The sequence below is a fragment of the Neobacillus sp. 19 genome (genome assembly GCF_049463095.1).
GTDB lineage: Bacteria > Bacillota > Bacilli > Bacillales > Cytobacillaceae > Neobacillus.
The window spans coordinates 1-57671 of the sequence record NZ_JBMPZU010000059.1 but is presented as its reverse complement, the minus strand read 5'-3'; the positions used below and the strand labels follow the sequence as shown (position 1 = coordinate 57671).

50 protein-coding genes, 3 pseudogenes and 1 riboswitch (1 of these 54 running past the window's edge) are annotated in these 57671 nt (G+C 39.3%); of the genes and pseudogenes, 41 read left to right on the top strand and 12 right to left on the bottom strand.

Annotated elements, in window-relative coordinates:
* The 5 genes from ACO1D1_RS19980 to ACO1D1_RS19960 form a co-directional block, all read left to right on the top strand.
* On the top strand, positions 1-1173 hold the 3' portion of the coding sequence (locus tag ACO1D1_RS19980; RefSeq protein ID WP_423336846.1) for an FTR1 family iron permease. 594 nt of this gene lie to the left of the window's left edge; only the last 1173 of its 1767 coding nucleotides appear in the window; the start codon falls outside the window, past its left edge; its stop codon occupies positions 1171-1173.
* A 104-nt stretch (positions 1174-1277) separates the two neighbouring features.
* Positions 1278-2612 (top strand): oligosaccharide flippase family protein, encoded by a 1335-nt coding sequence (locus tag ACO1D1_RS19975; RefSeq protein ID WP_149869024.1) that lies wholly within the window; start codon positions 1278-1280, stop codon positions 2610-2612.
* A gap of 89 nt (positions 2613-2701) precedes the next feature.
* Positions 2702-2998, top strand: a complete 297-nt coding sequence (locus tag ACO1D1_RS19970) for an RNA polymerase sigma factor (protein WP_423336845.1) — start codon at positions 2702-2704, stop codon at positions 2996-2998.
* Positions 2991-3212 (top strand): sigma factor-like helix-turn-helix DNA-binding protein, encoded by a 222-nt coding sequence (locus tag ACO1D1_RS19965; RefSeq protein ID WP_423336844.1) that lies wholly within the window; start codon positions 2991-2993, stop codon positions 3210-3212. The genes ACO1D1_RS19970 and ACO1D1_RS19965 overlap by 8 nt, the downstream gene beginning before the upstream one ends.
* Before the next feature lie 51 nt (positions 3213-3263).
* Complete coding sequence (locus ACO1D1_RS19960) at positions 3264-4997, top strand: aromatic amino acid hydroxylase (RefSeq protein ID WP_423336843.1); 1734 nt, start codon at positions 3264-3266, stop codon at positions 4995-4997.
* Positions 4998-5034: 37 nt separating this feature from the next.
* Here ACO1D1_RS19960 and ACO1D1_RS19955 read toward each other — a convergent pair whose 3' ends face one another.
* From ACO1D1_RS19955 to ACO1D1_RS19945, 3 genes are all read right to left on the bottom strand, one after another.
* A complete protein-coding gene (locus ACO1D1_RS19955; protein ID WP_223820911.1) occupies positions 5035-5670 on the bottom strand; it encodes a Bax inhibitor-1/YccA family protein in 636 nt (211 codons plus the stop codon).
* A 50-nt stretch (positions 5671-5720) separates the two neighbouring features.
* Complete coding sequence (gene mscL, locus ACO1D1_RS19950) at positions 5721-6113, bottom strand: large-conductance mechanosensitive channel protein MscL (RefSeq protein ID WP_149869027.1); 393 nt, start codon at positions 6111-6113, stop codon at positions 5721-5723.
* A gap of 520 nt (positions 6114-6633) precedes the next feature.
* Positions 6634-7905 (bottom strand): MDR family MFS transporter, encoded by a 1272-nt coding sequence (locus ACO1D1_RS19945; protein ID WP_423336842.1) that lies wholly within the window; start codon positions 7903-7905, stop codon positions 6634-6636.
* A gap of 190 nt (positions 7906-8095) precedes the next feature.
* Between ACO1D1_RS19945 and ACO1D1_RS19940 the strand changes: the two genes are divergently transcribed.
* Positions 8096-10285, top strand: coding sequence for a DNA topoisomerase III (locus ACO1D1_RS19940; RefSeq protein ID WP_149872620.1), 2190 nt, complete (start codon positions 8096-8098; stop codon positions 10283-10285).
* Between the two features lie 314 nt (positions 10286-10599).
* Positions 10600-12126, top strand: a complete 1527-nt coding sequence (hutH, locus tag ACO1D1_RS19935; protein WP_423336841.1) for a histidine ammonia-lyase — start codon at positions 10600-10602, stop codon at positions 12124-12126.
* 34 nt (positions 12127-12160) lie between these two features.
* Here hutH and ACO1D1_RS19930 read toward each other — a convergent pair whose 3' ends face one another.
* Positions 12161-12370 (bottom strand): hypothetical protein, encoded by a 210-nt coding sequence (locus tag ACO1D1_RS19930; RefSeq protein ID WP_423336840.1) that lies wholly within the window; start codon positions 12368-12370, stop codon positions 12161-12163.
* Positions 12371-12937: 567 nt separating this feature from the next.
* Here ACO1D1_RS19930 and ACO1D1_RS19925 point away from each other — a divergent pair.
* Positions 12938-13903 carry a carbohydrate kinase family protein gene (locus ACO1D1_RS19925; RefSeq protein WP_423336839.1) on the top strand — a complete coding sequence of 322 codons (966 nt, stop codon included), beginning with the start codon at positions 12938-12940 and terminating at the stop codon, positions 13901-13903.
* A gap of 271 nt (positions 13904-14174) precedes the next feature.
* A riboswitch (cyclic di-GMP riboswitch) is annotated at positions 14175-14266 on the top strand.
* A gap of 30 nt (positions 14267-14296) precedes the next feature.
* Positions 14297-14443, top strand: coding sequence for an anti-repressor SinI family protein (locus tag ACO1D1_RS19920; protein WP_149869032.1), 147 nt, complete (start codon positions 14297-14299; stop codon positions 14441-14443).
* A 69-nt stretch (positions 14444-14512) separates the two neighbouring features.
* Here the strand turns inward: ACO1D1_RS19920 and ACO1D1_RS19915 are convergent, their stop codons facing one another.
* Complete coding sequence (locus tag ACO1D1_RS19915; protein WP_149869033.1) at positions 14513-14842, bottom strand: helix-turn-helix domain-containing protein; 330 nt, start codon at positions 14840-14842, stop codon at positions 14513-14515.
* A gap of 259 nt (positions 14843-15101) precedes the next feature.
* On the opposite strand from ACO1D1_RS19915, the gene map reads away from it, so the two are divergent.
* Positions 15102-15851: a type I methionyl aminopeptidase gene (gene map / locus ACO1D1_RS19910; protein ID WP_423336838.1), complete on the top strand. Its 750-nt coding sequence runs from the start codon at positions 15102-15104 to the stop codon at positions 15849-15851.
* A 52-nt stretch (positions 15852-15903) separates the two neighbouring features.
* Here map and ACO1D1_RS19905 read toward each other — a convergent pair whose 3' ends face one another.
* Positions 15904-16128 carry a DUF1128 domain-containing protein gene (locus ACO1D1_RS19905; protein ID WP_149869035.1) on the bottom strand — a complete coding sequence of 75 codons (225 nt, stop codon included), beginning with the start codon at positions 16126-16128 and terminating at the stop codon, positions 15904-15906.
* A gap of 232 nt (positions 16129-16360) precedes the next feature.
* On the opposite strand from ACO1D1_RS19905, the gene ACO1D1_RS19900 reads away from it, so the two are divergent.
* Together ACO1D1_RS19900 and ACO1D1_RS19895 are read left to right on the top strand one after the other, a co-directional pair.
* On the top strand, positions 16361-16729 hold the full coding sequence (locus tag ACO1D1_RS19900) for a YtxH domain-containing protein (protein WP_423336837.1): 369 nt from the start codon (positions 16361-16363) through the stop codon (positions 16727-16729).
* 20 nt (positions 16730-16749) lie between these two features.
* A pseudogene (locus tag ACO1D1_RS19895) lies at positions 16750-17585 on the top strand (YihY/virulence factor BrkB family protein).
* A 231-nt stretch (positions 17586-17816) separates the two neighbouring features.
* Here ACO1D1_RS19895 and ACO1D1_RS19890 read toward each other — a convergent pair.
* Positions 17817-19733 carry a heavy metal translocating P-type ATPase gene (locus ACO1D1_RS19890; protein WP_423336836.1) on the bottom strand — a complete coding sequence of 639 codons (1917 nt, stop codon included), beginning with the start codon at positions 19731-19733 and terminating at the stop codon, positions 17817-17819.
* A gap of 206 nt (positions 19734-19939) precedes the next feature.
* On the bottom strand, positions 19940-21115 hold the full coding sequence (locus ACO1D1_RS19885; RefSeq protein WP_423336835.1) for an MFS transporter: 1176 nt from the start codon (positions 21113-21115) through the stop codon (positions 19940-19942).
* A 154-nt stretch (positions 21116-21269) separates the two neighbouring features.
* On the opposite strand from ACO1D1_RS19885, the gene cax reads away from it, so the two are divergent.
* From cax to ACO1D1_RS19765, 24 genes and pseudogenes are all read left to right on the top strand, one after another.
* Positions 21270-22328: a calcium/proton exchanger gene (gene cax / locus ACO1D1_RS19880; protein ID WP_423336834.1), complete on the top strand. Its 1059-nt coding sequence runs from the start codon at positions 21270-21272 to the stop codon at positions 22326-22328.
* Between the two features lie 400 nt (positions 22329-22728).
* Entirely contained in the window at positions 22729-23346 is a 618-nt protein-coding gene (locus ACO1D1_RS19875; RefSeq protein WP_423336833.1) for a YczE/YyaS/YitT family protein, read from the top strand.
* A gap of 148 nt (positions 23347-23494) precedes the next feature.
* Positions 23495-24271: a YfkD famly protein gene (locus ACO1D1_RS19870; protein WP_411675489.1), complete on the top strand. Its 777-nt coding sequence runs from the start codon at positions 23495-23497 to the stop codon at positions 24269-24271.
* 115 nt (positions 24272-24386) lie between these two features.
* Positions 24387-24575 (top strand): SE1561 family protein, encoded by a 189-nt coding sequence (locus ACO1D1_RS19865; protein ID WP_149869043.1) that lies wholly within the window; start codon positions 24387-24389, stop codon positions 24573-24575.
* A gap of 174 nt (positions 24576-24749) precedes the next feature.
* Complete coding sequence (locus ACO1D1_RS19860; protein ID WP_423336832.1) at positions 24750-26294, top strand: fumarate hydratase; 1545 nt, start codon at positions 24750-24752, stop codon at positions 26292-26294.
* A gap of 374 nt (positions 26295-26668) precedes the next feature.
* On the top strand, positions 26669-27427 hold the full coding sequence (pdaA, locus tag ACO1D1_RS19855; protein WP_149869045.1) for a delta-lactam-biosynthetic de-N-acetylase: 759 nt from the start codon (positions 26669-26671) through the stop codon (positions 27425-27427).
* 97 nt (positions 27428-27524) lie between these two features.
* A complete protein-coding gene (rlmD, locus tag ACO1D1_RS19850) occupies positions 27525-28907 on the top strand; it encodes a 23S rRNA (uracil(1939)-C(5))-methyltransferase RlmD (RefSeq protein WP_149869046.1) in 1383 nt (460 codons plus the stop codon).
* Between the two features lie 435 nt (positions 28908-29342).
* The gene (locus ACO1D1_RS19845; RefSeq protein ID WP_149869047.1) at positions 29343-30305 is read left to right on the top strand and encodes a tRNA dihydrouridine synthase; all 963 of its coding nucleotides are present in this window, start codon (positions 29343-29345) and stop codon (positions 30303-30305) included.
* 256 nt (positions 30306-30561) lie between these two features.
* A complete protein-coding gene (locus tag ACO1D1_RS19840) occupies positions 30562-33732 on the top strand; it encodes an ATP-binding cassette domain-containing protein (protein WP_149869048.1) in 3171 nt (1056 codons plus the stop codon).
* Between the two features lie 146 nt (positions 33733-33878).
* A pseudogene (locus tag ACO1D1_RS19835) lies at positions 33879-34912 on the top strand (ABC transporter permease).
* 1 nt (position 34913) lies between these two features.
* On the top strand, positions 34914-35600 hold the full coding sequence (locus ACO1D1_RS19830; protein WP_423336831.1) for an ABC transporter ATP-binding protein: 687 nt from the start codon (positions 34914-34916) through the stop codon (positions 35598-35600).
* Positions 35601-35839: 239 nt separating this feature from the next.
* Entirely contained in the window at positions 35840-36985 is a 1146-nt protein-coding gene (locus ACO1D1_RS19825; protein ID WP_423336830.1) for an NlpC/P60 family protein, read from the top strand.
* A 188-nt stretch (positions 36986-37173) separates the two neighbouring features.
* On the top strand, positions 37174-37953 hold the full coding sequence (locus ACO1D1_RS19820; protein ID WP_149869052.1) for a transporter substrate-binding domain-containing protein: 780 nt from the start codon (positions 37174-37176) through the stop codon (positions 37951-37953).
* 35 nt (positions 37954-37988) lie between these two features.
* Positions 37989-38654, top strand: coding sequence for an amino acid ABC transporter permease (locus tag ACO1D1_RS19815; RefSeq protein WP_149869053.1), 666 nt, complete (start codon positions 37989-37991; stop codon positions 38652-38654).
* A gap of 12 nt (positions 38655-38666) precedes the next feature.
* The gene (locus ACO1D1_RS19810) at positions 38667-39410 is read left to right on the top strand and encodes an amino acid ABC transporter ATP-binding protein (RefSeq protein ID WP_149869054.1); all 744 of its coding nucleotides are present in this window, start codon (positions 38667-38669) and stop codon (positions 39408-39410) included.
* A 234-nt stretch (positions 39411-39644) separates the two neighbouring features.
* A pseudogene (locus tag ACO1D1_RS19805) lies at positions 39645-42000 on the top strand (polyprenyl synthetase family protein).
* 144 nt (positions 42001-42144) lie between these two features.
* The gene (locus ACO1D1_RS19800; RefSeq protein ID WP_423336829.1) at positions 42145-42399 is read left to right on the top strand and encodes a GlsB/YeaQ/YmgE family stress response membrane protein; all 255 of its coding nucleotides are present in this window, start codon (positions 42145-42147) and stop codon (positions 42397-42399) included.
* Positions 42400-42568: 169 nt separating this feature from the next.
* Positions 42569-43498: a heme o synthase gene (gene cyoE, locus ACO1D1_RS19795; RefSeq protein WP_423336828.1), complete on the top strand. Its 930-nt coding sequence runs from the start codon at positions 42569-42571 to the stop codon at positions 43496-43498.
* Positions 43499-43857: 359 nt separating this feature from the next.
* Entirely contained in the window at positions 43858-43998 is a 141-nt protein-coding gene (locus tag ACO1D1_RS19790) for a cytochrome c oxidase subunit 2A (RefSeq protein WP_149869058.1), read from the top strand.
* A gap of 12 nt (positions 43999-44010) precedes the next feature.
* Positions 44011-44478: a cytochrome c oxidase subunit II gene (locus tag ACO1D1_RS19785; protein WP_423336827.1), complete on the top strand. Its 468-nt coding sequence runs from the start codon at positions 44011-44013 to the stop codon at positions 44476-44478.
* A 14-nt stretch (positions 44479-44492) separates the two neighbouring features.
* Positions 44493-46175: a cbb3-type cytochrome c oxidase subunit I gene (locus tag ACO1D1_RS19780; RefSeq protein WP_423336826.1), complete on the top strand. Its 1683-nt coding sequence runs from the start codon at positions 44493-44495 to the stop codon at positions 46173-46175.
* Positions 46176-46263: 88 nt separating this feature from the next.
* Positions 46264-46896: an SCO family protein gene (locus ACO1D1_RS19775; protein WP_423336825.1), complete on the top strand. Its 633-nt coding sequence runs from the start codon at positions 46264-46266 to the stop codon at positions 46894-46896.
* Between the two features lie 2 nt (positions 46897-46898).
* On the top strand, positions 46899-47456 hold the full coding sequence (locus ACO1D1_RS19770) for a hypothetical protein (RefSeq protein ID WP_190284834.1): 558 nt from the start codon (positions 46899-46901) through the stop codon (positions 47454-47456).
* Between the two features lie 103 nt (positions 47457-47559).
* Complete coding sequence (locus ACO1D1_RS19765; protein ID WP_149869063.1) at positions 47560-47781, top strand: hypothetical protein; 222 nt, start codon at positions 47560-47562, stop codon at positions 47779-47781.
* A gap of 64 nt (positions 47782-47845) precedes the next feature.
* On the opposite strand, the gene ACO1D1_RS19760 is transcribed toward ACO1D1_RS19765, so the two are convergent.
* Positions 47846-49066 carry a helix-turn-helix transcriptional regulator gene (locus tag ACO1D1_RS19760; protein WP_149869064.1) on the bottom strand — a complete coding sequence of 407 codons (1221 nt, stop codon included), beginning with the start codon at positions 49064-49066 and terminating at the stop codon, positions 47846-47848.
* 310 nt (positions 49067-49376) lie between these two features.
* Between ACO1D1_RS19760 and ACO1D1_RS19755 the strand changes: the two genes are divergently transcribed.
* Together ACO1D1_RS19755 and ACO1D1_RS19750 are read left to right on the top strand one after the other, a co-directional pair.
* The gene (locus tag ACO1D1_RS19755; protein ID WP_423336824.1) at positions 49377-50672 is read left to right on the top strand and encodes an MFS transporter; all 1296 of its coding nucleotides are present in this window, start codon (positions 49377-49379) and stop codon (positions 50670-50672) included.
* Positions 50673-50790: 118 nt separating this feature from the next.
* A complete protein-coding gene (locus ACO1D1_RS19750) occupies positions 50791-51114 on the top strand; it encodes a nitrous oxide-stimulated promoter family protein (protein ID WP_149869066.1) in 324 nt (107 codons plus the stop codon).
* Between the two features lie 61 nt (positions 51115-51175).
* Here the strand turns inward: ACO1D1_RS19750 and ACO1D1_RS19745 are convergent, their stop codons facing one another.
* The 3 genes from ACO1D1_RS19745 to ACO1D1_RS19735 all read right to left on the bottom strand — a co-directional run bounded on the left by ACO1D1_RS19745 (position 51176) and on the right by ACO1D1_RS19735 (position 54499).
* A complete protein-coding gene (locus ACO1D1_RS19745; RefSeq protein ID WP_149869067.1) occupies positions 51176-52666 on the bottom strand; it encodes a peptide MFS transporter in 1491 nt (496 codons plus the stop codon).
* A gap of 257 nt (positions 52667-52923) precedes the next feature.
* Positions 52924-54039 (bottom strand): GIY-YIG nuclease family protein, encoded by a 1116-nt coding sequence (locus ACO1D1_RS19740; protein WP_423336823.1) that lies wholly within the window; start codon positions 54037-54039, stop codon positions 52924-52926.
* 94 nt (positions 54040-54133) lie between these two features.
* Positions 54134-54499 carry a DoxX family protein gene (locus tag ACO1D1_RS19735; protein WP_149869069.1) on the bottom strand — a complete coding sequence of 122 codons (366 nt, stop codon included), beginning with the start codon at positions 54497-54499 and terminating at the stop codon, positions 54134-54136.
* A 157-nt stretch (positions 54500-54656) separates the two neighbouring features.
* Here ACO1D1_RS19735 and ACO1D1_RS19730 point away from each other — a divergent pair, with 157 nt between their 5' ends.
* The 3 genes from ACO1D1_RS19730 (at position 54657) to ACO1D1_RS19720 (ending at position 57572) form a co-directional block, all read left to right on the top strand.
* On the top strand, positions 54657-55421 hold the full coding sequence (locus tag ACO1D1_RS19730; protein ID WP_423336822.1) for a MerR family transcriptional regulator: 765 nt from the start codon (positions 54657-54659) through the stop codon (positions 55419-55421).
* 188 nt (positions 55422-55609) lie between these two features.
* On the top strand, positions 55610-56623 hold the full coding sequence (locus tag ACO1D1_RS19725) for an ABC transporter ATP-binding protein (RefSeq protein ID WP_149869071.1): 1014 nt from the start codon (positions 55610-55612) through the stop codon (positions 56621-56623).
* Complete coding sequence (locus ACO1D1_RS19720; protein WP_149869072.1) at positions 56604-57572, top strand: ABC transporter ATP-binding protein; 969 nt, start codon at positions 56604-56606, stop codon at positions 57570-57572. The genes ACO1D1_RS19725 and ACO1D1_RS19720 overlap by 20 nt, the downstream gene beginning before the upstream one ends.
* Positions 57573-57671: the final 99 nt, after the last annotated feature.

Genomic DNA, 57671 nt, shown 5'->3' with positions numbered 1-57671 from the left:
GATTTGGTAAAGGCGGAGCAAAATGCGGAATTATTAAAAGCTGAGGTAGAAAACTTTTTAGCGGGAAGAACTTCTAAAGCACCCGAAGGAAATTATTCGCTGACAGATGTGTCACACCTTTTAAGCCAAGCAGAAAAACAAATTTCTGAAAAGGATTATCAAGGTGCCAGCAGCCAATTAAACGAACTCCTTACTATCTGGCCAATGGTGGAAGGGGATGTTTCCACCAAAGATAACAAGTTATATAGCGATATTGAAACACAGATTCCTACTGCTATCAGTATTCTAAATTCAAAAAAAGTAAAATCCGAAAGGGCATCGGCTATCGTGCAGGAACTAAACACTCGCCTAGCACCGTTAATGAGCAAGACTAATTATTCTTTCTGGGATGCAGCCCTTATTTTATTACGTGAGGGATTAGAAGGATTATTAGTTGTTGCTACGTTAATTGCCTTTTTGAAAAAAATGGGGGAAACCTCCAAGCAAAAGTGGATTTGGTCTGGTGTGATTGCAGGGATATTGGCCAGTGCTGTTCTTGCAGTTATCATTAACATCGTTTTTTCAGAAATTGTGGCCGCTTCAAGCCGGGAATATATCGAAGGAATAACAGGTGTGGTAGCGGTTGCGATGATGCTGACAGTCGGTGCATGGCTGCATAATAAATCTAGCATCGGAAACTGGAACAAATACATTAATCAGCAAATGCAGCAAGCCATTGCCAAGGGAAGCCTTCTTTCCTTCAGCTTCATTAGCTTTCTCTCTGTTTTTCGTGAAGGCGCTGAGACCATCATCTTTTATACCGGAATTACCCCGTATATTAGTTTAGCACAGCTTACGGCTGGAGTTGTTTTAGCCATTGGTATTTTAGTAATAGCAGGCTTTCTTATTATTAAATACAGTGTGAAGATTCCAATCCGCTTGTTTTTTAAAGCGGCGACTCTGTTAATTTACTTCTTGGCTTTTAAGATTTTAGGAATTAGCATCCATGCCCTGCAGATTTCGAATGTTCTGCCAACGTCAACGGTTGAAAACTTGCCGTTCATTGACTGGATTGGCTTGTATCCAACATGGGAAACAACCATTAGTCAATTAAGTCTTCTGGCTGTGATCGTCTTCTTGACATTTTTAGTTAAAAAAAATACCGGTAAACAAATGATTACTACAAATGTTTAAAAAGGGCTTCCGAAAGCCCTTTTTTTCATGCGAAAAATTCTCCTACTATTCAGGGAACTTGTCTCATAAGTTTAAATGAGATGAATAAAAGGGAGATTATAAAATTGGCTATATACTATAAAGGAATATTCTTTTTAGCTGCTTCTGCTTTTTTAGGTGAAGGAATTGAAGTCCTGGTGAATATGATTCTTGCGCGAGAGCTGGGGTCTCATGGATTAGGACTCTATATGTCGATTTTGCCATCGATCTTTTTAATTGTGCTGTTGTCCAGCTTTGAGCTGCAAGTATCGATTTCCAAATTTATTGCAGAAAGGGAAGAACGGTATCACAGGAATATCCTTCATCATTCCCTCACGATTACGATTGTGTTCACAAGCATTTTATTTCTAATAGCGGCGGCAGTTATCCCGTTTATTCCAGTATTTAATACCTATCATCCGTACGTGAGATGGCTGGTGATGATTCTCATACCAGTGATTGCTTTCACCTCTGTTGCAAGGGGATATTTTATGGGTGTGCAGCAGATGGGAAAAATAGCGGTCTCCAATTTTTTACGAAAAGTCATTCAGCTTGGCGCACTGTTTGTTCTGTTCCGCTTTCTTGCCTTTGATGCGGAATCGTCGTTGTTAATTGCCATTGGTACTTTGATTGGCAGCGAGATTGTTGTGTTTCTTTATTTAATTTACATGTTTATTATCCAATTTCAGCAGCTGAAACGGCAGCCGTTTTCAAATATTAATAAAAAGATCGTTCGGAAAAATTTAATGGCAGTATCGATTCCAACTACTGGTCTGCGTTTGTTTTCCGCCTTTACAAATGCGATTCAACCATTCGTGATTAAGGCGGCGCTCATACGCTCGGGAATGACCGACACACTTGCGACAGAGCAGTTTGGGATGCTCATGGGTGTGGCGGTTTCAATCGGATTCTTCCCGGCCTTTATTGCTCACTCATTAATGATTGTCTTAATCCCGGCTGTGTCGAAAACCTATTCACAAAAAGATTATTCTACTTTACAAAAGATGTTGCAGCAGGTGATGATGTTGACACTTGTGTATGGAATTGTGGCTGTGACAATTTTCTACTTTTTTGCGCCGCAATTAACTTCACTATTTTTTAAATCAAATACATCTGCGATCTTTCTCCAGCTGCTTTGGCCGTTTTTCTTATTTCACTTTTTTATCATGCCGCTGCAGGCCTTTTTGATTGGCCTCGATATGATTAAGGAGGCATTTATCCATATTATTTGGTCGATTATTATCACGTTTGCACTCATACTGTGGCTCGGGTCCTCGCCGGAATGGCAAATGAATGGGATTATTATTGGAATGAACACGGGCTCTGTTTTGTTGGCCATGATGCATTATTTAACCGTATGTAAGAAAATCGGTGTTTCCATTTTCATGAAGGGGGTTATCCCAGAGACAAGTGAGCGGTAGAAAATTTTTCCGTAAGTGTAGGGGGAAAAGCTGTCCTATCCGTCTATTGAATAGTAGATGATTTTGCCTATGGAAAGGACTTAAGAGAAATGAATGCATTTGAGGATTTAGTCAATGAATATGGAACAGCCATTTTTAACTATATTTTTTCATTAGTGAAACATAAAGAATTAGCAGAGGATCTATATCAGGAGGTATTACTCTCTGCTTATCTAGCATATCCTTCCATTAAGGAGCAATCTAAATATAAAAGCTGGCTGTTTACAATCGCGATTAATAAATGCCGTGATTACTGGCGGAAAGAAAACAAGTCGAAAGCAATTTTGGAAGGAAGAGGTCTATTCCTACTCTGCCACTGCCTCGAGCGAATCAGCATCCATGCCTGAAGATGAACTCTTACATAAAATTTCTGCTGAACAGATGGCTGAAAAGGTAATGACGTTACCGGATATTTACCGGAACCCTATTTATCTCTATTACTATCAGGATTTAACTCTTTTAGAAATAGCCAAGAAAAGTAATTTGCCCATGTCTACTGTCAAAACGAGAATGAGAAGGGCAAAGGAACGATTGCGACCGAAAATGCTCTCGCTTGCCTGAGGCTTCATAGCAATTTTAAAAAAATATTCTTTGAAAAGGGGAAGGGTTAAGATGACTGGACAAGGTAAAAAGAAAATACCTGTGCATTTACAGCCATATATTTCAAAGCAATATTATCATCGTTATACACCTATTGAACATGCGGTTTGGCGCTTTGTCATGAAACAAAATCATTATTTTTTAAAGGATATTGCCCATCCCGCCTACGTCAATGGGTTAAAGGATTCGGGCATCAAGACTGAATCGATTCCTAAGGTAGATGACATGAATGAAAGCCTGGAAAAGGTGGGCTGGGGCGCAGTTACAATTGACGGCCTCATTCCCGGTTCGGCTTTCTATGGCTTTTTAGCAAATGAAATTCTCCCGATTGCAACAGAAATACGGAACATCCAAAATATTGCCTATACCCCTGCACCTGATATGATTCACGAAGCAGCAGGACACGCACCTATTCTATTGGATGAATCGTATCGCGAGTTTGTGAGGAGAATTGGCGAAATGGGTGCCAAGGCACTCTCCAGTAAAGAGAAGCTGGAGGTTTTTATGGCGGTTCGCCATTTAACAATTGTCGCAGAAGATCCTAACTCGACCCCTGAGCAGGTAAAAGAAGCAGAAATGCAGGTTGCAGAAGCGAGAATGAAAGTAAAGGGGTTATCAGAAGCAGATCAGGTTTCAAGGCTATTTTGGTGGACCGTTGAATATGGGCTAATTGGAGAACTCGACAATCCTAAAATATATGGGGCAGGCCTGCTTTCGTCAGTGGGGGAAAGCCAGAGCTGCCTAAAAGATGATGTACGAAAAATCCCTTTTTCGATTGAAGAATGCACAAAGACCCCATATGATGTGACCAAGCCGCAGCCGCAGTTATTTGTTTGTAAAACCTTTGATGATTTAGTTGCTGCCGTTGATCAATTTGCTGAGACGATGGCGTTTCGTAAAGGCGGAACGGAAAGCCTTGAACAGGCATTGGAAACAGAAAGTGTCGCGACGATGGTTTTTTCTTCTGGTTTGCAAGTAACCGGTACGCTCGATACTATATTTAAGGATAAAAGCGGGGAAGCGGTTTATTTCCGGACAAAGGGGCCAACCGCATTATCGCTCAACAATCAGCAGTTGGACGGTCACGGCAAAGAAACGCACCGTAAAGGCTTTGGGACACCCATTGGCTGTTTGAAAGGTGATATTGTCTTAGAAGAGTGTTCGGAGGAGAAATTACGAGTGTTAGGGATCATAGAAAAAAAGACGGCTAAATTAAAATTCCAAAGTGGCGTAAAAGTAAAGGGTACTGTAAAAAGTATATTGTTTGCCGATGGGAAGCCCTCCTTAATTTCGTTTAATGATTGTAAAGTGACCTATAAGGATCAGGTTCTGTTTGAAAAATCCTGGGGGACATTTGATATGGCAGTAGGGGCAAGAATAACATCTGTCTTTGCGGGTGCAGCTGACCCTAATCATTATTTTGAAGTACCATCAATCGAAGTAACAGAGGAAATCGTGGAGCCGCAGGTTTGGAATGAAATAGAATCCTTATATAATGAAATTAGGGGCTTACGTGAGAATTCTAGTTGGGATGATGAAAGAGTAACGAAGGTCTTAGCTATTTTAGATGATCACTATCCTAAGGAATGGTTATTGAGGCTCGAACTATTAGAACTCTATAAAATGCACGATGAAGCCCATCCTCAGATTGCCATTATTGAAGAAAAACTGCAGACTGCACACTGGGATGAGTCAGTTAAACAAATGATTCAACGCGGATTGACCTTAATTCATAACAGCAAATAGGAAAAGGAGCTTGGATAGTTCCAAGCTCCTTTTCCTATTAGTCTTTGCTATTAAGAATCCCGAAAATGCGCAGGATGCTGATGAATAGGTTAATAAAATCTAAGTATAAGCTTAGGGCCATTAATGGCACATCTTCTGCTCTTACACCGTAGTGTTTCATACGGCTGATATCGAAGAGAACATAGCCGCTGAATACGACTACCCCGATAAAGGAATAGGCAAGCATCCCGGTAGAACTTAGCGGGAAGAACATATTAAAGAGTCCTATCGCGACCATTGCTAGCAAGGCAGCAAGCAGGAATCCTCCCAAGAAAGAAAAGTTACGTTTTGATTTTGCCGCATAAATTGAAATACCGGAGAATACAACCGTTGTGGTGGCAAAGGCCATGATGACGACATTTGCCCCCGCAGTTGCTGCATAATAGGCGACAATGGGATAAAGCGTAATCCCTGAGATGAATGTGAAAATATATAAGAATGAATAAGAAATTGCTTTTTTTCGTCTAAAAAAGACAGCAGCGAGAATCATCACAAATTCCAAAATTGCTAGCGGTAAAAATAAGCTTGGTGGTACATAAACTCCTGCCATTGTCCCTAAAAAGGCAATCGCAAGGGATAAAGCAAACGTACGTAAGACGGAGGGCATATATTCTGTTGATGTTTGTGAATACAATTTTCTTCACCTCTAAAATGTTTTCTTATTAAAAATATACGATGAAGTGGTCAAGATGTTTCATTTTTTCTTAAAATTTCTCTTTCTTCTTTTAACAAATCGCGAATTTCGGCTAATAGCTCTTCACTTCGGTCGATCTTGGCGGGCACAGGAGCGGCCTCTTCCTTCTTTTTGAAGCGGTTGATGAACTTTACAAAAAGGAAAATCGAAAAGGCGATAATAAAGAAATCAACCACTGTTTGAATAAATTGTCCATATTTTATATCGAAAAAAGCAAGTTTCGAAAAGGAGTCTTCTTTCCCCACTAATAATCCTACCACCGGCATAATGATATCCTCAACTAATGAGGAAACAATTTTTCCAAAAGCCCCGCCAATAACGACCCCGACGGCTAAATCGATAACATTGCCTTTCATGGCAAATTTTTTAAAATCAGTCCACATGAAAAATTTCCTCCAAAACCATTCTATTTTTAAATTAATATTATACCCTTTTGTGTACCAATCAGCCAGATTTGAATACTTAAAAAGGTATCAGGCTGAAAAGAGCAAAAAAAAACAGCAAAGATAATATATCCCTACTGTAGCTTGCTTCCATATACTTTTATATTAAAATAAATACCTGTGGAAAATAATACGAGAAATGTAATAATGCCAGATAATGATGTTGGAGCCATGAATTGCGATAATTCCATTGATTCCACCGCCCTTTTAATATAAAACGTTTACAAGTTAATTATAATATTAAAAGAGGTAAATGTGAACAATTTAGTACAAATTTTTGACGAATTTCTGAACTTTTGTTGATAATAAAAAAGCACCAGGATCAATTTTGAGAATAGTCCAGCTACAGCGCCCAGCGGCTAGTAGACTTCGCTCTTCTCCCTACGATAAGTCAAACACGGATGCGCTCCGCTCTCCGTGTTTCCTTTATCTCAGTCGAAGTGCTCCAGTCTATACGCCGCTAAACGGGAGCTTCCGCTTTGTTTTTTTCAAACACATGAAACATTGCCCAATATAATCCTGCACTGACCAGTGCCAAAACGAAGAGAACAAAGAACGTCCAACCATAGCCGATCCAAACCGTCATCGGTATAGAAAGTGGTGCAATCGTCCGCGCAAGGGTGAATCGTAAGCTGGCGGCAGCGAAATACTGCCCCCTCATATGCTCTGGTGCGAGCTTAGAAACAAAGCTTTGCTGCAGCCCTGCACCCATTAATTCGCCAAAGGTAAAAACGGCCATGGCGGCGATTAAGCCCCAAATCCAATGGGTTTGACTGAAGATAACGATGGAACCGGCGTAGACAACTGAAGAAAGGACAAACACGTTTCTTTCATAATATTTTCCCATCCACTTCGTAACAAAAACGGTCATTAGCGCAACAAGTAAGCCGTTTTCAGCGAGGACAATGCCAAATGCCTGCTCACCACTAACGGTAAATGACCAATTGCCAACGGAAAGGAGGGGTTGATTTTTGACAAAGTCCTTCATGTAAACGGGAATTAATAAGTCTAATTGCATAAAGGTCTGTCCGGCCAATACCCCTGCAATAATAAAGAGCAGGAACGTTTTATCCTTTACAATAAGCCCATAATCCCTTAGTTGATTTTGTAAAAAGTAATACCATTTTCCATCACTTGATAGGGGGGCCGATTGTTGGAAAATTACGGTCTCCCTCGTCCATTTCTTAAGAATAAAACCTAGTAAAATACAAACGGCTCCAGCAAAAAGCAGCAGCTGAAAACGATAGTGGACATAAAAAATGGCCCCCAATATTGGCCCTATAACAACTGCTATGTTAATAGATGTATAAAAAATGGCAAATACACTGCTGCGATGTTTTTCTTCGACGACATCGGTAACCATCGCTTGACTTGCAGGCCAGTAAAAAGAACCAAACACACCAGCAACGGCAAACGAGATAAAGCCTAACCAGGGTGATTGAAACCAGGGAGAACTTGCCAGTGCAAAGCATAAAAACGAAAGCCCTTGACCGATTGCGGAAAGAACCATCATTCGTTTTCTCCCAAATCGGTCAGCACAATAGCCGCCCATAAGGTTGGCAAAAACGGAAAAAACCTGTGAAAAGACTAATAATAAGCCGGCTTTATTTTTGCCGAATTCCTCGGCAAAATAAATCGTCAAAAACGGAAAAAACATCCAAAAGGTGATGTTCATCATCGCTTCGGCAAACAAGCGAACCTTTAAATTTGTATCCCAATCCCTAATCCTCATTATGTTTCCTCGTTTCGATAGTTTTGCTTCTACATCATACTATTCCGATGGAAGATTATACAAGAAAAATAGATAGGTAAAACGATGTATACCCATGTGACATGCCGGCATTGAAATTTTTGGAATTACTGAATCGATAAGCCTCTTATGATATATTTAACTAATGGAAACTCGAAAGGATGATTTATATATGGCAAAAAGTGTGGTAATTGCTGAAAAACCTTCTGTCGCACGTGATATTGCACGTGTGCTTAATTGTAATAAAAAAGGAAACGGCTATCTTGAAGGAAATAAATATATCGTTACGTGGGCACTAGGACATCTCGTCACGCTTGCTGACCCGGAAAGTTACGATGTCAAATTTAAAACATGGAATTTAGAAGATCTGCCAATGCTCCCTGAGCGTTTGAAATTGACCGTCATTAAGCAGACTGGAAAGCAGTTTAATGCCGTTAAGAGTCAACTGATAAGAAATGATGTGGTCGAAATAATCGTGGCTACAGACGCAGGAAGAGAGGGAGAATTAGTCGCACGTTGGATTATTGATAAAGCAAAAGTCAATAAACCGATTAAACGTCTATGGATCTCATCTGTTACCGATAAAGCAATAAAAGACGGCTTTGCAAACTTGAAGCCGGGTAAGGCGTATGACAATTTATATGCATCAGCTGTCGCCCGTTCGGAAGCTGACTGGTATATCGGTCTAAATGCAACTCGGGCATTAACAACTAGATTCAATGCACAGCTAAACTGCGGCCGGGTGCAAACCCCAACTGTTGCGATTATTGCCGGACGTGAAGACGAAATAAAAACCTTTAAAGCACAAACCTATTACGGTATCGAAGCGCAAACAACAGACCAATTAAAGCTGACATGGCAAGATGCAAAAGGCAACGGCCGCAGCTTTGATAAAGAGAAAATCGATGCGATTGTAAAAAAACTGGGCAGACAAAATGCGCTCGTAACGGAAATTGAGAAAAAGCCAAAGAAGTCTTTTTCACCTGGTCTTTATGACTTAACGGAACTGCAGCGCGATGCGAATAAAATCTTTGGTTATTCTGCAAAGGAAACGTTAAACATCATGCAAAAGCTGTATGAGCAACATAAAGTTTTAACCTATCCGCGAACAGATTCACGATTTATTTCGTCAGATATTGTTCCTACCTTACCAGAGCGTCTGAAGGCATGTGGAATAGGCGAATATCGCTTATTAACAAGCAAAGTGTTAAAAAAGCCAATCAAGGCTTCTAAATCCTTTGTTGATGATAGCAAGGTATCCGATCATCATGCGATTATTCCGACTGAAGGATACGTTAACTTTTCCGCTTTTACAGATAAAGAACGAAAAATTTATGATTTAGTTGTTAAACGCTTCCTGGCGGTATTATTCCCGGCATTTGAGTACGAGCAATTAACGCTCCGTGCGAAAATTGGTGAGGAAAACTTCGTTGCAAGAGGAAAAACCATTTTGTCGCTTGGTTGGAAGGAAGTTTACAATAATCGGCTTGATGAGGACGATGAAAATGATGATCTGAAAGAGCAGATTTTACCTCGGATCGATAAAGGTGATACATTAAACGTCAAACTAATTGCTCAAACATCAGGTCAAACAAAGCCGCCTGCTCATTTTAATGAAGCGACCTTACTGTCGGCAATGGAAAATCCAACAAAGTATATGGATACGAAAAACAAACAATTGGCCGAGACCTTAAAATCGACTGGCGGCCTTGGTACGGTAGCGACACGTGCGGATATCATTGATAAGCTATTCAATTCATTCTTAATTGAAAAGCGCGGCAAAGACATTCATATTACTTCTAAAGGTCGTCAATTGTTAGATTTAGTGCCTGAGGAACTTAAATCCCCGACTTTAACAGCCGAGTGGGAGCAGAAGCTTGATCAAATTGCCCATGGTAAGTTGAAAAAAGAAGTATTTATTAGTGAAATGAAAACCTACACAAAAGAAATTGTTACTGAAATTAAATCAAGTAATAAAAAGTATAAGCACGACAACATTTCTACAAAGAATTGTCCGGACTGTGGAAAGCCTATGCTTGAAGTGAATGGCAAAAAAGGAAAAATGCTTGTGTGCCAAGACCGGGAATGCGGTCATCGTAAAAATGTTTCTCGCACCACAAACGCACGCTGCCCGCAATGTCATAAAAAACTTGAGCTGCGTGGTGAAGGTGAAGGCCAAATCTTCGCATGTAAATGTGGATATCGTGAAAAACTATCTGCTTTCCAAGCGCGCCGTAAAAAAGAATCTGGTGGTAAAGTAGATAAACGGACTGTACAAAAGTATTTGAAAAACCAGCAAAAGGAAGAAGAACCTTTGAATAATGCATTAGCAGAAGCATTAAAAGGATTGAAGTTTGATTAACAGCATACTAAGGGGTTATTCATGAAGATGACATATCTTATTGAATAGCCCTCTTTTACGTTCCTTTTGTATATTATCCTGCTAAAGTGTTATCGTGTTAAAATTCAGAAAATTCAATTGACAAATAAGGTTTTTATCCCATACAATATTATCATTAGAATAGTTAATAGAATGGAATGATGACGAATGAGGCATCTCAAAAAATTAGATCAATATTCATTTGTTTTTATAAAAGAGGCTGGACTCCCAATCTAATGTGATTCGGAATCCAGCCTCTTTCTTTATTATACTAAAGTGGTAGAGGAGAGAGAAATGTGATAACACTTACAGGCAATAGTTTAACATTGGAACAGATGAAAGATATTTTATTCCGCAAGCAAAAGGTCAGTGCATCCGAGACTAGTATGGCGGCTGTCCAAAAAAGCCGTGAAGCTGTTGAAAGAATTGTTTCGGAATCGAGAGTAGTTTATGGGATTACAACTGGGTTTGGAAAATTTAGTGATGTGCTGATTGAAAAAGACAATGTCCAGGATTTGCAGCTCAATTTAATTCGTTCCCATGCTTGCGGAATCGGTGATCCATTTCCTGAGGTTGTGGCAAAAGCAATGGTCCTCCTTCGTGCGAACGCACTATTAAAGGGATACTCAGGAATCAGACCACTTGTCATTGAAAGACTTTTGGAATTAGTAAATAAAGATATTACTCCCGTCATTCCGCAGCAAGGGTCCCTTGGCGCAAGCGGAGACTTGGCTCCACTATCGCATCTTGCGTTAGTGCTGATTGGTGAAGGGGAGGTATTTTACAAAGGCAACAAAATGGAATCACTTGAGGCGCTTCAACAAGAAGGAATCCTCCCGGTCACATTAGAAGCGAAAGAAGGTCTGGCCCTAATTAACGGAACACAGGCGATGACAGCAATTGGTGTTGTCGGTTACTTGGAAGCCGAGCAGCTGGCACATGAAAGTGAATTGATTGCGTCGATGACAATTGAAGGACTGAACGGGATCATTGATGCCTTTGCAGAAGAAGTCCATGTGGCAAGGGGCTATCAACAGCAGATTGATACAGCAGCAAGAATCCGTATGTATTTAAGTGATAGTCTACTAACCACACAGCAGGGAGAATTAAGGGTTCAAGATGCTTATTCGCTCCGTTGTATCCCGCAAGTTCATGGTGCTTCTTGGCAGGCACTTGATTATGTGAAAGAAAAACTAGAAATTGAAATGAATGCGGCAACAGACAACCCGCTAATTTTTGATGATGGTGAAAAAGTCATCTCAGGTGGAAACTTCCATGGCCAGCCAATTGCTTTTGCAATGGACTTCATGAAAATTGCCGTTGCAGAATTGGCCAATATTTCCGAGCGGCGTATTGAACGATTAGTGAATCCGCAGCTAAATGACCTGCCGCCATTCTTAAGTCCTGAACCGGGCTTACAATCTGGGGCAATGATTATGCAATATGCGGCGGCTGCACTAGTATCTGAAAATAAAACACTTGCCCATCCTGCCAGCGTGGACTCCATTCCATCATCAGCCAATCAAGAGGATCACGTGAGCATGGGAACAATCGCGTCCAGACATGCGTATCAAATCATCCAAAATGTAAGGAGAGTCCTTGCTATTGAGCTTATTTGTGCAATGCAGGCTGTAGAAATTCGCGGGGTAGATAAAATGGCAAGTCATACAAAAATGTTCTTTGAAAAAGGGCGCGAACAAGTACCTTCCATTAAAAAGGACCGCATTTTCTCAAAGGATATTGAAAAAGCCGCAGAGTGGTTAAAGACCATTGAATTTTCACAATTTATCGGGAATTTAAGTATTGAAAAAGGTCAGTACTAAAAGCTAAAAGGCGTGAGAAATTCACGCCTTTTGATTATTCCATCTGTTCCGGCAGCAAGCGGGCAGTATCTCCACGCCCTTCGTCTTCCTCAATCCTATTTTTAAAGGCTTCCCTGGTAACTAGAAATTCCTCATCCCCAATCGCTTCTTTGCTGTGCTTTTCAGTTAGACTGTTTTCAGGGAAATTTCCGGGATGACCTTTCTTTTTATGTTCAAAATGTTCTCCGCGTGCCAAATTCAACACTCCTTTCGTCTTCGGATGTAGCATTCCCAAATAGACAAAAAAAAATAACTGATCAAAAAAAGCTGGAGATGAAGTGAACAACAATTTCACTTATCACCAGCCTTTGGCCGATAGGAAAGTATAACTTCCTATCAGGCATAAGTGCAACTACGCCTCTGTCTTCGCCAATCGGCGAATTTTCTTTATTTGTCGGGTTTGCATATTCGATCGAGAAAAAAGCCAGCAAATACAATAAACGCGATAGGAATTGAAAAGTTTAACACATGTATAACAGTCATAATAGTTTACACCACCATTATTAGAATATTAATAATATTAAGTATATTTAAATGTTATTAATATTATATGCTAAATGTCACAATTTAGACAAATTTAATCCTCATAATAATTTTATTAGGACAAAACTTGTTCTCATGCTTGTTTTAGGGGATTTTTTTGCACTCGAACAATCTTTCCAATATTGTCCACAAGGATTTTAAGGATTAGTATCGTAATAATTATATAGTAGGGAATATTATTGCAATTCTGCCTTGAATCAAAAATGTTTCCAAAGGAGTTGTACTGACAATGAATAGACAGGAAACAAAAAAAGTTGATATTCTCTGTATCGGCGGTGCAAATGTAGATTGGAAAATACAAGCCCTTAAACCCTTAGCCCACGGTACATCAAACCCGGCCTTAAGTATGAAGTCAAGAGGCGGGGTAGCTAGAAATATTGCAGAAAATGCGGGGCGGATTGGATTAAATACGGCTTTATTAGCCTATGTTGGAGCAGATTCTGAAGGAGAATGGCTCCTGCAAAAAACTAAAAACTTTGTTGATGTAAGTCCCACAGAAATAATTCAAGGAAAACCAACGGGAACCTATACAGCGGTACTTGATGATGATGGTGAGATGGCAATCGCCCTTGCAGATATGACAATTTATAATGAAGTGCAAAAATGTTTTTTTGAGACCAATATGCACTATATTAAAAGTGCAAAAATGATTTTAATAGATATGAATTTTCCCGCAGAGGTAATTGCACAAGTTATAAATAGCTGTAAAAAAACAGACATACCAGTTTGTATCGCAACAGTATCTGCACCTAAAACAGCGAAATTACCTGCCTCTTTAGATGGGGTTACATGGTTAATTGCCAATCAAAAAGAGGCTGAAGCCCTGTCGAAAATTAAGATTACCTCTGAGGGGGATTTCTACCGTGCAGCCGAATTGATCTTGAAAAAGGGTGTAGAGAAGGTAGTCATCACAAGACAAGAGAAAGGTTTAATTTATTTCACAAGAAATGGAGAAGCCGGAGCCATTGTACCGCCAAGTATTCCGGTTGTGGAAGTAACTGGAGCAGGCGATTCACTTATTGCAGGAATTTTATTTGGTTATTTAAAAGGCCTAAGTACTGAAGATGCCTGTAAAATTGGCATCACCTGTTCAATGATTACTCTCCAGACATGCGAAACAGTAAATCCCGAATTGAACCAACAGTTACTGCAGAAGGGATTTCAAAAATATTTCAGTAAGGGAGTAAGTTGTTAACGATTCTCCTTTACAAATTTTTATTGAATGAGAGGGGATTCTCTAAATTCCCCTCTCTTTTCTTTTTCGGAATGAAGAAAAGGGAAAGGTATTTGTAGAATATTGGGATATTTTGGGTGAAAAAGTAGTTCGAAACTTAATAAAAATGACAAATTATAACACCCTGTTATAAAAGGACTAGATATAATGAACATATCATTTAGGTTTAAGTAAATTGACCTAGCAGAAGATAGTAGAAAATGGTATTCGGTAATGCTTAAGTTGGACTGAAAACAGAAAAAGGCAAACCTTTTGAAAAACAGGGACGCAAAGCCGAGGATCTAAGGTGAGTGCCATACTTGCTATGATGGCCGGGCTACCTGGAATACGAAATGTATTTTAGGAGTGAGATGAATGTTCATTACGAATAGTGAAGTGAATGTGATCGACCAGGAATGGGTGGCACTGATATTAGAAGCAAAGAAACTTGGAATATCAATTGAAGATGTACGGGAATTTCTTAATCAAGATTCGCTAGGAGAGCCTTCAGGTACATATTAAATGAAAAAAGCATTCTACAAAAAGTGACATTTTTTGTAGAATGCTTTTCTTCTTTAGACAAAGTTCTGATTAATCATTATTATTTTGATTTATTCTCCACTTATTAAATTCTAGGAAATCACGAAATTGGTCCTTGGAAACACCTGAGCTCATAGCTTCTTTGACAAGATTCATCCATTCACTATCCAGTGTATCTTTGTCGATTTGCTCATGGATTAAATGTTCAACTGGAAGATTTAATACAGCAGCAATTTTTTCAAGAAATTGGATGGAAGGATTTTTTTGCAAATTTCTTTCAAGGGAACTTAAATAAGATTTTGCCACTCCGGCTTGTTCTGCAAGTTCGGATAAGGACATCTTCTTTTCTAATCGAAATTTCTTAACACGGTCACCAATCATTGGCTTTCACTCACCTATTTTTAATATTAATATATTTATTCTACCAAAAAGAATGGAAAAGTACCATATTAAGAACAAGTGATTATTACAATATCATGAACATCTCGAAAAGACGTTTCAAAGTAGCAACAAATTTTGAAAAAATGAGCGGTTAGAGGTAATATAAAAAGTGTTGCCATCAGAGTCAAAAGGTATATATATGTGAACCAAATTGTTCAATATACATAAAATTAACCATAAAGGAAGGGGATTATTCTTCATGATTGTCCTTAAATCTCAACGTGAAATTGAAGCAATGAAAAAGGCCGGAGATATTCTTGCAGCGTGCCATAAAGAAATTGCAAAACTAATACAACCAGGAATTACAACTTGGGAAATCGAGGAGTTTGTGGCCGAATTTCTCACTAAAAATGGAGCAACACCGGAACAAAAAGGCTACAAAGGTTATGAATATGCAACATGTGCAAGCATTAATGACGAAGTGTGTCATGGCTTTCCAAGAAAAGAACCATTAAAAGAGGGCGATATTGTCACGATTGATATGGTTGTTAATTATAATGGGGCTTTAGCCGATTCCGCATGGTCTTACGCAGTTGGCAAGGTTTCTGAGGAGACGGATCATTTATTAAAAGTAACAAAGGAAGCCTTATACAAGGGGATTGAACAGGCGGTTTCGGGCAATCGAATTGGAGATATTGGCCATGCCATTCAAGCCTTTGTTGAAAGCGAAGGTCTTTCTGTAGTCCGGGACTTTATTGGCCACGGGATTGGTGCGGTGATTCACGAGAAACCCGACGTTCCCCATTATGGACTGCCTGGGAAAGGGGCAAGAATTAAAGAAGGCATGGTATTTACGATTGAACCGATGGTGAATATCGGCAGATACCAAACAAAGATGGATGGCAATGGCTGGACGGCAAGGACATTCGACGGTAAATATTCAGCACAATATGAGCATACAATTGCCATTACAAAGGATGGCCCGATTATTTTAACCGAACAGAATTAAACCATAAAGAACCCCCGTTGTTTATGACAATAACGGGGGTCTCTTTATGGTTTTATTTCTTTCTCAAACTCCCTAGTTCCTCTACCAGCGCCTGCATTTCATTCGGGCTAAACGAATTCTTTTTAAGGACCATTTCATAAATTTCCTTTAATTCTTCATACATTTCTTCGTCAAAGTGTGAAGGCTTAATGGCCCCAAGATTTAGCACCTTTAATTTTTCCTTTATTTGTTCAATCATATATTCGACATTTTCAACAGATTTTTCCGATAAGTTCATTTCGGGCACCCTTTCCGAATTAATATTCTCATCTTTTCATGTAAAAAAGTATCTGTCAATATAAACTTATCCCTGAGTTTAGTTTAACCAAAGATAGGGAAATAAAAGGTAGTATAGTGGGACTTGCATCAGAATGCCGGATAAAGCAAAATAAATGGTAAGAATACATATTGGTATTATTTTCTTATAGAATCGATCCATGATATTAATCATGGTGGAAGGAGAGTTTAAGATGACGAGGAAAAATCAATTTTGGAAGGGGATCCTGCTTGGGGCCCTTGCAGGTGGGGCTATTAGTTTATTAGACAGGCAAACACGTGAAGCTATGAAGGAAAATATTCAAAAAACATCTTGTAAGGTTGCCTATATCGTCCGTAATCCCGGAGAAGTCTCAGATAAAGTAAAGGGGACGGCGGCGAAAATCAAGACAGCCTATGAACAAATGAGTGAAGATATTTCCTATATTACAGATAAAGTGGAGGAATTGAAGGAGTTAACACCACAAGTTACAGACATTCTAAAAGAAACAAAGGAAACATTTACTGGGCATGAAGAAACAGACTTGTTAGAAGAAGTGCTAGGGGAAGGGGAAAAAATATAAAGTAAAGGAGGAGGTAGCAAATGGGCAAAGAAATTAATGTACGCTCGTCATTGATAAGGCTGCTTTGGCATCGGATTGAAGAAGATGACTTGCCGGGATTAAGTGCGCAATTGGCCTACTTTTTCTTCTTTCCTTGTTCCCGCTTCTGATCGTCATATTTACCCTATTACCATATTTTCCGATTCCACATCAAGATATGCTTGGGATGCTTCGAGATTTTGCACCAGAGGAAGCCATGAAGCTAATTGAAAAGAATATAAATGATATCATGGATCATCGAAATGGCGGATTGCTATCGTTCGGGATTATCGGGACTATCTGGTCGGCTTCAAATGGGATAAATGCAGTCGTGAGAGCTTTTAATAAAGCTTATAATGTCAAGGAAAGCCGCTCGTTCATTGTCTCACGAGGGATGGCTATTCTTTTAACCTTTGGAATGATTTTTGTCTTTCTCCTTGCGATTGTTCTACCGGTATTTGGCAGGGAAATTGGCCTTTTCCTATTTTCAAAATTAGGTTATACATCGGAATTTATCAGGCTTTGGAATGCATTAAGCTGGCTTGTTAGCGCGATTATTTTATTCCTTATTTTTACTGGGTTGTATTGGATTGCGCCAAATGTGAAACTAGGCTGTCGCAGTGCTTTTCCGGGAGCTGCATTTGCTACATTTGGCTGGATTCTTTCATCGCTGGGGTTATCTTTTTACGTCGGAAATATTAGTAACTATTCGCTTACCTATGGCAGTATCGGGGCGATTATCATTTTAATGATTTGGTTGTATTTATCTGCCTTCATTATAATTTTAGGTGGAGAAATCAATGCCTATTATAGTGAAAAAAATCGGTCGAACTGCTAATACTTACCTTCATGAAAATAAATCATTCGTTCAAACTATGATGGAGGGGCAACCCATTATTAAGGGAGGTTTTTTTACGATGACGAAGCAAACTAAAAAAGACGGCGGTACAAAGCAAAAGGGTAAGGGCAGTAAAGGGAATAAAACATCAGGTTCAGCAAACGGTTCTAACGGATACCATTAAGAGGGATTCAGCAAATAAAGAACAAAGGCTGGGTAGACACCCGGCCTTTATGATTTTAATAACCGCAGACTATTTAGGATGACTAGGATCGTGCTGCCTTCATGACCGATCACTCCATATGGCAAATCAAGCATCTGGAAGAAATTCGATGAAATTAACACCGCAATCACCGTGATAGAGAAAATGACATTTTGTTTAATAATTTTGTTCATTCGTTGTGAAAGGCGAACGGCCTCGGCAATTCTAGGTAAATCGTTTTTCATCAGGACAATATCCGCTGTTTCAAGAGCTACGTCTGTTCCTTCTCCCATTGCGATCCCTACATTGGCTATGGCCAATGCAGGTGCATCATTAATTCCATCGCCCACCATTGCCACTGTTTTATATTTCTCTTTTAATTGTTTCAGTTTTTCTACTTTATCTTCCGGAAGACATTCAGCAAAAAATTCATCCACATGACTTTCGGATGCAATCGCACGCGCTGTTTTTTCGCTATCTCCCGTTAGCATCACTGTTCGAATACCTTGTTTCTTTAAATGGTCAATAGCAAGCTTTGTTTCCTCACGGACAACATCCTTCATCGCAATCATTGCACTTAGTTCGCCGTTAATTTCAATAAATACTAGTGTGTTACCAAGGTTTGCAAGGTCCCTGGCTTTTCCGTCGGCGAATCTGTCAACATTATCTTTTCCGACAAAAGCTGCTTTCCCAATCTTCCATTGTTCTCCGTTCAATTCTGCTTTAATACCCCAGCCAGGGATATCCTCAAGGCTGTCTGGATGGAAGAGTTCTTTGTTTATATGCTGCTTCGCATATTTGACGATAGCTTGTGCCAAAGGGTGGTTCGAATGGTTTTCAATTGAAGCTGCTTGCCAAATCAGTGTTTCTTTTTCAAGCCCCTCTTTTACAATCACTTCGGTGACTTCTGGTTTCCCTTTTGTCAGCGTGCCTGTTTTATCAAAAGCAATGGCTTCCAAATGACTTAAATTTTCAAGATGAACGCCGCCTTTTACTAAAATTCCGTGCCTGGCGCCATTTGAGATGGCCGATAATGTAGCAGGCATGATGGAAGCAACAAGGGCACAGGGAGAGGCAACAACTAATAAAATCATCGCACGATAAAAGGCTTCATGCCAGCTCCAGCCAAGTAAAAAGTACGGCAGGAACATCATAGCAATGACGACCAACAGGACTACCTTAACGTAGGTTCCTTCGAACCTTTCAATGAAAAGCTGTGATGGCGACTTTTCACTTTGCGCCGATTGAACGAGCTGAATGATTTTATGAAAAAGAGTATCATGGCTCGCTTTAGTAACTTGAACGGTAATGGAACCTGTCATATTAACAGTTCCGGCGAAAACCTCCGCTTGCTCACCTTTGGATACAGGCATGGATTCACCCGTTATGGCTGCTTCATCAATATTGGTTTGTCCCTTGAAAATCATTCCGTCTGAAGGGACTCGCTCCCCCGGTTTAATGAGAATATGATCCCCGACTTGAAGCTCAGAAACGGAAACCCGTTTTTCGACTCCATTTGTGATAAGCAATGCCTCTTCCGGCTGCAGCTCCATCAATGAAGAAATTTCTTTGTGGCTTTTATTCATTGTGTATGTTTCCAAGGCACCGCTGACAGCAAAAATAAAGATGAGTATAGCCCCTTCGGTCCAGTAGCCAATAATGGCTGAGCCAACAGCTGCAAAAATCATCAGCATCTCCACGTTGAGTTCTTTATTTTCATAGGTGGCCTCAATGCCTTCTTTTGCTTTGGCAAATCCGCCAATGACAAATGCCAGCAGGTAGGCAATGATGGAGTCGGCGCCATCCCCATATTTATCAAAAAGCCAGCCGGCAAGAATCAACGCACCACTCAACCCAGCAGCAATCAATTCGGCATGTGGTTTAATTTTTTCAATCATACTGACCTTCTGGATCCCCTTAGCAAGAGCTTTTGCTTCTGTATTCATCGTTTCTCCCCCTCGTTTCTAATTGAGAAAAATAATCAACCTCACTACCCCTAAAAAACACGAAAGCTGTCATCAAAAGTGATGACAGCAAAAATCTCTCAATTCCTATTTATTTAATTTCATCTTACCACACATACTATGCTTTAGAAATGTATTTGCTTCAAATAAAGAAGAGGGATGCAGGAAAGCATGCTTCCTTTCAAAAATTAATCCTTTGATGTAACCAAAGACATTTCTTTATTTAACATGAGGGTTAAAAAGATAATAAAAAATAATGTACTGATAATATGGAAGAAGCTTATATTTTTAAAGTACTGGATAAAAAATCCTCCTAAGGTTGGGCCGATTAAACTGCCTAAACTGAAAAAGATACCGCACATTAAATTTCCTGTTGGGAACAAGTTTTTCGGCATTAAGTCTGCCATATAGGAAATGCCAAGTGAGAAAGTTGAACCAACAAACATTCCGGCGACAAATAAACAGACTGCTAGCAACAAGAAGGATTGCTCCAAGAAACTCGCTGCTGTAAAGCAAATGGAACCAAGGAATAGGATGGTAATTAGAATGGTTCTGCGCCCGAATGTATCACTCAATATCCCTAATGGAAGCTGGAATACAATTGCTCCAATCGCGAAGGAAGCTAAGAGAACCGAAACACTCTTCACATCAAGGCCAATCCTTAAAGCATATACCGGAAAACTTCCATTTAAAGAAGACTCTAACATACCATAAGCAAGCGGTGGCAGAAAAGCTGCCCAGCCATACTTCCAGGCTTGCGAAAATCGTTTTAAAGTGGCAGAGAATGAATGAACCATTATTTCCTGATCCGGATATTCGTTTTTAAGAGCAAATAAAAAGACCCATCCTGCCAAACATAAAACAGAGGATAATATAAAAGGAAGCGCCACATTCACATTTACAAGCGGTGTCATTAATGGTCCCGTCGCAAACCCTATTCCAAAAAACAAGCCATAAAGAGAAAGATTTCTCCCCCGCTTTTTTGCCGGCGAAAAAGACGTAATCCATGTCTGTGTTCCGAAATGTAAGGCATGGTCACCAATACCGATGAAAAGACGCAGAATAAACCAAAACCAGAATGTTTTCCATAACGGAAATAATGCTAATGAAACGATCACCAGTAGGCCCCCAAAAATGATAACCGGCTTATAACCAAATTTTCTTAGTGGCTGCTCCATAAATGGGGATACTAAAAGAATTCCTATATAAAGTGCTGTCGCATTTAATCCGTTTAAGGATGATGAAACCCCGCTGTGTTCGAGAATCACGGCTATCAAAGGAAGAAGCATACCTTGGCTGAAACCTGAGACAGCCACAATACTGACTAATATCCAAAATCTAAAATTTGTGCTGACATTTATCATTTTTTACCTCATACGAAAATAAATTTGTTGGGTATCAACTATGTAATTATAACAAGTAACAAGCTTTTTCGGCCATAAGGTAAATTTTGCTGCATGTAGAAACAACATATAGGGTAGAAAAAAGAAGAGATAGAAAAGAAATGGAGGGAATCCAGTGACTAATAAAATCTTTATGCTGCTGACGTTTATTGGGGTTCCAGTTTCTGTGATTGGGACACTGATGCATTGGCCGAGTATCATTCTATTTATAATTTACTGTCTAACCATTATTGCATTATCCAGCTACATGGGAAGAGCAACCGAAAGTCTTGCTATTGTGGCAGGACCGCGAATTGGCGGACTATTAAATGCCACTTTTGGAAATGCGGTTGAGCTCATCATTTCCATTTTTTCTTTAAAGGCAGGATTAGTAGGAATTGTCTTGGCTTCTTTAACTGGCTCCGTATTAGGAAACCTGCTTCTGGTTGCCGGACTATCCTTTTTTGTCGGCGGACTCAAATTCAAACGGCAGAAATTTAATGTGTTTGATGCACGGCATAATTCTGGGTTGCTCATGTTTGCAGTGATTATTGCTTTTGTCATTCCAGAGGTATTTTCAATGAATATGAATGAAACAAAGACTCTGTCCTTAAGTATTGGGATATCGGTGATCCTAATTCTCCTATACCTAGCAGCATTATTTTTTAAACTTGTCACCCATCGAGGGGTATATCAGTCCGCTATAGAACCTGCTCCTCACGAGGAAGAGGAACCGGAATGGGGCAAGGGCAAAGCAATTGCAGTTCTTTTGGTTGCGACGCTTGCAGTTGCCTATATTTCCGAGCATCTTGTTCATACCTTTGAGTACGTAGGGAAGACGTTCGGCTGGTCCGAGCTCTTTATCGGGGTAATCATTGTTGCTATCGTCGGAAATGCAGCTGAACACGCCTCGGCCGTGCTAATGGCATATAAAAATAAAATGGATATCGCTGTGGAAATTGCAATTGGATCCACCTTACAAGTGGCAATGTTTGTCTTGCCCGTACTCGTCCTTCTTTCGCTCTTTTTTGACACGTCCATGCCGCTCTTATTCAGCTGGCAGGAATTAATCGCAATGGTCTCATCCGTACTTTTGATGGTCGTCATCTCAAACGACGGAGAATCCAACTGGTTCGAAGGACTAACCCTACTCGCAGCCTACATCATCATGGGCATTGGATTTTTTCTTCTATAATCAGATACAGGATAAAATAAAGACTCTAAGCCATATGGCTTAGAGTCTCTTTGTTGCTAAAGCGGTTTCACTTTTTTGAAAATGTACGGGGTATATCTTCTTTGCTGTGCTATAATGAATCAGCACTATTATATAAGGGTTAATAATTCAATCGCTTTCTTTGGGACCATCAATCACCAACCTTCATGTTTAGTTTGAACCAAGAAAACACGAGTGTTGAATTTCATATAAGACGGGAATCCCAACCTCCTTATAGATGATAATAAGTATTTAGTTAGCTGATTGATTACAGCCCTCCTTTTTGAAAGGTTAAGTATATTATAAAACGGAATTTGAATTTTGTAAATAATCAGATTATTACATTTTTGTTACTTTTTCATCAATTATAAAGGAGCAACAGATGAAGTTTTTTATACGGCTATTATTTTTTATTATTGGTTTAACCATCATGACTTTTGGAGTATGCATGACAATTGAGGTAGCAGATATTGGAGTAGGGGCATGGGATGCACTTAATGTTGCCTTAACAGAAAGGGTGGGCTTTTCGGTAGGCAAATGGGTCATGATTGACGGAGCAATTTTAGTGATTGTTAATTCATTTTTAGTAAAAAGACGGCCAGATCTGCTCTCACTGTTAACCATAATTTTCATCGGTTCTTTAGTTGATTTCTGGTTGATATTTGTATTTGATTTATTTCAAGTAGAACCGTTTATCGCTAAATTGGGAATGCTGCTCGTTGGCATCTTAATTATTGGCTTTGGGGCGGCTATTTATTTGCAGGCAAAATTTCCACAAAGCCCCATTGATAATTTTATGCTAGCGATAAAGGAACGGTTTCATGTAAATTTGATGGCAGCGAAAACAATCGGCGAAATATCGGCCTTGATACCTGCTTTTTTCCTAAAAGGGCCCATTTCGTACGGAACGATCATTATTACTTTTACAGTTGGACCTGCGATTCAATTGTTCTTTCCAACTTTTGGAAAATTAATACAGCGCCTTCAGGAGAAGTATTGAGGGCAATAGGGATTTATTGAAAAAAATTTCTGGAATGGATAATATTAATGAACTCCGAAAAAACTACTAGCAGATATGATTAATGTTATTAGTGAAAGGAGTTACACCCGTGAAGAAACATATCTCTTTACTTATGACACTGCTATTAATGCTTACTTTTATTCCGCCTGCTTTTGCTCAAAAAGCACCGGCTAAAAAGACGCCAGCCCCAGTAAAATATCAAGTTCCTGCCTCAGTTCGCAACATTTCTAAGGAAAATACGTATCCGAATTCGACACAGGACTTGCCGTTATTGAAGCCAAGTGATTTAACCAAGAAGTTAATTAATTCATCAAAGGAAAAAATTGAAAACCCGGATTTGATTCGCATGCTTAACGAGTCAAGTATTAACAGCACCCCATTCGCGGTTGGCTACCGGGCGATTATTTACCTTGGTCAATGGCCCTTGAACTACGAATCATCCGAAACCTCCCCCAATTGGGAGTACCAAAAGATTAATACCAATTACTTTGATAATCGCGGTGGGAAAGTTCCTTATCAGATTAAGTATGTGCAAGAGGCACAGAAGATTGTCCGCGGCGGTCTGACAGCCAAAATTGCCAATGCCGAAGATGTGAAGAAGATGATGCTTCTTAAGGCAATGGAAAAGACGCGTTTGCCGCTTGCATTTGATACGATTATCGGAGCAGGTACGAAAAATGACCATATATATAATATCCCTGCAAACCGTCTGGGATACCTTTATGCGTATGCGCCCGGTGTCAATGAGAAAGGGAAAGTAACATATGGTGAAGTGTATTTAATGTTGAAAGGCAGTAAGAAGTTCATTGTCATTAAAAACGTGACCTCCCAAGGGATCGGAGCCTGGATTCCTGTTCAGGATTATGTTTCTTTTGGTTTTGCAGCTTCAGAACGGCCTCGTTGATTGAGGGAAGAAGGGCTCCTGTCGCAGGGGGCCTTTTTTTAAAATATGGGCAAACTATTGTAAAAGAGCGATTAATTCGGTAGGATGTAAACGGTAATGAAAGGAGAGAGACAGTTTGGGAAGTTCAATTCAAGATAAAAATTCACAGGTTGATTTTCTAAAGCAGCGATTGAATATGTTTATAGATGTGCTCGATGCTATTGATCCGGAAGATGCGGATCTTGAGGATATCGACCGTTTAATTTCCATGCTTGATGACATGGAGTCGAAATGCAGAGAATTCAACAATCGTGAAAGCAACTGAGTCTGTTAAATAGCAGGCTCTTTTTTTGGAGAAATTAGCGCAAACTGCCATGTATTCGTTTGCAAGCTTTTCCTTTAATTCTAGTGGTTATAGGAGTATAATGGTAGCGTGCAAATAGTTGTAATATTTCTTAAATAGATTAATTTGGGGAACAAAGGGAAAGGGGTACTCGAATTGAATATTGAAAAATTCCAAGAAAGCATGTACAAGCTAGTGGTTGAAACTTCTACCAAGCTTCCTAAGGACGTTCGCCGCGCTGTATCGGCTGCTAAAGAAAAGGAAAATGCGGGCACAAGTGCAGCAATGAGCCTTGCAACGATTACGAATAACATCAAAATGGCAGACGACCATGTGTCGCCAATCTGCCAAGATACAGGTCTGCCAACGTTTAAAATTAAAACGCCGGTAGGAGTGAATCAATTAGAAATAAAAGAAGCGATTAAGAATGCTATTGTTCTGGCTACGAAAGAAGGAAAATTGCGTCCAAACTCTGTTGATTCCTTAACAGGAGAAAACAGCGGTGATAATCTTGGAGCAGGGGTGCCAGTTATCAAATTTGACCAGTGGGAAAAAGATTACATCGATGTCCGCCTCATTTTAAAAGGCGGCGGCTGTGAAAATAAAAACATTCAATATAGCCTTCCATGTGAGTTAGAAGGACTTGGCCGTGCCGGCCGTGACCTTGATGGGATCCGCAAATGTATCATGCATTCCGTTTACCAGGCTCAAGGCCAAGGCTGCAGCGCTGGCTTTATCGGTGTCGGAATTGGCGGGGATCGTTCATCAGGTTATGATTTGGCAAAGGAACAGTTATTCCGTTCTGTTGAAGACGTCAATCCGAACGAAGACCTTCGTAAGCTTGAAGAGTATGTAATGGAAAATGCAAATAAATTAGGAATAGGTACAATGGGCTTCGGCGGTGAAGCAACCTTACTTGGCTGTAAAGTCGGTGTCATGAATCGAATTCCTGCCAGCTTCTATGTGTCAGTTGCCTACAACTGTTGGGCATTCCGCCGCTTAGGTGTGAGCGTGGATGCGGAGAGCGGAGAAATCAGCGAATGGATGTACCAAGAGGGTGAGTTCATCGATTTTGCTGAGACGGAGGCGGAAAAGGAAACCGCTGCTGCTTCTTCCGATGAAGTGATTACATTAGAGGCTCCGATTACAGAGGAAAAGATCCGTTCGTTAAAGGTCGGTGACGTCGTTCAAATTAATGGTTTAATGTACACTGGCCGTGATGCGATTCATAAATATTTGAGCGACCATGATGCGCCAGTTGACCTGAATGGCCAAGTGATTTATCACTGCGGTCCAGTTATGTTAAAGGATGAGGCTGGCGAGTGGCACGTTAAGGCTGCCGGCCCAACAACAAGTATTCGCGAGGAACCATATCAAGGCGATATCATGAAGAAATTTGGTATTCGCGCGGTTATCGGTAAAGGCGGTATGGGTCCTAAGACCTTGGCTGCGTTAGAGGAACATGGCGGCGTATACTTGAACGCAATCGGTGGCGCGGCACAATATTATGCCGATTGTATAAAAGGCGTTGAAGGCGTCGATTTAATGCAATTTGGAATCCCTGAGGCAATGTGGCATCTTCGTGTCGAAGGATTCACAGCTGTTGTCACAATGGACTCCCACGGAAACAGCTTGCATGCCGACGTCGACAAATCTTCATTAGAAAAATTAGCTCAATTTAAAGAACCGGTTTTTAAATAATAGTTTGAGGGGTAGACGCGTGGGATGTGGCGTCTACCTCTTTTTATTAAATATGTATCTAGGGATTAAGAGACGGAGTTCCAAATATTTTTAGAAAATGTCGTGAGTTTGGGAAAATAAGTCATAAAGGTTTGGAAATATGTCATAAGTTACAGTGAAAAGAAGATTAATAAAAGGACAATCAATCAAATCATCATTCTTCATTTTCCATCTTCAAGAAGTACAACCTCATTTCTTGTTAAACTAAACCTTCCCTATACAGGCACTAAAAGAGGACGCATTTACCATCAACCATAATCATTTCCTAAATATGCTAATTATGTTTTCCCACCTATAACAAATACTATAACAAAATAAAATTAGGGGGAACATGGATGAAAAGATTATTAGGAATCCTTTGTATACTGCTCTTACTGATTCCGAATATTACATACGCAGAAGCGCCTAATCGACCGATTCACTGGGGGTTCAAAAAGGCAGTTAATGAAAAGCAGCCCGATGCGGGCGCTGAGTATGACGAGATTCTTGCTAAGTACGGGGCATTTTACAAGGGCGATCCCAATACCAAAAACTTGTACTTAACCTTCGACAGCGGTTATGAAAATGGCTATACCCCCAAGATTCTAAAGGTATTAAAAAAGGAAAAGGTACCAGCTACCTTTTTTGTGACAGGACATTTTTTAATTTCGCAACCGGAACTTGCCAAACAAATCGTCAAAGAAGGGCACATCATTGGCAGCCATTCCTGGAGTCATCCTGACTTTACAGCCGTAAGTGATGCAAAAATTCGCGAAGAGCTCGAAAAGGTAAAAACAAAAACAAAGGAAATAACGGGCCAAAAGAAAATGAAATACCTACGCCCGCCCCGAGGCATTTTTAGTGAAAGAACTATGCAAATCGCAAAAGAAGAGGGGTATACTCATGTGTTCTGGTCACTTGCATTTGTCGACTGGAATATTAACCAGCAAAGAGGATGGCAATACTCATATGACAATATCATGAGACAAATCCACCCCGGCTGCGTGCTTCTGCTGCATTCAGTATCCAAAGATAATGCTGATGCATTAGAAAAAGCAATTAAAGATTTAAAAAAGAAGGGTTACAAGTTCAAAAGTCTAGATCAATTTAAATAATTCAAACACAGCCGGATTCCTCAAGAATTCGGCTTTTCCCAGTAAATCGTGCTATAATACAGGGTACTTATGCTTGATGAAATTTGGAGTGAACAAAATGAAAACCGAACAAGGTATTAAAATACAGCTACATCAGACATTTCCCTTAACCATTAAAAGGCTTGGCATTAATGGAGAAGGAGTGGGATATTTTAAAAAGCAAGTAGTCTTTGTACCAGGGGCACTTCCAGGTGAAGAGGTCGTTGTCGAGGCAACAAAAATTAATCCCAAATTTGCTGAGGCAAAAATAAAAAAGATTCGTATCCAATCGCCTCATCGTGTTAAACCGCTTTGCCCTGTCTATGATCAATGCGGCGGCTGTCAACTTCAGCATTTGCAATACGATCAACAGCTCAAAGAAAAACGAGATATTGTCATTCAATCACTTGAGCGTCATACAAAACTTGATGTCAACAAACATGATATTCGTCAAACCATAGGCATGGAGGATCCATGGGGGTACCGTAATAAAAGCAGCTTTCAAGTCGGTCAAAAAGACGGTAAGATTCTAGCCGGACTTTACGGACTTAACTCACATCAGCTGATAAACATTGATAAGTGTGCTGTTCAGCATTCGCAAACAAATGAAGCAACGGCTAAAGTAAAACGAATATTAGAGGATTTACATATTCCTATCTATAATGAAAAAACCAGAAAAGGAATTGTCCGAACAATTGTTACCCGCGTTGGAGTCGAAACCGGTGAATTGCAAGTCGTTCTGATTACGTCACAAAAAGAGCTGCCTAAAAAGGAGCTGCTCATCGAGGAAATTCAAAACCGGCTTCCTAATGTGAAATCAGTTGTCCAAAATATAAACGGTGAAAAAACATCGCTAATTTTTGGCGAGGAAACAGTAAACTTAGCCGGAGAAGATATCATCCAAGAAACATTGGGTGATTTGCAATTCGAACTATCAGCAAGAACCTTTTTTCAATTAAATCCTTCCCAAACAATTAAGCTTTATAATGAAGTAAAAAAAGCAGCGGCATTAACCGGCAGCGAAAAGGTGCTCGATGCCTATTGTGGTGTGGGAACGATTGGGTTATGGCTTGCGGACCAAGCAGCAGAAGTCCGCGGAATGGACGTGATTCCTGAATCCATTGAGGATGCCAAGAAAAACGCTAAACGCCATGGCTTCACCAATACCAAATATGTCCCAGGAAAGGCAGAAGAGGTCCTGCCAAAATGGGTTAAAAAAGGCTGGCAGCCGGATGTGGTTGTCATCGATCCGCCAAGAACCGGTCTCGACAACCAGCTGATTCAAACGATTTTGCAAGTAAAGCCAAAGAAATTAATCTATGTCTCCTGTAACCCGTCGACATTGGCAAAGGACATTCAAAACCTAAGTTCGAAGTACGATGTGAAGTACATCCAACCGGTGGACATGTTTCCGCAGACAGCTCACGTGGAAGCCGTGGCGAATTTGGAATTGAAATTGTAGCCAACAAATAAAAACGCTCACGACACAATAAACCCTTTTCCATAGTTTATCAACAGTTAGAATAAAAAGTGTGCATCAAAACGTGAGGAAAATTTGACTCTGATTTCGTAAAATACTTTTGCGATTTCGGGGTCTTTTTTCCTGTTAAACTCTTGTCAACCCAGTGTTTTTCTAATTTTCCTTTTCAGTATTTTTTGTAAACCTTTTTTTTACTCAAACAGTGGAATGCTATTTAAAGGGGTGGATTTTAGCAGGGGATATTTTGGTTGTACTTTCCATACTAAACCCCTGGTTTTGTAAAAAAAGCATTTCCGCTGTTTGATAAAAAGTGCTTAAGCATGGTATAAGTGTAAAAGAAGCAGGACCTTCTTGTTTTTTAATTTTGGGGTAAGGGAGTATCCTGGTATCCCATAATGAGAGGATTTGAATTTGAAGATGATAGATAATTTTTGGCGTGATTTACCACGACCATTTTTTATATTGGCACCAATGGAAGATGTGACGGATGTTGTTTTTCGCCATGTTGTGAGTGAAGCAGCAAGACCTGATGTGTTTTTTACTGAGTTTACAAACAGTGAGAGTTATTGTCACCCACAAGGGAAGCAGAGTGTGCGTGGGCGTTTGACTTTTACAGAGGATGAACAACCAATCGTTGCCCATATATGGGGGGATAGGCCTGAAAATTTTCGGCAAATGAGTATTGGCATGGCGGAACTAGGCTTTCGGGGTATAGATATCAATATGGGTTGTCCTGTACCTAATGTGACACAGAATGGGAAGGGAAGCGGCCTTATCCTTCGTCCAGAAGTTGCAGCAGATTTAATACAAGCAGCAAAAGCTGGCGGATTGCCTGTAAGTGTAAAGACAAGGCTTGGTTTCACAAATGTAGACGAATGGCATGACTGGCTGACACACATTTTGAAACAAGACATTGTCAATCTATCCATTCATCTGCGTACAAGGAAGGAAATGAGCAAGGTCGATGCTCATTGGGAACTGATTCCGGAGATTAAGAAACTTCGTGATCAGGTGGCACCAGATACACTTTTAACGATCAATGGGGATATTCCTGACCGTCAAACAGGCTTGAAGCTCGCCCAACAATATGGTATTGATGGGGTTATGATTGGACGTGGTATTTTCAGTAATCCATTTGCCTTTGAAAAAGAACCGAAAGATCATAGCAGTAAGGATTTGCTTGATCTCTTAAGATTGCATCTCAATCTCCATGATAAATACTCAAATTTAGAGCTGCGTTCGTTCAAGGCTTTGCATCGCTTTTTTAAGATATATGTCAAAGGATTCCGAGGGGCGAGTGAATTAAGAAACCAATTGATGAATACGGAGTCAACAGATGAAGTGCGTACATTGCTTGATCATTTTGAGAAAGAATGTTGATGGTACGGGGACAGTAAAACGGAGTGCTTTTTATGCGTGACGAAACTCATTTTAAAGAAAGGTAACTTCACCCTTTGGACCTTCCATAAAAAATCCTTATTTGCAATAATCTTATATTAAGAGAAGTAAGTCAATTCCATATTAAGACGGCTCAGTAATGGACTGAGCCGTTTGTTTTTTTTATACACACAACAATCCCATTTGAAATTGTGCTAACATGGCTATACTAGATTTGGGGAATGGAGAGGATATCAATATGAAAATAAATCAATTAATTGCCAACAATATTAACCGTTTAGATACCATCTTGCCGGAAGATCAGACGCTCGGCATTGCCGGTTTATCTGGATCAGGTAAAACAACTTTTTGTCAGACCATTGGTGAAGAGTCTAAGAAACGCCTCGTTTCATTATTACCAAAGGCTGAATATCAGTATTTATTTCCTGATATAATGGAAACAAATTTTAGTGCTATTAATATGGAAGAAATGCCTTTAGTGCTTTTTCTCGGAAGATCATCCATTTCTTCTAATCCACGTTCAACCATTGGAACGCATACTGGAGTATTTACAGAGATCCGTGTTACTCTTGCTGAAAAATACGATCTTTCTCCAGAAGTCTTTTCATTTAATAATGAATTAGGCTGGTGTCCAAAGTGTAAAGGGCGCGGTACTAACAGTAATGTGGAATGTCCTAAGTGTAAAGGAAGGCGTTACAACGAGGAAGTTGAAGCACATACAATCGATTTATTTGGTAAACCTCATAGTATTTCAGATATTAACGATTTAAGCATTGAAACGATACTTTCGCTAGCAGATGATTTACATATTAGTGAAGAAAAACAGAACATACTTAAAAACATTATCAATATGAATATAGGTTACTTAACAATAAACAGGATTATGGGTACATTGTCCGGTGGAGAATTAACTCGACTTTACCTCGCAGAATTCATGGCTATCAGTGAAAATACTGTTATTATCATTGATGAAATATCAGTTGGTATTGATCACGAAACATTACTTAAAATTTTAGAGCAAATTAAACAATTAGGCTATAGGAATCAAATTTGGCTTATTGACCATTCTGACACAGTGCTCGATACAACAGAGAAATACGTATTCTTTGGACCTGGCAGTGGTAAATATGGCGGGAAAATCGTGGATGTATCACCGCGTCCAAAACCAGTTTACTTAGAACAAAATGAGGAAGAGCCAACAGATTACTATCATTTTCATGAATTATATTGCCGTAATATTCAAATGGCTGATATTAAAATACCAAAAAATAGACTCGTAACCATTACCGGAGAGTCTGGATGTGGTAAATCAACACTTGTCAACGAATGTATTGCCGAAGATTTTCAGAAGCGATACAAAAAAGATAAACTCGTTATGGTTGGACAAGATCGAAACCAATCCATTACGAGTCGGTCAACCGTTGCGACTTTTCTTGATATAAAAAAGAAACTCACAAAATACAGTGAAGATATTGATGATATTTTCGATCGCTCGATTGAAGATATCATTGATGAACTACCTAATGAAGATATCGCACATAAACGTTTAAGCTTATTAATCAAACTTGGACTAGGTTATTTGACTTTAAATAGAAGAACCCAAACACTATCGACTGGAGAATTTCAATGTGTTCATTTAGTCTCGGAACTGTTTGCAAATTCAAGAAATCCTCATACACTTTTTATTTTTGACGAACCTTCAAAAGGTTTATCACAAAATATTTTAAATCAATTCATTGATAGTATCAGGGGCATTCTACAAGATGAATCAGTTTCAATTATGATGATTGAACATAATGCCTATATGATGGAAAGTTCTGATTTTATCGTTGATTTTGGTAAAAGAAAGAATGAACCTGTAACGCATCTTGAAGTTGTCAGCCATCATGAATATTATGAGACAAACAATAGGGAAGAAACCGCTGCTCATGAGCCTATTTCTTCTAAACTTAATTCGCAATATGGTATTACGTATTTAAAAGAAAATCATATCGACTATTTTCAACATGCAGAAAATGTCTATAAGGGCGGGATTTTAAAAAGTTTATCATCTATGGCCCGTTTGATTTATGGTGAATACGATTCTAACAAAATAGCACCTGTCATTGCCATTGATCTTGAAAGACATTTGTATAGTCAATATAGTTTCCTTTATGAAATGGGCGGCATGATTAACCATATTGTGGCGGCGCATCCGACTAATAAAGATACGAGAAGCTTCGATTTCTTTTCTAAGGACAATCATTGTCCATCATGCTCAGGTCGTCTTAAGATTGAAATATTTGATAAAGACCTTGTGATTCAAGACAAAAATCTTCCATTCTGGGATGGTCTTTTCTATCCAGAAATAATGGAAGTATTAAAATTTTATCAATACCCAAAATTAGAATTTCTATTTGAAGAAATAAAGAATGAGCTCGGGTTTGACCTGACGAAAAGCTATAATGAAATGTCAGATGCAGAAAAGCATATCTTTTGGTACGGCTATTTTGAAAAGTCATTTTATGATAAGAAAGGCAAGGCACGTAGAACATGGGTAGGTTTTAACACCATCCTTGGCATGTATATTGTCGTTTCAAAATCAATTATTAAAGAGCAAATGAAAGCTTCTAAAGAAATGATTACCTGTCCAATTTGTGAGGGGACTGTTTTAAACCACGATAAACCGCTTAAATTTGGAGACACAGATATTCGTGATATGATCAATCAGCCGATTGACCAAGTAATGAAAATAGTAGGTGATTTACCTGCACTGGTCAAACTGAAATCAATTGTAGGCGGCGATATGATTTTGACAGAAGATGTCTCCTTACTGCCTAGAAAAACACAAGTCGCATTAAAAATGTTTGAATTAGAACAAGCAAGCTTTACGGGCTATGAAATGGTATTACAAAATGTCTTCCCATTCTGGGACGGAATCAAAGAAAATATCGAATCCATTAGCGCCAATAATCAAGTGACCATTTGTGATTTTCCTACTATCAATGAAACAAAAGAAACAATCATAGATCAGTATTTCACCAATGGAAAATATAAAAAACTGACCTATGTTTATGAAGCATTTGGTTACAAAAAATTAGTTACCGAAATTAATAAAATTAAAAAAAGCCATCCATGTCCATTCTGTAAAGGAAAGAAAGTGATATCAGAGGATAATCTGCATGATGGTGTGTATAAATTAACCATTCCATGTGTAAGTTGTCTGGCAAGCGGCATCAATGATAAGGGCCTTAAGGAACTGGTTGAAGGTATACAAGTAAAAACATGGTTAACAGGAACAGTTAGTGATGTTGTGGATGAAAACTTATATACAGAGGATGTCGCGGATATTCCCATTTTCAATCGTATTCGGGAGTTAAATAAACAAGATATGATGGCTGTTTATCAATGCCTTAAGCAAAATAATTAAAATCCAGGGAGACGGTTCTGGCGGCACCGAATGCCACCAGAACCGTCTCCCTGTTTTCTAAGCTTTTAAATGTAATAACCTGTTCATCTTCTATTCATACAACGATTATAAACTAAGGATGTCAAAAAGAGATGGGAGGAATAAAGATGAACATTGCATGGAAAGAAATTAAGAAAAATAAAATGAGGTTTGTCATTTTAGGTTCAATCGTTTTTCTCGTTAGTTTCTTAACGTTTATTATATCTGGTTTGGCAAATGGATTATCACATGACAATGCAGCACTAATTAAAGATTTACCGGATGGTCATTTCTATATGACCAAGGATGCAGAAGAAACTTATAATCTATCAAGAATAGATATCAGTACTCAGGATCAAATGTTGCAAAGTCGAAAGGATGCTGCAGCCTTTTCAATTCAAATGGGATTTGTAAATGATAGTGCGGGGAAACAACGCAGTGTTGCTTTTGTTACATCGACACATTCAAAGTATTTTCAAAACGTAAAAAAGGGAGAAATTGTACTGGATCGCTCACTAGAAGATGAGGGGATAAAAATCGGAGATTCCTTAACGAATAATCAATACAGCGGCAAGTTTATTGTAAAAGGTTTTGCGGATCAGAGTAAATACAGTCATGCTCCTGTCGCTTTTATAAGTTTAGCAGACTATAAAGAAATGTATCGAGCCAATGAAATGCAATTGATTTTCGCACCGGAAGGGGATTCATCACAAGTACCTGCTAGCTTGCAAACTTTTTCAAAAAAACAGTTCCTTAATACCATTTCAAGTTATAAAGCGGAACAGACGTCTTTAAATATGATTGTTTGGTTTTTAGTTGTCATCAGCGGTATGTTGTTTGCCATCTTTTTCTACATGATGAACGTTCAAAAAATGGGTCTATATGGAATTCTGAAAGCAATTGGTTTAAAAACAAGTGCCTTGTTCAAAATGATGTGGACACAGATGATTTTTATTACGGTCATTGCACTTGGTCTTTCGGTTGCCCTTAGTCATGCTTTTAATATAGTGGCGCCTAAAGGTATGCCGTTTAGTTTAACCCCTGGGACAACCATGCAATTATCAATTGTTTTCCTCATAATCGGATTTGTTGGGGCGACGCTTTCCGGTATCCAAATAAAAAAGTCGAACCGCTGCATGCCATACAACAAGGAGAGGTCTAATATGACAATATTCAAAATAGATGATGTTAGAAAAACCTTTACGAACGGTGATGTAAAGGAAGAAATACTAAAAGGAATTAATCTAACTCTTCAAGAGGGAGAAGTAACAGCATTAGTGGGCGCCTCCGGTTCTGGTAAAAGTACACTCCTTACAATTGCTGCAGGACTTCAACCCGCATCGAATGGAAAAGTGGTTTTCGATGGGAATAATATGACTGTTATGAATTCTGAACAAGTTCGAAAAATACGGGCAAGTAAATTTGGTTTCGTTTTTCAATTTGCCCATCTTGTTCCTTTTCTCACAGTAGAAGAGCAGCTCATGTTAATGTTGGATGTATCTGAATCTAAAATGAAGAAACGTGAACAAAAAAAAGAAATTGATAAAATCTTAAACCTAGTTGAAATGGATCATCGAAAAAATGCCTATCCATCCTCGTTATCCGGAGGGGAAAAACAGCGGGTTGCCATTGCTCGTGCAATCATCCATAAGCCTAAAGTTCTCTTTGCAGATGAACCTACTGCAAGTTTAGATTCAAAAAGGTCAAAAGATGTTATGGCGTTAATCCGGAATTTAACTAAAACATTGAACATTACGACGCTAATGGTTACCCATGATGAGGAAATGCTTTCCTACGCTGACCATATCATTAAGATGAGCGATGGAATGGTTTTGCAAAGTGGAAAATAAAATTCTGAACAAATGGATGTAGTGCAATAAATAGATCAAATACGTATAGCTAAAAGCCCCAATTAAAAATGGGGCTTATTTGTGGTTTTATGGGCAAATCTTCAATAACGAAATTTCTACAAAAAATTACAATTATATTACATTACCGACTATTCCATTGTTATTAGTCCATTAGACATATAAACTAGAAATATATTAGGAATCGGAATACGTGCTAGGGTACAAAAGGAGATATTAAAATGATAAGAAAATTATTCAAATATTCGCTGTCGGCAGTGGTCCTTGCCGCAATGATTCAAGTAACACCTGCTTTTGCGAGTCCAGAAGATTCACCCGTAACACAAGGGCAAATCAATGAGACACAAGGTCAAATTGAAGATTTCGAAACAAAGATTCAACAATTAGACGACCGCATCATCATTGCAATGGAGAAAAGTCAAAAACTTAACGATAATATTGCCGCACAGCAAGGTAAAATTAATGATACAGAGGCTGAAATTGAAAAAGCCAAGAAATCTCTCGATCTACATAAAAAAATCTATTCTGAGCGACTAAAAAGCATTCAGGCTGAAGGAACGCAGTCAATCGCCACATATGCTGAGATTTTGCTTTCCTCTAACAACTTTACTGATTTTTTATCTCGGTTTACTGCTATTTCAAAGATTATGGAAAGTGATACAGACTTATTAAATGGATTAACTGAAAAAGACCAAGTATTAAAAGCGGCAGAGGAAAAACTACATAATGAATTAGACAAATTAAAAAATAGCCAGGAAGAATTAGCTTCCGAACAAAAAAAGATTGAAGAAAATAAAAACGAAATTGCCAGGGCATTAGCAGATGCGAAAAACAGATTACAAAACCAACAGGATCAACTGGCAGAACAAAAGGCTGAAGAAGAGGCAGAGCAGCAAGCTCGCTTAGCCCAGCAGCAACCAACTCAACAGCAAACCCAATTAGCCCAGCAGCAGCCTTCAGTAAACAATGCTTCACAGTCAGCTCCTTCCGTTGAAGTGGCTACTATTGCTAACACTGATGCCGCAAGTGCGGTTATTGCGTATGCAAAACAATTTTTAGGCGTTCCTTACGTATGGGGCGGAACAAAGCCAAGTGGATTTGATTGTTCTGGCTTCACTTCGTATGTGTATCGTTCAGTGGGAATTAATCTTCCGAGGGTATCACGAGACCAGCAAAATTTCGGGACAAGAATTTCTCCGAGTCAAGTACAGCCTGGAGATTTAGTATTCAGGGGTTCCCCTGCCCATCATGTAGGTATTTATATTGGAGACGGGAAATACATCCATGCCCCGCAAACGGGTGATGTTGTGAAAATATCTTCTTATGATTCGTCTAAATTTTCTAGTGCTGCTAGAGTATTGCATTAATATTAGTATCTCAGAAAAGGCAACTACCCTTTATATTTTGGGTGTTGCCTTTTTCGTATGTTACTAATTAATAATTTTTTATATTTGACTGGACGGCAATTGCTTGTCCGGTTTTTTTAGGTTAGAAAACTAAAATTAGGGGTATATATCAAAATATCGCTTGAAAAAGAGAGGAGACAGAATCAAGCATGAGAAGACAATACATATTTTTACTATTGGGCTTATTTTTACTAGGTACACTGACTGCCTGTGCCGAAAAGGACCAGCTTTCAGATGGGACAAAGCTGATTGACAAGGAGAAATTTACTTTTGCAGCTTCTGGTGAATTTAAACCCTTTAGCTATCTGAACGATGACCTATCAATGACAGGTTTCGATGTTGAGGTAGGGAATGCTGTTGGAAAAAAATTAGGACTTGAACCAGTACAAAAGAGGATGAAATTTAAAGGACTCATTGAGGGCATCAAAACAGGCAGGGCAGACGCAGCTGTTGCCAGCCACACCATTAACCCCGACCGTGCCAAGCAAGTTGCATTTTCCACTCCATACTACTACTCAGGACCACAAATCTTTACAAGGCCTGACAGCAATATTAAAACAGTAGAGGACATAAAAGGTAAAGAAGTGGCCGTAGCGAAAGGGTCTACCTATGCGGAGACGGCCAAAAAGTATACGAGCAATATTAAAATGTATGATAGTGATATTACGGCATTAAAGGCACTTAGTATCGGAAGGCATGATGCTGTTATTACTGATTTTGTTACGGGGAAAAGTTCCCAGAAAGAAGGTTTTAACATTAAAGGACAGCAGCTTATAGAGCGAAGCGAGCAGGCAATTGTTGTACCTAAGGACAATCCGGAACTCTTAAAACGGATAGATAATGCACTACAACAACTTCGTGAAGACGGTACACTTGCCCGGATCAGCAATAAATATTTTGGGCAGGATATTACAAAAAAACCAGAATAGTAGTTTGACAATTTAAAAGAAAGGAAGTCGTTATCTTGCCTAGTTTTTCACATTTTTTACATACGTTTTTCAGTAGTAAGGGCCTTTTCATAGATGCTACAATACTAACCCTAGAGCTTACTATAGTTTCAATATTAATAGGAATTATTATTGGCTTATTCTTTGCCCTATTAAAAATATCGAGAATTAAAATTCTGGAGTATATTTCAAATGGTTATGTGTTCCTTGTGCGCGGAACACCGCTTATTGTTCAGATTTTCATTCTGTATTTTGGCTTTAGCGGAATTTTCCTAATTCCCGACTTTTGGGCAGCAGCTCTTGCGCTTGCCTTTCATAACGGTGCCTACATTGCAGAAATCTTTCGCGGAACGATCCAATCGGTTGATAAAGGACAAATGGAGGCTGGCCGTTCACTGGGAATGACCAGGGGTGTTACACTGCGCAGGATCATCCTTCCACAAGCGTTTAGAAGGGCACTTCCTCCACTTGGGAACCAATTTATTATTGGACTTAAGGATTCATCATTGGCAGCCTTCATTTCGATGAATGAATTATTTAATGTTGCGACCACACTGGGTTCCAATAATTTTGATGAAATGACGTACCTGTTAATTGTTGCCGTTTATTATCTAGTGCTCGTTGCATTATTAACCATGATGGTAAGTATGTTTGAAAAGAAATTGGCAGTCAGTGATCGATAGGAGGACAATTATATGAATGGACGAGAAATGATTAAAATAGAAAACTTGAACAAATCTTTTGGCAGTTTGCACGTTCTAAAGGATATTGATATGTCTGTCTACGAAAGCGACGTTGTTTGTCTGGTTGGGGCCTCTGGATCTGGTAAAAGTACGCTCCTAAGATGCCTTAACTTTTTGGAAAAAAAGGACAAGGGGAGTATTCTTATCCGTGGAGAAAAGATATCGCCCGATACCCATAATCTTAACCATGTCCGTCAAACAGTAGGAATGGTTTTCCAGCATTTTAACCTCTTTCCGCATAAAACGGTTCTTGAAAATATTATTGAAGCCCCAACTATAGTGAAAAAGATTCCTAAAGGTCAGGCGGTGGAAGAAGCGAGGGAGCTGCTCCAAAAAGTGGGGCTCGAGGATAAGGCAGATGTTTATCCGAGCAAGCTGTCAGGCGGGCAGAAACAGCGTGTGGCCATAGCAAGATCTCTAGCGATGAGGCCGGATATTATGCTTTTTGATGAACCAACATCAGCCCTTGATCCAGAGCTGGTCGGAGAGGTTTTAACTACAATGAAGGAGCTGGCTGATGAAGGAATGACCATGGTGGTCGTGACCCATGAAATGGGTTTTGCCCGCGAGGTCGCTGATTGGATTGTTTACATGAATGAAGGAAGAATCGTCGAAAAAGATAGACCGATAGAATTCTTTGAAAATCCGAAAGAAGAACGGACGAAAGAATTCCTTAAAACTACCATGCTCAAATAGGATGTTTACTTGATAAGCAGCAAGGAAAAAAAGGATGCCCTTAAAAGTTCATAGGAACTTTTGGTCATCCTTTTTTCTAATGTTCGGAATTAGTTTACACCGACTGCATCGAGGGTTCTTTTTTTAATTTCTTTTTTGGTTATAAAGATGGTATTTTAGGATTATACATAAATATATTTAATAGATTAAAAGAAAAATGTTCGGATGAAATCTTTGAGCAGGGGAATGTAAAATATGAATGAAGAGTTAATAAAAAATGCCGAGACAACCTATCGGCGGGCTGAGCAGAAGGCGGCACAATATTTTCACTCACTTAATGTGCTAGTCGCACAAAAATCATATGTTCCTGCCTTAACAAAGGATATACAATCGTGGAAACAGAACCACATTCATCATCCATTATTATCCTTGTTTTCCCGTGGAAAAAGAAAATCTGATTCCTTAGAGTATCATCATTATATCCAATGGCTCAATTATACTGGAAAACTAGATAATTACCTTGATCGGAGCATCTCTTATCTTTTCATGCGGGATCTTGGCAAGGCGCTCGACTCTCCTGAAACACAAACAAAGGTTCGTCAAGTAGTTGATCGTTTAAAGGATCAGCTTACAACCCTGAATGATAAAAATGAAATGTTTAGCATGGCAGGGTTGTATCGGTGGGCTCAGAGGGAAGGTATCGAAATGACCGTTATTTGGCTGATTAATAAGCTGAAAACGGTATCCGTCAATATTCATGAAAGGATGGATGTCGAGCATGCTCAGCGAAAACTGATTAAGATTATTGCAGGGGTAGTGATGCATACCTATGAAGAGATGGAGGATCATACATCTGCCGAAGAACGCAGTAAAAATCTTGATGAAGCAGTCAGGATCGGCTATGCCTACGGGCTTACCTATCCCTTCATTGATGATCTCCTCGACTCCAAAGTCTTGTCTGACACGGAGAAGAAGCAATATTCTGATTTGATCAGGACCACTCTTATCACCGGTTCTGTGCCCGAATTAGGCGAGTGGTTTGGGGAAAACATGAGCCTGATGCGATATATTCATTCTGAACTCCGAGAGGGTTTTAATTATATTAAGTCAATCCAACGGCCAGGGAAATTGAAAACTTTTTTCGAGCAGTCCTATGTGTTTTTTCATTCTCAGGAAGTAGATCGTGTTAAGGAACTATCCAATACAAAATACACCAATGATGAACTTTACATCCCAATCATTTTAAAATCCTCTTCTTCCCGTTTGATTGTCCGTTCCGTCCTTAGTGCGCCTAAAGACGAGGGCTTTGATAACCGAACCTTCTATTATGGAATATATAACCAGCTTGCAGATGATTTTGCCGATATGTTTGATGACATGAAGAACGGAGCGGTAACACCTTTTACTTATTATTTGAACTATCATGAACAACGCCCTGATTTAATTAACCCCTTTGAATTATATTGGGCAGTCATCTCTAATTTGATCCATCATGTGTATCACTCAGATCCCAAGACATGTGAGGTAATTTTAGACCGTGCCATAAATGGCTTAAAAAGATTTAAAAAAAGAATGGGAATCGCAAAATATAACGAGGTAATGGGGCTATTTGCTTCAGGAAATCCGAAATTCAATAAACTCATTCAAAAGATGGTTCTTAAAGCAGATGATGTTGATTTCTTCGATAAATTGCTTCGCGACCATATGATTTCTAATTTGAAAAATGACAGAAAGGATCAGGAAGAGTTTTTAGATACGATTGAAACTGTTCGAGATCGGATTAACCATATCTTGCCTATTCCAGCTGTTAATAATGAATCACCAATAATTGAGGCAGCCAATTACAGCCTTGAAGGCGATGGAAAGCGGCTCCGGCCCATCATGACTTGGGTGATGGGTGTGAATGAATATGGATTAAATAGCGCAGCAATCGATCCGCTTTTAAGGTCATTGGAATATATGCATAATGCATCATTAATCTTCGATGATCTGCCTTCCCAGGATAATGCTTCCATCCGCAGAGGGCGGCCAACCTTACATCAGGTGTACAACAATGCCATAGCGGAATTAACTGGTCTCTTTCTGACTCAGAAGGCAATTGAAGAACAAGCATCACTTGACAAGTTCGATTCAAAAACGGTGCTTCATTTAATTCATTATTCTGCCCGTGTAACAGGGGAAATGTGTAAGGGGCAGGCGATGGATCTTGAGTCCAAAGGGAAACTATTAACACTAGAACAACTGAATCTTATGTGCTTTTATAAAACAGGAATCGCATTCGAAGCTTCGCTCATCATGCCTGCCATACTCGCACATGCAGGGGAATTCGAAATCGATGCATTGAAAAAATTCGCCCGTCATGCAGGAATTGCCTTTCAAATTAAAGATGACCTGCTGGATGTTGAAGGAGACCAAAGCCTGATTGGAAAGCCCATTGGAAAAGACGCAGAAAACAACAATTCGACGTTTGTGTCAATTCTTGGGGCAGATGGTGCTAGAAAAGAGATGTGGGACCATTACTGTTTTGCTATGGAAACACTTCAGGGAAGTGCCGCGTAATACTACTTTTTTAAAGCATTTATTGAATTATATAGTGAACCGCGATCATTAAGATTATATCCTTGGTGAGTTTCATGTGGTATAGATACTAAGCGTTTGCTTAGCATCTTATCGATTATTTTGTGGTGCGGATTCCTTTTTACTTTTGAACATTTAGGACAAGGTTCGAATATGCTGGTAAAAAGGAGTTTATATGATGAGTTTAGTTACGTTTATTATTACAGTTATTATCGCGATGATAATTGGTATTGTTGCGGAAAAACTGGCACCTGTTAAGATGCCTGGAAGCTGGGCTGGGGCTATCGTTGCTGGTTTCATTGGGGCTTGGATTGGTGAATATTTATTTGGGGCATGGGGTCCTATGTTAGCGGGCTTTTCATTGGTTCCCGCTCTGATCGGTGCTTTTATCGTGGTGATCGCTGTCGGTGCTATTGCTAAGTTCTTAAAATAATATAGTTACAGTTGAAGGTGAATAATATTCCAGTTTAGGAATCGACCCACTATTAAGATATACAGGGTTGATTCCTTTTTTCGGTGCCGGAATGTGTTATTATATAGAGAGGAAAAATTGATACTCTAAATAAAGAATTATTTTATCCATTTTTAGGAGAGGATTTCAGATGAATAAGAATAGCATTGCTGCTCCACAAAATGGTGGGGGAGCTGCTTTGGCGAATTCTACTTTATTTTCTGATTTACGGTCACTTTTTAAAGCGCCGGTATTAATAGCAAACGTTTTGCCTGTGTTTACAGGATTTTGGTTAGCTCTTTATTTTACCGGAGCTTCTTTTAATGATTACTGGGATTTGTTTTTGCTCACGATTATTGGCAGTACGCTTGTTATGGCAGGGGCACTCGTGATCAATAACTGGTACGATGTGGATATTGACACTGTTATGGATAGAACGAAGAATCGACCTACGGTAACGGGGCATTTTTCGCTTAAAACGGTTTTAACTTTAGGAATAGCTCTGTCTATTCTTGGATTTATTCTTTTACTGTTCATAACCGTTGAGGCTGCTATTTATGGGTTCATCGGATGGTTTACCTATGTAATCTTATATACGATGTGGTCAAAACGCAGATATACACTTAATACCGTAATCGGAAGTGTATCCGGTGCTGTTACACCTTTAATTGGCTGGACGGCGATAGAATCAGGCTTTCATATGATCCCGATTATGCTCGCACTCATTTTGTTTATTTTTCAAATGCCGCATACCTTCGCGATAGCCATCAAGAAATACGATGAATATAAAGCGGCAGGGGTTGCCATGCTTCCAGTTGTGTACGGCTTAGCGATGACGAAGCGGCAAATGGCGGTGTATGTTGCCTGTTTATTGCCATTACCTTTTTATCTGGCCCCGCTTGGGACAACGTTTGTTATACTCGCCACGCTGCTTAATATTGGCTGGCTGGTTGTAAGTATATACGGATTTTTCACGAAAAATGATCTTAAATGGGCCCACGTGAATTTTCTTTATTCGGTCAACTATATAACCATTATGTTTCTGATGATGGTTATTGTGACATTACCTGTATTTAGTTAAAAACAATAAAAAAGCTGTCTCCTACGTATGCAAGCAAATTGCCATACATGGGGACAGCTTTTTTTTCTTAAAAAACTTATCTGTTCACAAATTTGTCATTTTTCTTTCTTGCCCATTATTCGTTGTTGAAAATCTATTTTACCATAATAAAAAATCTTACTAAAAAGGTTAAGACTGTGATAATAGTGCTTTTTGAAGAGTTAATAAATAAGTTCATGCGGAAGTCTTAATGAAATTGAAATAATAAGCAATCCATTTTTTCTATTAAATTTTATTCTTTCCCGTGATTCAGTTCACTTCGTTGATAACGGTTCGCAACTATGATGTAAGTATAAAGAATTTAAGGGGGATGAAATAGGATGGCAGCTACAAAGGGTAACAAAAAAAATGAAGCACACGAAGCTCCGCTTAAAGGAACCTGGATTTCCGTGGGTGTAGTAGGGGTAGTCATTCTTCTTACGTATTTACTGTTATACGGGCTATTTATGACGAGATTATAGGGGGGAAAAGAAATGAAGATGCATCTGGATGAAAAGATATGGCTGACCTTAAGTTTTGGAATGATAATGATTTTTATGTTTATAACTGGTTACCAAGCCTTCGCGTACGATATGGAGCCGCCAAGTAATAAAGAAATAATAGATCCGCAAAAAGTAGATCAAACAGCACCATTTGATAAGCCGGGAATTACAAAGATTGGTGAAAATGAATATGAAGTCGTTATGACATTGCAAATCTTTAGTTTTAATCCAGGTAATATTGAAGTGCCTGCCGGATCTACCGTCCATTTTATCTTAACTTCTAAAGATGTTGTCCATGGGTTCGAAGTGGCTGAAACAAACCTAAATGCGATGGTCATGCCGGGGCATATTCAAAAGATTACGCAAAAATTTGATAAGCCTGGTTCCTATTTAGTGTTATGTAATGAATATTGCGGTGCCGGACACCAAATGATGAGTACTACGATTACGGTTAAATAAAGGGGGGAAGCAACATGCAAACGGCAAAATCTCATACATTGAAAGATAAAGCGATTAAGGCGATGGGGATCAGCAATGAGGATGCAAAATTAACGAAATCATATATATTTGTCGCATTTATGGCCCTGCTTGTTGGCGGGATTTTAGGACTTTTGCAAGGACTAAACCGTGCCGGCCTGCTGGAATTGCCATCATGGATTAATTACTATCAGGTTCTTACTGCACATGGATTAATATTAGTTGTTGTATTAACTGCTTTCTTTACAATTGGATATTTTTATGCTGGAATGTCACACACACTAGGCGGTTTGCTTCCAAAAGTAAGAAAGATGGCCTGGGTTGGCTTTGGATTAAAGATTGTCGGATTTGTTTTAGCAGTCATCCCAATTATCATGGGTGATGCTTCTGTTATGTATACTTTCTATCCGCCAATGGCAGCTGCACCAATGTTCTATATTGGGTTAGCATTAATTGTCGTAGGTGTTTGGATGTGTGCGTTTGGCGCATTTATTAACGTCGCTGATTGGAGAAAGAAACATAAAGGACAGCATGTTCCGATCCTTTCTTACTTTGCGACTGGTGTATTTGTACTATTATTTTTCGGTTCTGTACCAGTAGCGGTAGAAGTTATCGTAATGATTATTCCTTGGTCATTCGGCTGGGTTGAGACAATCAACGTAATGGTTGCTCGTACATTATTCTGGGCTTTTGGCCATACGTTAGTTAATATCTGGTATTTAACAGCTGTTTCAGCATGGTATGTTATTGTACCAAGAATTATCGGTGGCAAACGCTGGAGTGATACATTAACTCGTGTTGTCATTATTGCCTTAGTTGTCATGAATATTACAGGTGGATTCCATCACCAAATTGTTGACCCGGGAATTTCACCATCTGTTAAATTTATGCACGTATTTATGAGCTTAGCGATTGGCTTCCCTTCATTAATGACAGCGTGGGCAATGTTTGCTGTATTTGAACGGACTACAAGAAAACAAGGTGGAAAAGGACTTATTGGCTGGTATAAAAAAATGCCTTGGGGCGATGTTCGTTTCTTAGCTCCAATGATTGCAATGATTGCCTTCATTCCTGCTGGTGCCGGCGGTATTGCGCAAAGCACAAACCAACTAGACCAAGTTGTTCACAATACCATGTGGATTGTTGGACACTTCCATTTAACGCTAGGTATGTCTGTTGTCATGACATTCTTCGGCATTAGTTATTGGTTAGTTCCATATATCTCAAAACGTGTTTTAACACCACAAATCAATCGTTTAGGTGTGATCCAAACATGGATTTGGACAATTGGCATGATCTTTATGTCAGGAGCAATGCACTGGGTAGGCTTACTAGGTTCACCACGTAGAACTTCATTTACAACTTACGGAGACCATGCAACTGCGTTAAGCTGGAATCCCTATTTAATGTGCTTAGCTGTTGGGGGAACATTATTAATTATCGGTGTGCTTCTTCAAGTGTATGCAGTCATCAATATGATGTTCTTCGCACCAAAAGGGGAAACAGAATTCCCGATTGCGGAAGAAGAGGAAAACGCAACAAAAACCCCATTTTGGACAGAGCGTTGGGGCATGTGGATTGTGATTATGTTATTGGTTGTTGCGATGGCATATGTTATCCCGTTATCAGAATTCATAGTGAATGCACCTCCAGGCTCACCGCCATTTAAAACATGGTGATTTGATTTAAAAAAGAGATAGCTCTTAAGTTGGGCTATCTCTTTATGCTTCGAAAACTGTAAAATAAAAGATTTGGGAAGTGATCTTCATGATCAAAGATTGGCATACTACTTTTGCATGTTTGCTTGTTATCTTATTCGGAGGTACGCTGTTCTATTTCGGAACCGATGGCTTCCAGGCCTTTACAGCAGAAACAGCGCGGGTCAATAAACTAATCGATGATAAGCCACAATTTCCTCATGTAACCTTAGAGGATAGCAAAGGGCGGAATTATTCCATTTCTGAATTTAAAGGCAAATATGTATTTATTACGTTTCTTTATACTTCTTGCATGTCCGTTTGCCCGCAATTGGAGATGAATATGTCAAAAGTTTATGGTAAGATACCAAGCAAATATATCGGCGAAGATATTGTCTTTTTAAGCATCAGCTTTGATCCTGACAGAGACGACCCGGCCACATTAGAAAAATACCGAACCTATTTTAACAGTGATGGTGAAACATGGCGGATGGCAAGAATTAAGAATAAAGCTGAATTGGATTCACTTTTAAAAGAGTTTGGCGTCATTGTCATCCCGGATGATAGTGGAAATTTTTCACATAATTCAGCGTTTTATTTAGTTGATAAAGATGGAACACTCATGAATGTGATGGATTATAAAAAAACGGATGAGGCTGCCAATAAACTGACAGGTATTCTTGAAAGGGGAGCGGGTGAGTAATCATGAAGCAGCTGATATATGGCTTACTAATCATCCTTTTCCTCGCGATTCCTCCGGTCGCAAATTTAATGGAATCCGTTATGATCATTCACATGCATATGCAAATGCCGATATTAGTGTTTGCAGGATTTTTAATGGCACAATTTTTTCAACTTCGTTTTCCTCATTTTTTTGAAAAATGGAACAGCAACGGAGTTCCGGGAATTTTATTATTTATCATTATGGTGTTGTATTGGACGATCCCAAGGGCAATGGATGATGCCTTAACATCACTGGGTATGGAAGTCTTTAAATTTGTTAGTTTACCAATCTTAGCTGGAATCCCTCTTAGGGATAGTTGGAAGAAACTTAAGCCTATCGGAAAGAATCTTATTTTTTATTTTTTTATCGCGTTGTTTACGGCGATGGGATGGTTATATATTGAAACGCCTGTGCAATTATGCAACAACTACCTTCTCATCGAGCAAATCACTCTTGGCTGGGGATTTGTGACGACGGCCATCTGTATTGTGATCTATTTGTTATACACCGCCTTTGTTGATAAATCCCAATATGAATAATAATCCAAAGTTTAAACTCAATGAGACAGGGGAACTTTAATACCATATCGTCGTCTGCATAAAGGGAATTAGAAGATAAAATGGTAAAAAGGAGGCCCTTCCGATGGGATTAAATAAGTTTAATGGAAAGAATAAAGAAGAAAAAGACAAACTGGAAGAAGTTTTGAAAAATTCAATCGAAATCGAAGAAGATTTAATGCGGACATATCTGATTACCGCGGAGCGGATTCACGACGATAATGAACTAAAGGATCGTCTCGAAAACTTTGCTGAAGGGAATGCAAAGAGGACGAAACAACTGATTGATGAATTGAATGAAGAGTAGTATAAAAGGTAAGAGCACAATCCAGATGAATTGGGCTCTTCTTCTATTAATTGATATTTTGGGGTTATTCTATCGTTTCTCTGATTCTTTTGTATGTTTCATTGGCAAAATCTTTGTATGGAGTATGTGTGAGCGGCATATAATTTTTTACCGCAAGTTCAGCAAATTGCACCGCCGTATCCTTATTTCCAAGTTCAAGCTGACATAGGGCTTTATATGAATCAGCCACATAAAGTAGTGACAAATCATATGGGTGATGGGCCCAGGAAGGAACGTTTACTTTCTCGAGATAAGTAAGGGCATCGTTAAAATGTTCGAGACCATACAATGCCTTTCCCTTTTCAAGAAGAAACCAAATTTCATAAACCTCCGTTATTTTCGGATCAGCTAAATACCGGTCAATTTTTTCAATTGCCATTTCATAATCCTGCTTTTCATTAATAAGCGACATGATCTGAAAAAGATCATGAAATAGCGTAGACCACATGTCCTCAGCAAATTCCCCATATTGCCTTAATTTTGTGGAATAATGGTCCTTCCTTTCCTCATCATGGCTCATCAGTGCGTGTGCTACAGCGAGCCTGTATAGATCATTAATCCGATAAAATATTCGATGCTCTTTGGAAAACTGTATGGCACTTTCCATAACCTTTGTGGCTGAGTCAGAATCACCGACAGCAAAATACAAGATTGCCTCATTATAGTCGAGGTCAACTCGAGTCATCGGATCAATATAGACATGGCTTTTCTCAATTTCAGCACGTTCTCTCAGCAGAATAGTTAATGATTCTGTATAATCATGCTCGGTAAATTTCTCCATAGCCCAGAAGATGCTGATGTTTGCTCGTTTAGCGGTAAGATTCATTTCATCATACATTTGTGCGGAACGACTTGAAAAATTTCGCCATCCATCCACTTTTTCATGATAAAGACTGCGGCTATATAAATCTAATAATCGTGCCGACTCATATCCTTGACTAAGTTTATCAATATAGGGTTCAATCAGGCCGATAAGTTGTTTATATTTATCCGTTTCGGATTCCAGATTATAAAGCTTCTCCGATTTTTCAAGAATCTCCCTTATTTCTTGTGTACTTACCTCATCTAAAAGATCTCCAATTTCAACTTCAAGGCGCTCAGCAATATAAGCTAAGCTTTCCATAGATGGCTTAGCCTTATTGTTCTCTATGAGGCTTAGCATGCCCTTTGTAAGCTCTTTACCCGCTAGCACCTCTAGCGTCATTTTTTTCCTTTTCCTCATTTCACGTATTCGTTCACCCAACATAGAAATTGGCTCCCTTTAAGATATTTATTTATAGATAATATAGTATAAATTTTCTACTTCAAGAATTGTCTAGCTCCAGCGCCCTAGCGGCTAGTGTCCTTCGCGCACCGCCCTACGATAAGTCAACATCGAATCGCCTCCGGCTCTTCGTGTTTCCTTTATCTCAGTTGGAGCGCTCTAGGCCATACGCCGCTGACCAGGGCGCTTGCGCTTTTCTCGTGTTTAATTATATTAAACTTTTGCTTGCAATGGAAGAGGCTTCCATGTTATTATTTGTTTAATAAGATTAAACTTTTGAGGTGGGGTTTTTATGGAAGAACGTAAAAAGCTGAAAAAAGCGACGTATCATCTGTGGACGTTCACAATCAGTAAGCTCATTTCCTCTTTTGGGGCCCAGGTATATTCTTTTGCTGTCAGTTTTTATATTTTACAATTGACGGGGTCGGCAACAAGTTTTGCTGCGAACTTGATTTGTAATATATTGCCGCGAACCCTTGCAGCCCCTTTTGCCGGTTATATCGCGGATAAATATTCGCGAAAAATGATTGCAATCACGGCACAAATTGCTACGACCGCAGCTATCGCCACTCTGTTAGTGGTTACTTTAACATCAGGACTTTCTCTCACCGCTATCTATACTACTTCCTGCATATTATCTCTTACATCTATGTTTTCTGGAGTTGCGTTTACTTCATCCATCACTGGGCTTGTCGATAAAGATCGAATTCAAAAAGCGATGTCATTAAATCAAATGTCGATTTCCTTTGCAGCCATTGCCAGTCCAGCTGTAGGAGGGCTTCTATATGGTGCGGTTTCCATGCCTGTTTTTTTAATCATGTATATCGCAGCTTCCTGTTTAGCTGTTTTCTTGGAATCAACCATGAATTTTAACTTGTTTGCCCACCGAAAAGAAGAGGTTGAAGGGGAACCGAAAGAATCCATGTGGCAAAATATGAAGGCTGGGATTTCCTATTTAAAACTGCAGCCGCTGCTTATGACAATTATCTGGATATCTCTGTTAATTAATTTTCTCTTTGGCGCATTTGAAGTTGGTTATTCGTTTATCTTGATTGAAAAAATGAAAATGGCTTCACAGCGTTTTGGGTTTACCCAAGGAGCATTTGCCATTGGTATGCTGCTGCTTTCAATTTATTTTTCGATTAGAAAGGAAGTAAAGTATCCGCTTCTGATCTCAAAACAGGCTATCATTGGAATGGGAGTCATCATGGGAGCAGTTGCCGGTCCGTTATTGATGAATTTATCTGCTAACTCTATTTTTGTTTATTATCTGGTGATCATGTTCAGTCTTGGAGCATTGGTTATCACCGTTAATACCCCCATAATGGTGATGATGCAAAAGCAAATTGACGATGACTATAAAGGCAGGGTTTTTTCGATACTTGAAACGATGTCAATGGCTTTGATGCCTTTAGGAATGGTGCTGTATGGATTCCTCTATGATGTTTTTCCTGCTCAATGGATTCTACTGGTATCTGCCACTTTGTTTGTTGCGGTGACACTTATTCTAGCAAGGCCCTCGGTTGTAAGGAAGGCTCATCCGGAGCTAGGCAGAAATAAGCCCCTTCAAAAGGAAGTAGCTTCGTGAAAAACAAGTCAGTAATTGTTCTAATTTTGTAATTTATCTGCCGTTAATATAGAAGTTTTCTATGATATGGTTAAAGTATGAAGGTGATTTTTAGTAAATCTAAAGGAGGTTTACTAACATGAAGGCACGATTAATAGAACCAAATACTGGCCCGAATGTCCAAAAGGAAAAAGAAATTGTCAAGGAAATGATCGAACTTTATTGCCGAAGGAATCATCATCGTGACGGACTTTGTAAAGACTGTCAGGAACTTAAAACCTATGCCTTATTAAGACTCTCATTCTGCCGTTTTGGCGAGGAGAAGACCGCCTGTTCTAACTGTAAAGTCCACTGTTATAAGCTAAAATACCGCCAAAAAATGAAGGTAGTAATGCGTTATTCAGGTCCTTGGATGATGCTGTATCATCCGATTTATTCCGTAAAGCATTTGTTAAATCGATAATAAAAAGGTGCATTTCCTCCTAACACGTTTGAATGTGTTGGAAGGAATGCACCTTTTTTTATTACCTTACACCTTTCATGTACCCTTGAATTTTTGGTGAGAGCATTAAAAGGATAATACCTAGTACGATGGAAGCTCCACCGATGACACCAAAGTAAACCATTTCGGTTTCAGGTGTATAAAATCTAACAACTTGGGCGTTTAGTGCTTGTGCTGCAGCATTTGATAAGAACCATAAACTCATCGTTTGTGCTGAGAAGGCAGCTGGCGCTAACTTAGTTGTAGCGGATAAACCTACAGGTGATAAGCTTAATTCACCAAATACACAAATTAAATAGCTAAGTACTAGCCATAATGGATTCACCATTGCATCTGGACCGCCAAAGTAAGCAGGCAGCAGAATGACTAGGAATGAGATCCCGGCGAAAAACAGAGCGAAAGAAAACTTTTGTGGAATCGATGGCTGACGCTTCCCTAATTTTACCCACATCCATGCAAATATAGGTGCAAAAATAATAATAAATAATGGGTTTAATGACTGGAACCACGCAGGCGAAATATGAATTCCAGCAAAGTCTAATTGTGTGCGTTCATCAGCGTAATTGGCAAGAATGGTTGAGCCTTGTTCTTGAATCGACCAAAACATAACTGATGCAATAAATAGCGGAATATAGGCTATAATACGAGAACGTTCAACAGCTGTTGTTTTAGGACTGCGGTACATGACAACGAAATATATCGTTGGAATCAAAACACCAAGAATTGTAACTAAATTTACGAAACTTTTAAACGTTAAAAGTCCCTGTGGAATTAAAATTGCACAAATAATAGCAATAACAACAACGCTTAACCCAAAAATAGTAAAGACTTTTTTCTTTTCAGCTGGTGACATTGGGTTGGCCACAATTGTTCCGGCAAGGCCAAGGTTTTTCTTCTTTGTTAAAATAAAGATGACAAGTCCCAAAAACATACCAACAGCCGCAATACCAAATCCAATGTGGAAGCTATAGTCCATTACTGCTCCAACAAGTAGCGGAGAGATAAATGCCCCCATGTTAATTCCCATAACAAAAATGGTAAAACCAGCGTCGCGACGATTGTCTTGTTCACTGTACAATTCTCCAACAACGCTCGAAACGTTTGGCTTAAGTAATCCTGTACCAAGGACAATTAATACCATGGAAATGAAGAACATGGTTATACTTCCAGGAATCGCTAGAACAATGTGGCCAAACATAATCAATATGCCGCCATAAAACACGGCTTTCGACGTACCGAAAACTCGGTCAGCTAACCAGCCGCCGATGATACCGGACATATAAACAAGGGAACCGTAAATGGACATGATCGAAAGTGCGAGTGTTTTGTCCATCCCCAATCCGCCCTTGGAGACCTCATAATACATGTAGAAAACGAGGATTGCTCTCATTCCATAATACGAGAAACGCTCCCAAAATTCTGTAAAGAAAAGAGTAAATAGTCCTTTAGGATGTCCGAAAAATCCTGTTTGCGGCACACTATCCACAATTTTCTGCCTATTTATGTTTGACATTAGACAACCTCCTTTTGTTATTCTATAATACTTTTTATGTGTTTGAATTGTCAAAAACTATTTTTGGAAAATTAGCTATGCATGTTTAAAAATATTGTTAATTCAATATAATATAGAGTTAGTAGGATAAAAGAAAGTTTTTTTAAAATAGTAAATGTATTCTGATTTTGGGGATTATTCACATTAAGAGATTGATAGAGAGTTCAATTTTGGGCCAGATGCCGTTAAAAAATAGTGCATGAAAAACCCTCGGTCAACTATTGCACCGAGGGCTTTTTGACAGAAGTGTCCTGCATGGTTCGCGTCATCCTAAACGTATTAGCAAGGAAATTGTCCATTTTGGTGATGTGATTGGTCCCAATCCAATGATCAGGAATAATAAGATAATGACAGTTGTTACTTTTTAAATAGCTATAGATAATCTGCGCTTCATCGATATCATCCCTGCTAACTTCAATTGGGGTAACCGGGTCGGCAGTAAAATAAATTGATAGGTTTGTTTTTGCTGCGTTGACAATCTGCTCCATGTTTAGTTTCTCTGTATTATATTTTTCACTAAATAGGATTTTGTTCCCCTTTATAAGGAAGAGTTTGTAAATATGGTCATCAAGGGATTCTATGATGGCAATATTTTTATTCGCTTCCGTAAATTCAATCACTGCTTCTTTATAGATAAGGGAGTGTATCGCATTTAAATTGTCTCTGTATTTTGCAGCAGTTTCAAAGTCAAATTTCAAGGATGCTTCGGTCATACGTTGTTTTATTTCTTTCAGAAGACTTACGTCTGTGCCGTTAAGTAAATCGATGATTTTGTTCAAAATCATTTTATACTGTACCTTTGCGGATTCCCTGAAGCATATTCCGATACATAAGCCGAGGGAATAATTTAAACAAGGGGTATTCTTACTCGTTGGGTTACTGCAGCTGATTTGAAAGAACTCTTTTATTCCCTCGACTGCTTTTTCCACCCTGTGTTTACTTGTAAAGGGGCCGAAGTACAAACTACTATTTTCTTCAATCCTATCGGCCATTTCAAACCTAGGGGAATTTCCATCCGTTTGAATCCTAATGTAGCTGTAGGTCTGCGGGTTTTTCATCATTCTATTAAAAATGGGCTTTTTTTCTCTTATCAATTTACATTCTAGCATAAAGGCTTCAAATTCTGTATCCAATAGGATGTATGTAAAATCGGCAATGTTTGCTTTAAGCTTTTTTAGCTTTTGGGAAGGTGTTTTTGAATTTTGAAAGTATGACCTTACCCGATTCTTAAGATTTTTTGCCTTCCCTATATAAATAATGTTGCCCCGGGCATCTTCCATCAAATAAACACCAGGTGTTAAGGGAAGATTCTTTACTTTTTCTTTTAGGTTCATGTTCATTCCCCCATTACTATTTGTATCTTATCATAATTATCTAAGAAAAAAGAGAATGTCTCTTTGGGGGAATCCATTTGAGACATCCTCTAAGTTATTTCAGTGATCGGTTGTATAAAATAACAAGCAGTGCCAACATAACGATGTCTAATCTGGCGTTGAAGGCAAATTGGAATACGCCGGTTTTTAGAACTGGCAGCTTTGTTAATAGAAGGGCAGCAATCATGATGGCGATTAGAGGAATCACCGCATTTTTTACCGCCTTATTTCCTAAAATTAAGATCCCGCAGCCTATCTCTAGTATAATGACTACATTTAACAATATGTGGGGATAGGGAAGTCCTAAATTAAGAAATACTTGAGCTAACTCCGTACTGATTAATTTCATCAATCCAGATATTATAAAAACATACGCCACCACATACCGAATCAGTTTAATCGTGGATAAAGAAGTATGCATGTCAATCCCCCTTTTAATAAACTGTATGCCGGAGGCGGGACAAACATCACTTGAACTTGTCTTGAAATGGTGTCAGCGCCATGTGAAAATTGGGCAAAATAGTGTTTGACTTTGACGTTGCGTAAAGGTGTATTGTTTTAGTTGAGGGGGTGATCAGATGGAGTATACAGTGCAAAAGCTGGCACAGTTAGCAGGGGTCAGCACCAGGACACTTAGGTATTATGATGAGATTGATATTCTTAAGCCGGCAAGAATCAATTCGTCAGGATATCGGATTTATGGCCTGGCAGAGGTGGATCGCCTGCAGCAAATCCTATTTTACCGGGAGCTGGGTGTGAGTTTAGACAGCATAAAGGAGATTGTTACTTCCCCATCCTTTGATGGCGCTGCTGCACTAAGAGAGCATCGTGTAAAACTCCTCGAAAAAAAGGAGCAATTAGAGTTATTAATTGCCAATGTAGATAAAACCATTGCCTTAACAGAAGGGAGAATAAACATGTCTAATAAAGAGAAGTTTGAAGGCTTTAAGAGAAAAATGATTGACGATAACGAAAAAAAGTATGGCAAAGAAATTCGTGAAAAATACGGCAACGGTACAGTCGATGCATCCAATAAAAAGGTTATGAATATGACACAGGAGCAGCATGATGAGGTAACAGCATTAGCCGAACAAGTAACACAAACATTAGCCGCTGCTTTTAAAACTGGAGATCCATCGGGGGAGTTAGCTCAAAAGACCGCTAACCTGCATAAACAATGGCTTATGTATTATTGGAACCAATACAGCAAGGAAGCCCATGCGGGGCTTGCACAAATGTATGTCGATGATGAAAGATTTACAGCTTATTATGATAAAGACCAGCCTGGCACGGCAGAATTTTTAAGAGATGCGATTCATATTTTTACTGGGACAATGAAATAATCATTTAGTGTCTGACATTATTCGCGGTAAACCTCGAATTCTGTCAGGCACTTTTTTAATATAATTCCAAATTTCGACAAAATCCCCGATCTCATGTATGCCATAATAGTCATAAAATTCATTAAATTAAAATATCATGAACAGTCTCCTGTTGAGTAATTAATAGAATAGCTAAAGTAGGTGTAAATGTGAATAAAGAGCCGATTCTTTGTATAAAGGATTTAAAGGTAACGTTTCAATCGGGGAAGAAATTTGTGCCCGCGGTGGATGGCATCAGCTTTGAATTGCAAGAGGGAGAAATTCTTGGGATTGTCGGTGAATCCGGAAGCGGTAAAAGTGTCACATCTTTAGCTGCAATGGGACTGATTCCCACACCGCCAGGAAAAATTGCAAACGGTGAAATTACTTTTGAAGGAAAAGATCTGACAAATATCACTGAAAAGGAATGGCGAAAAATCCGCGGAAATCAGATTTCAATGATTTTCCAAGAGCCAATGACCTCATTGAACCCTTTGTTTACGATTGGAAATCAGCTTATGGAAGCCATCCGATTACATACCAGCCTATCAAAGTCACAAGCGAAGTTGCGCAGCATCGAATTATTAAAATTAGTAGGAATCCCGAGGGCAGAGGGGATTCTTAAAGAGCACCCCCACCAGTTGTCAGGCGGAATGAGGCAGCGGGTAATGATTGCAATGGCGATGGCTTGCAATCCGAAGGTGCTGATTGCGGATGAGCCAACAACGGCGCTTGATGTGACAATTCAGGCACAGATCCTTGCTTTAATGAGAGATTTAAACAAAAAAACAAATACGTCCATCATTCTGATTACACACGATTTAGGTGTTGTTGCGGAAATTTGTGAACGGGTGATTGTCATGTATTCAGGCCAAATTGTAGAACAGGGCGATGTCCGAAAAATCTTAAAGGATCCACAGCATCCGTATACAAAGGGACTTCTAAAGTCTGTGCCAGACCTGCGCGGAAAAAAAGATCGACTGTATAGTATCCCGGGAACAGTCCCTGCACCTGGAACGGTTTTAAAGGGCTGCCGGTTTGCGGCAAGATGTGCCGAGGTCTTTGGTCCATGCCATGAACAAGCCCCTGAGTTAGCTAAAACGGAAAAAGACGGACATGAAGTGCGCTGTTTCCTACATACATTGAAGGAGGGGAGTGACAAACATGTCGGAGTTACTTCTTGAGGTAAACGGGCTGAAAAAATATTTTCCGATTACAGGCGGTCTTTTAGGAAAGAAACAAGGAGAAGTTAAAGCGGTCGATGATGTTTCTTTTTATGTAAAAAAAGGAGAAACCTTGGGGATTGTCGGTGAAAGCGGCTGCGGCAAGTCAACAACAGGGCGTCTGCTCATGCGTTTGATAGAGGCGAGCGATGGAAGAATTATTTTTGAAGATAAAGAGATTACCAGTTTGTCGAAATCTGAACTAAGAAAAACGCGTAGAGATATTCAAATGGTGTTTCAGGATCCATATGCATCTTTAAATCCGAGGCACTCTGTCGAACAAATTTTAGAAGAACCCCTCATTGTCCATGGAATCGGTACGAAAGAAACTCGTCGGAAGCAGGTAAGAGAAATGCTTGAGGTTGTGGGCCTCAGCAGCTATCACGCCAAGAGGTATCCTCATCAATTCAGCGGCGGGCAGCGCCAGCGAATTGGGATTGCAAAAGCATTGATGACAAAACCGAAGTTAATCATTGCTGATGAGCCCGTTTCAGCTCTCGACGTTTCGATTCAGGCACAGGTTCTTAACCTCATGAAAGACATTCAAAGAGAATTCCAGCTTACCTACATATTTATCGCTCATGATTTAGGTGTGGTACGACATATCAGTGATCGTGTCGGCGTGATGTACTTAGGCAGATTAATAGAATTAGCTGATAGTGAGGAACTCTATGAAAATCCAATGCATCCATATACAAAAGCACTTCTTTCGGCAGTACCAGTGCCAGATCCCGATATAAAGAAGAAAACTATTTTAATAGAAGGGGAGCTGCCAAGTCCGGCAAATCCGCCCTCAGGCTGTGCATTCCATACACGATGCGGTCAGGTCATGGACATTTGTAAAACGGCCAGGCCTGCGGAACACGACCTACATGGTCATTTTGTGGCATGTCACTTATATAACAAGTGATTTGCGGCATTTATGATAAAAAAATATACTTTAGGGGGTAAAAAAAGCTTATGAAGAAAAAGTCTTTCACATTGCTGTTGATTTCTTTATTGGCCATAG

Coding starts and splice junctions, on each gene's coding strand:
- ACO1D1_RS19970 (WP_423336845.1), top strand. CDS start 2,702: ATGAATGCATTTGAGGATTTAGTCAATGAATATGGAACAGCCATTTTT.
- ACO1D1_RS19965 (WP_423336844.1), top strand. CDS start 2,991: ATGCCTGAAGATGAACTCTTACATAAAATTTCTGCTGAACAGATGGCT.
- ACO1D1_RS19960 (WP_423336843.1), top strand. CDS start 3,264: ATGACTGGACAAGGTAAAAAGAAAATACCTGTGCATTTACAGCCATAT.
- mscL (WP_149869027.1), bottom strand. CDS start 6,113: ATGTGGACTGATTTTAAAAAATTTGCCATGAAAGGCAATGTTATCGAT.
- ACO1D1_RS19945 (WP_423336842.1), bottom strand. CDS start 7,905: ATGAGGATTAGGGATTGGGATACAAATTTAAAGGTTCGCTTGTTTGCC.
- ACO1D1_RS19940 (WP_149872620.1), top strand. CDS start 8,096: ATGGCAAAAAGTGTGGTAATTGCTGAAAAACCTTCTGTCGCACGTGAT.
- ACO1D1_RS19925 (WP_423336839.1), top strand. CDS start 12,938: ATGAATAGACAGGAAACAAAAAAAGTTGATATTCTCTGTATCGGCGGT.
- ACO1D1_RS19920 (WP_149869032.1), top strand. CDS start 14,297: ATGTTCATTACGAATAGTGAAGTGAATGTGATCGACCAGGAATGGGTG.
- ACO1D1_RS19915 (WP_149869033.1), bottom strand. CDS start 14,842: ATGATTGGTGACCGTGTTAAGAAATTTCGATTAGAAAAGAAGATGTCC.
- map (WP_423336838.1), top strand. CDS start 15,102: ATGATTGTCCTTAAATCTCAACGTGAAATTGAAGCAATGAAAAAGGCC.
- ACO1D1_RS19905 (WP_149869035.1), bottom strand. CDS start 16,128: ATGAACTTATCGGAAAAATCTGTTGAAAATGTCGAATATATGATTGAA.
- ACO1D1_RS19900 (WP_423336837.1), top strand. CDS start 16,361: ATGACGAGGAAAAATCAATTTTGGAAGGGGATCCTGCTTGGGGCCCTT.
- ACO1D1_RS19890 (WP_423336836.1), bottom strand. CDS start 19,733: ATGAATACAGAAGCAAAAGCTCTTGCTAAGGGGATCCAGAAGGTCAGT.
- ACO1D1_RS19885 (WP_423336835.1), bottom strand. CDS start 21,115: ATGATAAATGTCAGCACAAATTTTAGATTTTGGATATTAGTCAGTATT.
- ACO1D1_RS19875 (WP_423336833.1), top strand. CDS start 22,729: ATGAAGTTTTTTATACGGCTATTATTTTTTATTATTGGTTTAACCATC.
- ACO1D1_RS19870 (WP_411675489.1), top strand. CDS start 23,495: ATGCTTACTTTTATTCCGCCTGCTTTTGCTCAAAAAGCACCGGCTAAA.
- pdaA (WP_149869045.1), top strand. CDS start 26,669: ATGAAAAGATTATTAGGAATCCTTTGTATACTGCTCTTACTGATTCCG.
- rlmD (WP_149869046.1), top strand. CDS start 27,525: ATGAAAACCGAACAAGGTATTAAAATACAGCTACATCAGACATTTCCC.
- ACO1D1_RS19845 (WP_149869047.1), top strand. CDS start 29,343: ATGATAGATAATTTTTGGCGTGATTTACCACGACCATTTTTTATATTG.
- ACO1D1_RS19840 (WP_149869048.1), top strand. CDS start 30,562: ATGAAAATAAATCAATTAATTGCCAACAATATTAACCGTTTAGATACC.
- ACO1D1_RS19830 (WP_423336831.1), top strand. CDS start 34,914: ATGACAATATTCAAAATAGATGATGTTAGAAAAACCTTTACGAACGGT.
- ACO1D1_RS19825 (WP_423336830.1), top strand. CDS start 35,840: ATGATAAGAAAATTATTCAAATATTCGCTGTCGGCAGTGGTCCTTGCC.
- ACO1D1_RS19820 (WP_149869052.1), top strand. CDS start 37,174: ATGAGAAGACAATACATATTTTTACTATTGGGCTTATTTTTACTAGGT.
- ACO1D1_RS19810 (WP_149869054.1), top strand. CDS start 38,667: ATGAATGGACGAGAAATGATTAAAATAGAAAACTTGAACAAATCTTTT.
- ACO1D1_RS19800 (WP_423336829.1), top strand. CDS start 42,145: ATGAGTTTAGTTACGTTTATTATTACAGTTATTATCGCGATGATAATT.
- cyoE (WP_423336828.1), top strand. CDS start 42,569: ATGAATAAGAATAGCATTGCTGCTCCACAAAATGGTGGGGGAGCTGCT.
- ACO1D1_RS19790 (WP_149869058.1), top strand. CDS start 43,858: ATGGCAGCTACAAAGGGTAACAAAAAAAATGAAGCACACGAAGCTCCG.
- ACO1D1_RS19785 (WP_423336827.1), top strand. CDS start 44,011: ATGAAGATGCATCTGGATGAAAAGATATGGCTGACCTTAAGTTTTGGA.
- ACO1D1_RS19780 (WP_423336826.1), top strand. CDS start 44,493: ATGCAAACGGCAAAATCTCATACATTGAAAGATAAAGCGATTAAGGCG.
- ACO1D1_RS19775 (WP_423336825.1), top strand. CDS start 46,264: ATGATCAAAGATTGGCATACTACTTTTGCATGTTTGCTTGTTATCTTA.
- ACO1D1_RS19770 (WP_190284834.1), top strand. CDS start 46,899: ATGAAGCAGCTGATATATGGCTTACTAATCATCCTTTTCCTCGCGATT.
- ACO1D1_RS19765 (WP_149869063.1), top strand. CDS start 47,560: ATGGGATTAAATAAGTTTAATGGAAAGAATAAAGAAGAAAAAGACAAA.
- ACO1D1_RS19760 (WP_149869064.1), bottom strand. CDS start 49,066: ATGTTGGGTGAACGAATACGTGAAATGAGGAAAAGGAAAAAAATGACG.
- ACO1D1_RS19755 (WP_423336824.1), top strand. CDS start 49,377: ATGGAAGAACGTAAAAAGCTGAAAAAAGCGACGTATCATCTGTGGACG.
- ACO1D1_RS19750 (WP_149869066.1), top strand. CDS start 50,791: ATGAAGGCACGATTAATAGAACCAAATACTGGCCCGAATGTCCAAAAG.
- ACO1D1_RS19745 (WP_149869067.1), bottom strand. CDS start 52,666: ATGTCAAACATAAATAGGCAGAAAATTGTGGATAGTGTGCCGCAAACA.
- ACO1D1_RS19740 (WP_423336823.1), bottom strand. CDS start 54,039: ATGAACCTAAAAGAAAAAGTAAAGAATCTTCCCTTAACACCTGGTGTT.
- ACO1D1_RS19735 (WP_149869069.1), bottom strand. CDS start 54,499: ATGCATACTTCTTTATCCACGATTAAACTGATTCGGTATGTGGTGGCG.
- ACO1D1_RS19730 (WP_423336822.1), top strand. CDS start 54,657: ATGGAGTATACAGTGCAAAAGCTGGCACAGTTAGCAGGGGTCAGCACC.
- ACO1D1_RS19720 (WP_149869072.1), top strand. CDS start 56,604: ATGTCGGAGTTACTTCTTGAGGTAAACGGGCTGAAAAAATATTTTCCG.